Here is a 57671-nt window from a genome sequence, read left to right as displayed (position 1 = left end):
GCGGTCGTGTCGATGGACGGGCCGGTGCTGACCGCGGTGGCCAGCGAGGCCGGGGCCTGGGCGCCGACGGTCACGGCATCGATCGCCCCGGCGTAGGACGCACCGAGCATCAGCCGGACCGTCGTCCCGAGCCCCGGGGTGACGACCAGGGTCGACCCCGGAACGGCGGCGGCGACGGTCAGCGCGGCCGCGCGGTTGGTCGGGGCGTAGAGCACGGTCGTGCCGGACTGCGTTCCCTTGTCCGGCTTGAACAGCTGATCGCCGGTCACGTTGAACCCGACCGCGTTCAGCTTCTGCTGGGCGGTGGTGGCCACATTGGCCTGCCCGGTGACGTTGTAGACCTCCAGGTCGACCTTGGCCGGGCTGACGGTGATCTTCAGACTGGGGGCGGCCGTGGTCGGCGCCGGCGTGACCGGGGTGGGCTTCGGCTTGGCCGAGGTGGTGGTGATCTCGCCCGGGAGGGGCAGGTCGTTGACCAGATCGTCGAAGATGGCCGGGGCCTTGCTGGAATCCACGTCGAGGGCGCCCGACACCTTCGTGCTCGGCACGGTCGGGAGGGTGTAGAACGTGACGTGGGCCGGATCCAGGCTGCCGAGCGAACCGGCCAGCGTGACCAGGTTCTCCACCGTGACGTTGTCGGTGAAGGTGTTCTTGGTGAAGGCCTGCAGGAAGTTGTCCAGCTTGGACGGGTTGAGCAAGGTCCCGGCCGCGGTCACCTGACGCAGGATGGCCGACAACACGATCTGCTGACGGCGGATGCGGGCCAGGTCGGATTCGGTGTCGCCGACGACGTGGCGTGCGCGGACCAGGTTCAGTGCCTGCTCCCCGTGAATGGTCTGAGTGCCGGTGTTCGGCACGACCGTGCCCAGTTCGGTGTCGATCACCGGTCGGCAGACGTTGACGGTGACGCCGCCCAGGGCGTCCACCATCGACTGGAACCCCTTGAAGTCGATGCCGATGACGCGGGTGATGCCGAGCCCGGTCAAGGTCTGCACGGCGGTCACCGTGCATTTCGGGCCGCCCACCGAGAATGCGCTGTTGATGTGGTACGTCTGGCCGGGGCTGATGTCGTTGCTCTGGTCGGAGTATTTGTTGGTGCCGGCGTTCCAGAGTTTGCAGGACGGGGCCGGGATGATCAGATCGCGGGGGATCGACAGGATCGTCACGTGCTGCCGGTCGCCGGAGATGTGCGCCACCATCAGCGTGTCGGAATTGGCGACCCCGTTGCTCGTGGAGGAGTTGGAGTCGCCGGCGTTCCCGTTGCCACCGGCCCGGGTGTCCGAGCCGAGAAGCAGGATGTTCTCGGCGGCGTAGGTCGTCTTCGGCGGGGCCGCCTCGGTCGTCTTGACGCCGTTGGAGTTCGTGTAGGTGGTGGCCGCGGTCCGGGCGGCCGAGATGTGGGTGTCGGTCAGGTTCACCGCGGCGACCTTGTTGGCTGCGAGCCCGGCATCGGCCCGATCCTTGATCTTCCACTCGACTCCGACGCCCAGCAGCGTGATGAAGGCAACCAGTGCGGCCACCGTGCGGCTGGCGTACAACAGTCCGCGTCGCCGACGGGGCGGCGGATCGGAATGTTCGAGCCTCTTGTTGCCGTCGACGGGGGGCGGCGGGTCGCCGGCCGTTCCGGCCGCAGCCGCCAGCGGAACGAACGAGACGACCTCGGTCGGATCGGCAGCACTGCTCCGCTGGAGCGCCGCGCGGATCGAGTCGGCTTCGGCTTGCTCGGCCGTGGTGCCGACCATCTTGGGGATGAAGTCGGTGCGGGGGTCGTCACCCAGATCGCGAATGGGAGCCGGGTCGTTCGGCCCGATCCGGGGCGGTAGGACCATCGTCGCTTCGGCTGCCGCGACGTTCACCGGCTGCGGGGTGATGACTTCCGCAGCCGTGGGCGGTGGCCCGACGGGACGGGTCACCCAGGCCGGCCCGACCGGCACCGTGACGCCGGCCTCCGGCGAGGTGCCACCGGCGGGTTCGGCCGCCGGAGACGTGGCGGCCGCAGGTTCGGCGGGTAGGGATGTGGCGGCCGGCGCGGCAGTCGGGGGAACGGTGGACGCCGACGGAACGGCTGCGGCCGGCGCCTGATCGCCATCGGGTTCGTCGCTGGTCAGAGCGGCGATCAGGTCGCTCGCCGAGACACTCTCGCCGGTGTCGGACTCAGCCTGGCGGCGGCGGCGACGGCCGGAGGGTGCGTCTTCCGCGCCGCCCAGTCGGGCCAACAGATCATCGACCCTGGTTGCGTCGAGCGAATTCTGATTCCAGCGTCGCGGCCGCTCCCAGGGGGCTGACGGGGTCGAGGCGGCGTCGGGCGGCGGCGATGCGGCGTGGCTCGGCGGCGAACCGGCCGGTCCGGATGGGCTGGTTCCGTCGCCCGCGGTACTGCCGTCGCGCGGCTCGTCGCTCACGCGACCTCCTTGTATTCGGTGTTGCTGGTCCTGGGTGGAACTGGATCGACGCACCTGCGCCTCAGCGTGAGATCGCCGAACGGCCGATACTGATCGTGATGCTGCCCGTCCTTGCCCTTGTCGAGCAAACCGTCCATCCGGTTACGGTGGGCAGTCCGACCGCGGGGGTGGCTGGGTGCTGGCCATCTTAGGGTCACGCCCTGTGATGGCCCCTTGCACCAGGTATACCCGGTCGCCGAGGAGCGCACACCGTAAAGAGACGTCCGGTCGCGGCGGGGGTTGCGCTCCTGGCGGTGGTCGATATGTCCGGGTTCCCGGTTCTGTCTATCGCAGGCAGATCGCCGGGAACCGCACCTGACCGGCGTCGATCGTCAGGTGCAGATCGGTGAGATCCGTCCCGGTGATCCGGTCTCCGGTGTAGATCCGGATCAACGTGGGCAGCGCGTACGCCGTCCCGGCCATGGTCCCGCTGCTCGGGTGCCACTGCGGCGCCGCGGTCAGCCGGGCGTACACCGGTTCCAGTTCGATCGTCGTGGTGGCGACCGGACAAGCCCTCTGCTGGGCGGTCTGCCCGGAGCTGACCAGTGCTTCGAGCACCTGCTGCTGGGCCGCGACCTGCTTCCCGGCCGTGGCGTTGAATCGATCGATGGCCGCCCGCACCCGGGCCAGTGGGGTGGAGTCGTCGGCGGGGGCCGACGACCGGGCCGATGGCGGCGGAAAGGCCGATGGCGGCGGAAAGGACGACGAGGCTCCGGACGCGGTCGTCGCCGAACCGGCGCAGCCCGCGAGCAGGCCGAGCATGATCAGGGCAACCGCGGGTCGCCCGCCGCGCCGGGGCATCAACCGCCGCCGGCGTCCAACTCGGCGTCGGACGGCACGATCATCTCGTCCGGATCGTCGAGCCACCCGTAGGGCAGCACCACGCGACCCTGCGGGGAGCCCTGCCGCCCGCGCGGTCCCTCAGCGGCGTCCGGGAACGGCTGGTCGAGGTCGAGGCGGGACAGCAACTCGCTGAGCTGGTCGAGGCTGGACACCATGCCAAGTTCCCGCCGGATCTCCGAACCGGCGGCGAAACCCTTGAGATACCAAGCAATGTGCTTGCGCAGATCGCGGATTCCGCGTTCGGGGCCCATCTCCAGGCCCAGCAGTTCGGCGTGCCGGGTCAGCACCGCAGCGACGGCGCGCAGGTCGGGTGGGGTGGGTGCGGGACGGCCCTCGAAGGCCGCCGCCAGTTCGGCGAACAACCACGGGCGGCCCTGGCAACCGCGGCCTACGACCACACCGTCACAGCCGGTCCTGGCCATCATGTCCAATGCGTCCGAGGCTCGGAAGATGTCACCGTTGCCGAGCACGGGAATGTCGGTGACGACCTCCTTGAGCCGGGCGATGGCGGACCAGTCGGCCTGGCCGGAGTAGTGCTGGATGGCAGTCCGGCCGTGCAGCGCGACCGCGGCGATGCCGGACGCCTGCGCGATCCGGCCGGCGTCGGCGAAGGTGACATGGTCGTCATCGATCCCGATCCGCATCTTGATGGTCACCGGCAGGTGGCCGGCCTCACGGACCGCAGACTGCAGGATCGCCTCGAACAGCTTCCGCTTGTAGGGCAGCGCGGATCCGCCGCCCTTCCGCGTCACCTTCGGGACGGGGCAGCCGAAGTTCAGGTCGATGTGATCGGCGAGGTCTTCCTCCACCACCATTCGGACCGCCTGCCCGACGACCACCGGGTCGACCCCGTAGAGCTGCAGCGAGCGTGGCTGCTCCTGCGGTCCGAACCGGATCATCTCCATGGTCTTCCAGTCGCGCGCGACCAGCGCCCGGGTGGTGACCATCTCGCACACGTAGAGGCCGGCGATGGTCTCGGTCGCCGTCGGGCGCAGTTCCGCGCCGGCGTCACCCGGGATCCGTTCCGAGGATCGCGCGGCTCCGAACTCGCGGCACAGACCCCGGAAGGAGGTGTTGGTGATGCCGGCCATCGGGGCCAGCACGATGGGCGGCCATACCTGGAACGGGCCGATCTTCAGCACGTCGGCGGTCGGGACAACCTCGGGGCCGGCGGGGGCGGTGGCGGTACTCACGGTGCCCATTGTCCCGTGTCTTTGCCGCCGTCCCTGCATCGTCGGTCTGGATCACCCTCGACGCCTGCTCGGTGGCGACCCGGCAGAGTGATCGGGCAGAGTGTCCGGGTGACCACTCCCACGCTCGGAAAGCTCGATCTCGTCCCGGCCAGCGCCGATCACATGGCCGCGCCGGTGGCCGCCACCCTGGAGGGTTGGGCCGGTCCGGCCGTCTACACGGCGGCGATCGACCCGGAGCTGAGCGACACCGCAGCGTTCTGCGCGCACTACGACGTCGGGCTGGACGTGTCGGCGAACTGCGTGATCGTCAGCGGCAAGCGCGACGGCGAGCTGCGCTGGGCGGCGGTGGTCGTCCTGGCCAGCACCCGGGCCGACGTCAACGGTGTGGTCCGCCGGCTGGTCGACGTCCGGAAGGTCTCCTTCGCCTCGATGGATGACGCGGTGTCACTGACCGGCATGGAGTACGGCGGCATCACTCCGATCGGCTTGCCGGCCGGGTGGCCGATCTTCATCGATGCGGCGGTGACCACCGCCGGCCTGGTGATCATCGGGTCCGGCGTGCGCTCGTCGAAGATCGCCATCGACGGCGCCGCGCTGGCCGACCTGCCCGGGGCCCGGGTGATCGACGGCCTCGCCCGCTGATGCCGGCGGGTGAGTGTCCGCGCTCCGCGCAGGGCACACGGCTCCGCGCCCGTCACACGGACACGAGCCGGATCGGGGTGACGAGCGGCCGGCTACCGGTCGGCGATGGCGGGCCGCACGTGCTCGCCCAGGAGCGCGATGTGATCGAGGTCGTGCAGGTCCAGGACCTGTAGGTACATCCGTTGGGTACCGGCCGCGGCGAACGCGCCGAGCTGGTCCAGCACCTCGGCCGGTGAGCCGGCCAGTCCGGTGCTGCGCAGTTCGTCCAGGTCGCGCCCGATCGCGGCCGCGCGTCGGGCCAGTTCCTGCGGGTTCGAGCCGCAGCAGACCGGCAACGCGGCCGAGTAGACCACGTCACCGGGGTCGCGCCCGATGGCTTCGCAGGCGGCGCGGACGCGGTCGTGGCCGGCCGTGGTCGCGGCGAGATCACTGAACCCGACGTTGAAATCGTCGGCGAAGCGGGCCGCCAGAGCGGGTGTGCGCTTCGGGCCGTGGCCGCCCAGAACCAGCGGAATGCGCGGACGACCGTCGCGGCCCGTCTGGATCGGCTTCGGTAGACCGGGAGCGCCGGCCAACTGGTAGTACCGGCCCTCATGGTCGAAACGCTCACCGATCGGGGTTCCCCACAGGCCGGTGAGGATTTCCAATTGCTCGGTCATCCGGTCGAACCGCTCGCCGAACGACGAGCCGAATTCCACGCCGTAGGCCCGGTGTTCCGCTTCGTACCAGCCGGCTCCGAGGCCGAGGTCGAGGCGTCCGCCAGAAATGTCGTCGATGGTCGCGGCGGCGATGGCCAGCATGGACGGGTGACGGAAAGTGGCTGCGGTGACCAGCGTGCCGAATCGGATGTCCGGTACCGACGAGGCCAGGGCACCGAGGCTGACCATCGAATCGGACGGGCCGGGCAGCCCGTCACCCGCTCCCATGGCCAGGATGTGGTCGGAGCGGAAGAAGGCACTGAAACCGCCGGCACGGGTGGCCTGCGCTACGGCCAGCAGGTCGGCGTGCGACGCACCCTGCTGAGGTTCGGTGAAGATGCGGAGATCCATGGGGCGCAGCCTACGGCCGGTCGAACGGACCCCGGTCGGGCGCTCCGGTGCGTGCCGGGGGCACCGCGTGAAGCGTGGGTCCGAACCGAATCAGTCGCGATTCCACGCTGAAACCTCCGAAATGGGGGAAAAATGGGGCAAAGTGGTTGCGCATGGTGCAACGAGTTGCGTAATCGAAACATGCACGGCATTCCCACAGGGGGTTCCCCTTGCTACGTTCTGGATCAGTTCACCGAGCGGACCCCTGTGCAACGCGAACTCGTCACTTTCGAGCGTGACGCTCCGCAGGTTCCCAATGTCATCAGGAGGATGAAGTGCGAGTAGTGACTTCCCGTAGTGCACTGAGCAAGTCCGGCGCCATCGCCGGACTCGCCGTGCTGGCCCTTGTGGTCAGCGCCTGTGGATCCAAGAGCTCGTCCAGCCCCGCCACCAGCGCTTCTCCTGCCGCTTCCAGTGCCTCCGCTCCGGCCGCTTCCGGTTCCAGCGCGGCCGCGTCCAGCGCGCCCGCCGGTTCGTCCAGCGCCCCGGCTGCCTCCGGCAGCTCGTCGGCCCCGGCCGGCGGCAGCACCTCCGACGCCTCCAAGGCAACCTCTGCCGCCGCTCTCGGTGGCATGGACGCGCTGGTCGCCGCGGCCAACAAGGAAGGCGCCCTCAACGTCATCGCCCTGCCGCCGGACTGGGCCGACTACGCCGACATCATCGCCGGTTTCCAGAAGAAGTACCCGGGGATCAAGCTGACCTCGCTGCTGCCGGATGCCTCGAGTGCCCAGGAGATCTCGGCCGCCCAGACGGCCAAGGGCACCGACCAGGCACCGGATGTCTTCGACGTCGGTTCGGCCGTCGCGTTGGCCAGCACCCAGTACTTCGCCCCGTACCAGGTTGCTGCCTGGAAGGACATCCCGGCCGCGAACAAGGAGTCCACCGGACTCTGGGTGAACGACTACACCGGCGTCATGTCGGTCGGCTACAACGCCGACCTGACGGGCGAACTGACCTCGCTGGCCGATCTGACCAACCCGAAGCTCAAGGGCCTCGTTGCCCTCAACGGCGACCCGACACAGGCCAACTCCCCGCTGCAGGCCGTCATGATGGCCTCGCTGGCCAACGGTGGCTCGCTGTCCGACATCTCCAAGGGCGTCGACTACTTCAAGTCGCTCAAGGCGGCCGGCACCCTCTCCTCGACCAAGTCCTCGTCGCAGGCGGTCGCCGCCGGTTCCATCGGCGTCGTCTTCGACTGGTCCTACAACCAGCTGGCCATCACCCAGGCCGGAGCCAAGGCCGGCCTGACCTGGAAGACGTTCACCCCCAAGGGCGTCACGCTGACCTCGTACTACAACCAGGCCATCAACAAGGACGCCCCCCACCCGGCCGCGGCTCGGTTGTGGGAGGAGTACCTGTACTCGGCCGAGGCGCAGAACTTCTGGATGAAGGGCGGCGCACTGCCGATTCTCTACAACGCCATGAAGACGGCCGGAACCCTCGACGCCGCGGCGGCGAAGAACCTCCCGGCCATCACCGGCGACATCCAGTCGATGACGCCCGAGCAGAACACCGCCGCGAACAAGTACTTGGCCGCCAACTGGGCCAAGGCCGTCGGCTGATCCCGGCCGTCACCGTGATCACCCAGCGCTCCTGCGGTCGATCGTGACCGTCACCACGGCGCAGACGGAGCAGGCTCCCACCTCTGGTGGGGGCCTGCTCCAGCGGGTGGGCCCGAGACTGGGCGTCGCCCCGTTCTTCGTCTATACGATCTTGTTCCTGATGGTCCCGACGGTCATCGTCATCGTCGGGGCGTTCCAAACCGATACCGGCGGCTTCACGCTGCAGAACATCAGGGCGATCAACACGTCCCCGATCCTGTCGGCATTGGGTGAGTCGCTCCAACTTTCGCTCTACTCGGCCCTGATCGGGGCGGTCGTCGGCGGCGCGGCCGCCTATGTGATCTCCACCGGCAACCCCAAGGGCATGCTGCGTCGCGTCATGACCTCCGCGTCGTCCGTGCTGGCCCAGTTCGGTGGGGTCATGCTGGCCTTCGCGTTCATCTTCACGGTCGGCCGCACCGGGATCGTCGGACGTTTCCTGCAGGCGGAACTCAACTACACGATCGACCCGAACTGGTTGCCCAGCCTGCCCGGTCTGACGCTCGTGTACTCGTATTTCCAGATTCCGTTGATGATCATCATCTTCCTGCCCGCGGTGGACGGCATCCGTCCGCAGTGGCGGGAGGCCACCGAATCGCTCGGCGGTTCGACCTGGGTCTTCTGGCGTCGGGTGGCCGGCCCATTGCTGGCTCCCGCCTTTCTGGGGTCCTTGTTGCTGTTGTTCACCAATGCCTTTTCCTCGTTCGCCACCGCGGCCGCGCTGATCGGTACCACTGATCCAATCCTTCCTCTGCAGATCCGACACGCGCTGATTTCCGAGACCGGCTCGGGCAACGCGAATCTCGCGAAGTCGTTGGCCTTGCTGATGGTGGTCGTGGTCGCAATTCTCATGTGGATCTACTATCGGGTGCAGAGGAGGGCTTCACGATGGCTGAGATGACTCTGGCCAAGGAAGACACCGCCGTTGGCGTCCCGGCCGGAAAGGCCCCGCGCAAAATCCGGGCGGCATTCCGCCGGAAGCAGGCCATCAGCCGTTGGATTATCGTTCTGATCGTTCTCGGGTTCTTCCTCCTCCCGCTGGTCGGTCTGCTCGATTTCTCTACCCGCAAGTTCAACGGCACCCGCACCTGGTCGACGTGGGGAACGCTCTTCCACGCGTCCGAATTGCGGGCGGCGGCGCCGGATCTGGTCGACGGTTTCTGGATCACCCTGCTGCTCTGCCTGGTGACGGTCGTTCTCACCGTCCTGCTGCTGGTGCCGACCATGACCTGGATCCGTCTCCGGGTGCCGGAGGCCCAGAAACTGGTGGAATTCGTCTGCCTGCTGCCGTTGACCATTCCGGCCATCGTGCTCGTGGTGGGTCTGGCCCCGGTCTACCGAGTGATCGGCAAGGTCCTGTCCACCGGCTCGATCTGGCTCTGCTTCGCCTACGTGATCCTGGCCCTGCCCTATGCCTACCGCGCCATCGATTCCGGTCTGTCGGCGATCGATGTGCGAACGCTGTCGGAGGCGGCCCGCAGCCTGGGCTGCTCGTGGGGCAAGGTGATGTGGAAGATCGTGCTGCCCAACATCAAGGCCGGCGTGATCGGGGCGTCGTTCCTGACGGTGGCGCTGGTCCTCGGCGAGTTCACCGTCGCCTCGCTGCTGCTGAAGAACAACTTCGCCGTCGCCCTCGGTGCGCTCGGCAACAGCGCGGGCGCCGATCCCAAGTTGACCGCTGTGCTGTCGCTCGTGTCCCTCGTCCTCGGCTTTGTCCTGATGTTCGGATTCAGCTTCATCGGCAACCGTGGGAATCGTCGCTCCCGCGGGAAGAACGGGAGCGGCGGCGTGCTGGCCACGGGCGTGCGGGGTGACCTGCGTCCGGTTCCGACGCCCAGCAGCGCTCAGGCCCTATGACCACGATCGATCGAGTTCCCGGGATTGGGGATCAAGCATGACAACGACGGTAGCGCCGGCTCGGGCCGGAGTCCGGGTCGAACTGCGGAACCTGCGCCGTTCGTTCGGCGATGTTCATGCCCTCAACGGCATGAGCCTTGACATGACGCCGGGCGAGTTGGTGGTCCTGCTGGGGCCGTCCGGCTGCGGCAAGACCACTGCGCTGCGGGTGCTCGCCGGCCTCGAGGATGCCGACGCCGGGCAGGTCGTGGTGGGCGGCAAGGACATCTCCAGCGTCTCGACCGCCAAGCGTGACATGGGCATGGTGTTCCAGGCCTACTCGCTGTTCCCGCACATGACGGCCCGCGACAACGTCGCGTTCGGTCTGCAGCTGCGTGGACAGGACTCGGCAACCCGCAACAAGCGGGCCGTCGAGTACCTGGAGCTGGTCGGCCTGGACAACCACGCCGATCGCTACGCCCACCAGATGTCGGGCGGACAGCAGCAGCGCGTCGCGCTGGCCCGGGCGTTGGCCATCCAGCCCAAGGTGCTCCTGCTCGACGAGCCGCTGTCGGCGCTGGACGCCAAGGTCCGCGTCCAGCTCCGGGACGAGATCCGGCGCATCCAGCTCGAGGTCGGCACGACGACGCTGTTCGTCACCCACGACCAGGAGGAGGCGCTGGCCGTGGCCGACCGGGTCGGGGTGATGCGGGCCGGGAAGATCGAGCAGATCGACAAGCCGGACGTCATCTACTCGGCCCCGACCACCGCGTTCGTCGCCGGATTCATCGGTTTGACCAACAAGGTGCACGGAATCGCATCCGGCGCCGTGGCTTCGGTGCTGGGAAGCAATGTCCCGCTGCTGCCCGGTTCCCCCACGTCCGGTCCGGTCGAGGCGTTGGTGCGGCCCGAGGCCGTGCGGTTCGTCCCGAACCCGGCCGGGAACGGGCTGGCCACCGCCACCGTGCTGAGCACCAGCTTCCTCGGGGCCCACGGCCGGGTCCAGGCGCGGCTGGTTGACGGCACCATCCTGCTGGCCCAGATGTCGGTCGGGGAAACGGTTGCCCTGCAGCCGGGGGTGACGGTGGATGTGACCATCGCTCCGAGCCCGGTGCTGGCCACGGCCTGACCGTCTCGTCGTCGGCGACGCCCGCAACCAGTCCGGTTGCGGGCGTCGTCGTGTTCTCGGGGAGGATGACGGGCATGACCGCTGCTGATCCGTCCGTCCTGCTCGATCTCGCCGTACGCGCCGCCCGGGCGGCCGGCGCCGAACTGCTGTCGCGGTACGGCAACGTCGAGGGGCTGGACACCAAATCCTCGGCCACCGACCCGGTCTCGGACGCCGACCGGGCGTCCGAGGCGCTGATCGTGCAGATGCTCTCGGCCGAACGCCCGGACGACGGGTTGATCGGCGAGGAGGGTGCGTCCCGCGCGTCATCGTCCGGGGTCACCTGGGTGATCGACCCGCTGGACGGCACCGTCAACTACCTGTACGAGCTGGACAACTTCTCGGTGAGCATCGCCGCGGAGGACGCTGAGGGCGGGTTGGTCGGCGCGGTGTACGACCCGGTGCAGAAGCGGATGTACACGGCGGTCAGGGGTGGCGGCGCCTTCGTGGACGGGCGGCGGCTCCGGGTCAACGAACCGGTGTCGCTGGATCGTTCGCTGCTGGCAACGGGTTTCGGCTACTCACCGTCGAGGCGGGCGCTGCAGGGGGCGATCGTGGCCCGGCTGCTGCCGCAGATCCGCGACATCCGTCGGATGGGCTCGGCGGCGCTCAACCTCTGCGAACTGGCGGCCGGACGACTGGACGCGTACTGGGAGGAGGGCGTGCAGCACTGGGATGTCGCCGCAGGCGGGCTGATCGCAACCGAGGCCGGTGCGCTGATGACGGCGACCCGGCTCACCGACGCCACCACCGGCTGGCTGGTCGCCGGCCCGTCCCTGCACGCCGCCCTGACGTCAGCGTTGGCCGGCTGACGGTCCCACCGGGCGTCCCCGCAGGCGGCTCTCGATCGGCCGGTCGTTTCCACCTCCTCCACGTTCGCCGGCGTCGGCACCGCTCAGGAGAACGTCGCCAGCTGGCAGCCCTGCGGGGTGCCGCTCGACAGGCCGCGCAGGATGGCCGCGGCCCGCTGGTCGGGGGTGCCGTGGGTGGCGACCTCGGGGTTGCTGCTGATGTCGGTGATCAGTTGCTTGGACACCGTCTGGAACGCCTTGGTGTCGAAGCCCTTGTTCTTGGTCGCCTGCGAGTGGGCCCACACGCCGGACAGGCAGTCGGCCTGCTGCTCGATCCGCTGCGAGATGGCGTCTGACGTGCCGGCCTCGTCATAGCCGGGCTGCTTCACGGCCGCCTGCACCACATGGCCGATCTCGTGGGAGACGACCGACGCCAGCGCGTATGGGATGTCGGCCGTGCCGAACTCGTGGATCACCAGGTCGAGGAAGCTCTGGTTGATGTACACGGTGTCGTTGACCTGGCAGGTGAAGGCCGGGGCGGCGGTCAGCGCCGATCGGCAGGCCGAGGGCACCTGCGACGTGCTGGGATCGACGATCACATCCTGGTCGACGACCTGATTCAGCTGCCCCGACCAGTAGTCCGAGACTGAGGCCTTCAGGCAGCTGACAATCGCGTTGACGTTCGAGGCCGATACCCCGGGACACATCGGAGACGAACTCGACCCCGCGGTGCTGGAGTGGCTGGTCGGTGTGGTCTTGGTCGGGCTGGCGGTCGGGGTCGCGCGGTGGGTGACGGTCGGGGTCGGGGTCGGGGTCGGGGTGGCGGTGGTCGAGGCCGTCACGGTCACCACGGTGGTGCCGGCCGGTGCGGCGGTCGAGCTGACCGGGCCGACGCTCATCGGGGCCACGCTGCTGGCCGGCCCGGTGTTCGGTGCCGCGCTGCTGATCGGGACGCTGGCCGGCGGCATCGGGCGAGCCCCGGCCGAGCTCGACGCGACGACGGGGGCCGTCCCGGTGACGGCGGTCCCGCCGGCCGTCGTCGAGCAGGCCGTGACCAGCGTGGCGAGCAGGGCCGACGCGACCCACCGGGACATTCTGGTCATGGACGTACGGTACGTCTCGATCGCGCGCCCGGGGTGGTGATTCCGCCGGATCCGAGGGGAGTCGTCCGCCCCGGTCCCGGCTCACCCCGGCGGCGGGCCCCGGTGGCCGGCGATCGACGCACGGAATGCCTCGTACGAGGCGCGGGGGGTGCGCTCCCCGGTGATCGGGTCGATCGCCACCAGACCGAACTGCCGGGTGTACCCCTCGGTGCCCTCCCAGGCGTCGGTCAGGCCGCGATGGAAATAGCCCCGGACGTCGGCCCCGGCGGCGACCGCGTCGTCGACGGCCGCGAGGTGTGCCCGGAGATACTCGATGCGGGCCGTGTCCGGCTCGCCCGGACGATCGTCGTAGGCCGCCCCGTTCTCGGTCACGAACAAGGGCGGGAGCCGCGGGTACCGGCGGGTCAGTTCGACCAGTACGGCGGTCAGCGCAGCCGGCTCCACCGGGGCATCGAAATCGGTGACCGGCCGGTCGGGGGTGGGGATGATGGCGAACGGGATCGAGTTGTTCTCGGGTGCGGCGGCGACCGTGGTCGGGTGGAAGTAGTCGACGCCGTAGAAGTCGAGCGGCGCCGATATGGCCGCCAGGTCGCCGTCCTGCACCAGGCCGTCCTGTCGGTCCAGCAGGTTCTGCAGCAGCCGCGGATACCGGCCGATCAGGATCGGGTCGGTGAACTGACGGTTGTGATAGCTGTCGTACAGGGCGGCGGCGGTGCGGTCGGCCGGCGTGTCCGAAGCGGACCCGACCAGCGTGTGGTGATTGGCGATGCCGACCTGGTGCCCGCCGCCGGCCAGTACGGCCCGGACCCGCGCGTGGCCCAGGAGCAGGTGATGGGTGACCACGATCGCTTCGCCCAGCAAGGTCAGGCCCGGGGGGTCCACGCCGACCGCATGGCCGTAACCCATGTGCAGCACGGGATCGGCCATCGTGGTCCACCGCCGGACGCGATCGCCCAGGCGATCGGCCACGACAACCGCCAGGTCGCCCAGACGGTCTGCGGTGTCACGGTCGAGCCACCCGCCCTGCATCATCAGCTCGACCGGCAGATCCCAGTGGTACAGCGTCACCCACGGGTCGACCCCGGCTTCCAGCAGGCGGTCGAGAAGCCGGTCGTAGAAGGCGAGCCCGGCCGGGTTCGGCGGGCCGACGCCGCCGGGTTGGACCCGGGACCACGACACCGAGAACCGATAGGACTGAGCGCCCAGCCGGGCCAGCAGATCGATGTCCGGCCCGTACCGGGTGTGGTGGTCGACGGCATCGGCGCCGGTCGTGCCGTCGACGATCCGCCCGGGGGCGGCCGCAACGGCATCCCACACGGACGGGGTGCGTCCCTCCCGATCGGCGCCGCCCTCGATCCCCAGCGCCGAGGTGGTGACCCCGAACTCGAAGTCGGACCGCAGGTGCGGGAACGGCGACGTCATCCGCGCGGGATGTGGAACTGGGCCAGCCGCCCGTCCTGCCAGCCCAGCTCGGCCCACGCGGTGTCGACCTCGAAGACCGCCACCGCCGCGGTGGGGAACCGGGTCGACATCCGGTCGAGGGCATCCGCGTCACTGCGCGGTCCGGCCAGGTCCGCGGCCAGCGCGGGCAGCCCGGGCGCGTGGCCCACCACGACCAGGGTGCTGACGGACGGGTCGGTGGCGGCGATCTCGCCGAGCACCTGGTCGGGCGAGGCCTCGTAGATCTGGTCCGACAAGCGGATCGGTGCCGTCAGCCCGGCCACCTCGACGGTCTGTCGGGTGCGGGTCGCCGTCGAGCACAGAATCTCGTCGATCGGCGGGAGGTGCGCCCGCATCCATTCCCCGGCCAGGGCGCCCTCCCGGCGTCCCCGGTCGGCCAGCGGCCGCTCGTGGTCGCGGACCCCGCCCGGATAACCGGACTTGGCGTGGCGGAGCAGCACGAGCGTGCGGGTCCCGGTCACTGGCGCTCCTGTGTGCGACGAGCCGACGGCGGCAACCTCAGGACACCGGCTCGGTCTCGGCCCCGTCGCCGGGGAGCGAGCCGGTCCGGAGCAGGATGACGGCCACCTCGTGCAGCTTGATGTTGTGCTGCTGCGAGTACCTCTTGAGGACCGAGAAGGCCTGTTCGGGCTGGAGGGAGAACCGCTCGATCAGCACCCCCTGGGCCTGCCCGATCACGTGCCGCGAGTCCACCGCGCGCCACAGGTTCTGCTCGCTGCGGGAGCGGGCGAGGCCGACCGACGCGTGGGCGGCGACCACCTGCGCCGCCTCGATGTCGTCCTCGCTGTACTGGTACGACGGGCGAGCATAGAGGTTGAGGGCCCCGAGCACCTGCCGGTCGGTGAACAGGTGGATGCTCAAGATGCTGTGCAGACCGAGTTCGGCCGCGCGGGGGCCCCAGTTGGGCCAGCGGGGGTCGGTGGCCGTCTCGGGGATGAGGTACACGCCGTTCGTCTCCGCTGCCGTGAGACACGGCCCCTCGGACAGCTCGTACTGCAGGGCGTCGGCCTGATCGACCACCGGGTGTGAGCTGGCCACCGTCTCCAGTGCACCGTCGTTGTGGACCAGAGTGATGCTGGCGTACTCGCAGTCCACGCTCTCGAGGGCCAAGGCGACGATCTGCTCGAGGGCGGCTTCGGGGGATTGGTGCCCGGCGATCCGGCGGGCACGCTCGGCGAACGCGAGTGCGCCGAGGCGCGGACGACTCTCGGTGGTCCGCGGACGGCTGTCGGTGGTCATGGTCGCCTCTCCAGGTTTCTGCGGTGCTTCGCAGACCAATGATGCCTCACCGGAGGCCGGTCGGCTGCAGGTCAGGGGTCATGTCTTCGGTGGGGGCCTGCCTCCTCCGACCCGGTGGAGCAACGCCGAAGCGGACCGGTCGGGCGGCCGGCCGTCATGACTGGTCCATCCGGGACAGCCGTTCCTCCACCTCTAGCCTCGGCATCCCGCTTTCCGGGTGACGGGCGGCCCGAATGAGCTGAATCCGGTGAATAGGTGCGAGCGGATATCACTCTGGGTCAGAATTTGCGATTCCGCGTGAACGAGTTGACTCGTTCGTGTGCGAAATGGACATTCGTCGTCAGTTGTCGTAGCCAGCCCTGTGACGCTGAATTAGGTGGCGCGGTTTACTCTGACGGGGCCACCCGTGGTGGCGAAATGTCGCGCCGTGAGAAGACGCGTGAAAGGGACCGGACGATGACCGCACCGACGACCCGACGGGCGCACCCGACGGCGTTGTCGCGATCGATTCCCCCCTGGCGACGACCCGGCGCCGCGCCGGCGTCCCGCATCCTCGCCCTGTGTCTGGTCCTGTTCCTGGTGTCCGGATGTGGTTGGGTCTCGAGCCTGTTCGGTGGCAAGAAGACCGATGCCGCCAGCTCCGTCTCGGTGTTCAAGGTGGTCGTCGGCCAGTGCTTCAACCCGCCGGCCAAACCGGTCACCGACCTGTCGGACCTGTCGGCGGTCCCGTGTACGACTCCGCACACCCAGGAGGCGTACGCCGAGCCGGCCTACGTCGCCCCGGCCGGCGCCGACAGCTCGGTGTATCCAGGGGCCGACCCGCTCGTCTCCTTCGCGAAAGGCGCTTGCGCGCAGGCGTTCACCAGCTATGTGGGCGTCTCCTACCTGGATTCCTCGCTGTTCTTCACCTACCTGTTGCCGTCGGCCCGCAGCTGGGAGTCGGGCAAGGATCGGACGATCCTGTGCTTTGTCACCACCACCGGAAAGCCCCTCACCACCACCGTGAAAGGTTCGAAACTGTGACTGAACGGCAGATGTCGACTCGCCATGGGTAATCCGGTTGTGGTCTCCGGGGCCATGATCAGCTGCACCTTCGGCATGGCGCCCAGCACGTTGAACGTCGTGGTGCCGCGGGCCCTGGTCGAAGGGCGGCCGGTCGCAACGATCATGGACATCGCGCCGATGGTGAACATCGCCCCGTTCGGGATGTGCATGTCCCTGTCGAATCCGACGGTCGCCGCGGCCACTGCGGCGGCTCTCGGTGTGCTGACGCCGATGCCTTGTGTCCCAGCGGTTCCCGCTCCATGGACGCCGATGGCGCCGTTGACGTTGTTCGCCGGGCAGCCGGCGCTCGTGGCCGGCGCCATGTGCAACTGCGTGTTCGGAGGCGTCATCAACATCGGTATGCCGGGCGCCATGAAGACCATGGCCGGCTGATCCGGACGGTGTCCGGTATGTCGCATCCGTCCGTAACGCTGTGTACCTATGTGGTCGATCCGTCCACTCTGACAGGTGATCGCCTGCCACGACCGATGGCGCGAACAGGTGGCCCGAACCCTGGTCTGGAGCTCGATTTGGCATTGGGGGGACTTTCGTTCTGCAAAGCCATATTCGATGTCATAGTTTGACTCGAACGCGATCGCCGACCGGCGGGACCGAAGGCCTCCAGTGGCGAGCAGATCGTCTAGGCGGCAAGCGGATTCGCCTCGTTCCCACAGTCGTGTTTCGGCCATCCACCTCGGCGTGAAGCAGATTCGCTGCCTACGCCGCAAACCCATTGACAGGAGTGGGAATGCCCACGTATGCCGCACCAGGTGTCTACGTCGAAGAAGTCGTCTCATCGCAGAAGGTGCTCTCAGCCGCGCCGACCGCGATCGCCGCGTTCGTCGGCTTCACCGAGAAGGCGCCGACCGACGACCCGGCCGATCCCGAGGGCCTAGCGCCTCGCCTGGTGACCAGCTGGTCGCAGTTCGAGGGTCTGTACGGCAGCTTCGTCGCCGGCGCGGTCCTCCCGCTCTCGGTCTACGGCTACTTCGCCAACGGCGGCGCCCTGGCCTACATCGTCCGCGTGCCCAACACCGCCCCGTCGGGTCAGCCGTCGCGCAAGGAACTTCCGGCGGCCGATCGTGCGCTCGGCCTCCCGCTGGCCTTCGAGAGCCTGGAGCCGGACGCGGACATCACGGTCCAGGTCACCAGCGCCGACACCGACGAAGAAGGTCCGAGCCCGTTCAACATCGACCTGCTCAGCAACGGGGTCGTCGTCGAGTCCTACGAGAACCTGGGTCTGGGCAAGGGCGACCGCAACGTCGCCACCGTCATCAACGCCACCTCGACCAAGGTGAAGGTGGAGGTGCTGCTGGACGCCAAGACCGATCTGTCCAGCCAGATCGAGGTCCTCAAGCCGGGCCTGTACGAGCTGGAGAAGGCCGCGACCACGCCGGTCGCCGTCACCGGCCGCAAGTTCGCCGGTTCCGAGTCCTCCCGGACCGGCATCAACGGTCTCGCCGTGGCCGAGGACGTCACCATCGTGGTCGTTCCCGACCTGATCACGGCGGCCACGAAGGCCGACGGCAGCGTGGATCTCGGTCTCTGGAAGGCCGTCCAGACCTCGCTGATCACCCACTGCGAACTCAACGGCAACCGGATGGCCCTGCTCGACGCGCCTCCCGGAATGAGCCCGCAGCAGATCAAGGAATGGCGCAGCGGCGTCGCCATGTACGACTCGGCCTACGCGGCGCTGTACTACCCGTGGATCAAGGTCGAGAACCCGATCGGCACCAACGGCGACGCGGAGGTCCTGATCCCGCCGAGCGGCCACATCGCCGGTGTCTGGGCCCGCACCGACGAGACCCGCGGCGTCTGGAAGGCTCCGGCCAACGACACCATCCGCGGTTGCCTGGACGTCGAGTACGGCGTCACGCAGAACGAGCAGGCGGTGCTGAACCCGATTGGTATCAACTGCATCCGGCCGTTCGGAACCCGCGGCATCCGCATCTGGGGCGCCCGCACTCTGGCCAGCGACACCGACTGGCGCTACATCAACGTGCGTCGCCTGTTCAACATGGTCGAGGCGACCATCGCCGAGGGCACCCAGTGGGCGGTCTTCGAGCCGAACGACATGGCGCTGTGGGAAGGCATCAAGCGCACGCTGACCGGATTCCTGCGCGGGCTCTGGAGTGCCGGCGCATTGTTCGGTGCCTCGGCCGACCAGGCCTTCTACGTCAAGTGCGATGCCGAGACGAACCCGCCGGAGTCGATCGACCAGGGTCTGCTGATCGTCGAGGTCGGCATCGCCCCGGTGAAGCCGGCCGAATTCGTCGTCTTCCGCATCGCGCAGCACAAGCAGACCAGCTGAGAATCGCCCTTGATTTTGCCCAGTGCCGGCCGGCGGGACCGATCAGGTAACGCCGGCCGGCGCCGGCACGACACACGAGTTGCCGGCATCGCAGTAGATTTGTCCTGCACCCGGATTTCCGCCCCGCCCGCAGTAATTCACTGATCCGCATCAGCCGAGGAGCGCACATCAATGCCCAATGACCTGATCAGCAAAGACCCCCTGATCGCGCAGAACTTCTTCCTGGAAATCGACGGCGAGGTGATGACCAGCCTGTCCGGTGTCTCCGGTCTCGACATCGAGATGGAGGTGGCCACCACGCAGCAGGTCGGCAAGGACGGAAAGAGCCAGGTCGTCAAGACGCTCGCCGGCCGGAACAAGGCCCCCGATCTCAGTCTGACCCGCATGGCCGTCGCGGACTCGACCGCCGACAAGCTGTGGGAGTGGTTCAACGGCATCATGGGCAAGGGCATCTCCCTGACCGACCGGACCAACCAGCGCAAGAACGGCTCCGTCGTGCTGTACGACTCGACCCACACCGAGATCGCCCGGTTCAACTTCATGAACGGCTGGCCGAGCAAGATCAGCACCGATGGTCTCTCCGTCGACTCCAATGACCCGGTGAAGGAGACCATCACTCTGACGATCGAGAAGCTCGAGCGCATCAAGTGAGCTTGAAGACCCAGTACGAGTTCACCCTGCCGCGGGGCTATGTCGACAACCACGGCGGGGTGCACCGTACTGGCGTGATGCGGCTGGCGACGGCGCGCGACGAGTTGGAGCCGCTGCGCGATCCGACCGTCACCGGTCCGGACGACCCGCGACTCACGGTGCTGATCCTGGCCCGGGTGGTGCGGAGCCTCGGTGATCTGGACATGGTCACCCCGCACGAGATCGAAGGCCTGTTCGCGGCGGACCTGGCGTTCCTCCAGGACTTCTACGGTGTGATCAACTTCGGCAACCAGGAGGAGTACGAGGCGCTGCTGGCGGCGCAGGCCTCGTCGGCCCCGCTGACCGGTGCCCCGGCCCCGGCCGCTCCGGCGGCCGTGGCCGAATCGGGATCCAACGGCGCCGAGTCGTCCCCCGAACCGGCCGCCGCTCCCCGGCGGGCACGCGTCGAGGAAATCCCGCGCAGTCAGGTCTGATGTAACCGTGAGGACCATGGGCGACGTCCGGACGGCGGGTGGCGGGGCAATGACGGTGGTTGTCACACCGTCGGTGGGGGAAATGCTGTGCTGAGGTACCCGGTCGACGCGCTGTGGCAGGAGATCGCCTATCTGGCCTATCACCTGCACTGGCCGCTGGACGATCTGCTCGACCTGGAACACATGGACCGAGTCCGCATGGTCCGTGCGGTTGCGGGACTGAATGAACGCGCTTGGGAGGCTGTCCGTGAGTTCGCCTGAATCGGCCCGGTTGCTCGGCACCGAGGCCGCTTTGGCGTCCCGTTTTCTGTTCGAGGTGGACGGGATCGAGATCGGCCTGTTCGCCTCGGTGCGCGGTCTCGCCGTGTCGTCCCAGACCGAGGACATCACCGAAGGGGGCCAGAACGGGTACACGCACCACCTTCCGGGCCGCCTGCAGTGGCCGAACATCGTCTTCAGCCGCGGACTGACCCAGTCCGATGCGCTGTTCGACTGGATGAACAAGACGTCGGGCGAAGGCTTCGCGGCCAACGACAACAAGGTGACCCGCAAGACCGGGGCAATCACCGCGCTCTCGTCCGATGGCAAACGACTCCGCTCCTGGTCTTTGGCCGCCGTGTTCCCGGTCCGGTGGAAGGGACCCGACTTCGACGGGTCGTCCGACACTCTGCTCAGCGAGGAGCTCGAGGTCGCGCATCACGGCTTCAAGGCCAGCAACGTGACGGGGTGATCACCGCGTGAGCGACCCCGAGAACCAGGGCCCGGCCGATGACATCGGCGCCGGGTCCGTCGGCGTATCCGCAGCCGGATCGCCGCGCATCGGTCTGGGTCGGCTGGCGGCTCGTCGCTGGGGCCGCCCGTTCGCGCCCGGCCGGGCCCGGCCGGCCCCGCTCGGCAGCGTTGCGGTAGCCGCCGCCCGTTTCACCGCCGGCCTGGCCCACGCACCGCAGGTGCGCCGTCAGCTGGCCGGCCCGGGGGAGATCCGCCCGTCGAAGGTGCCGGAGATGACCCGGCCGCCTCGATGGTGGACACCCGTGGCCGACGACCCGGCCGCGCCGGAACCGGTCACGGTTCGCCGGTCGTCCCAGGCCCGGACCACGTCGCTGCCGTCGGCTCGTGGGGTCCCGGTGGGCTGGAGCGGAGCTGGGGAGCAGATGCCCGCCTCGGTGCCCGCTCGTGGCCTGCGCCGGGCGGCCGGACCGGTTCCGACCGAGAAGAATCATGTGCCGGGCGGAATGGCGGCCGGAATGACGGGTAGCACCGTCCCGGTCCGCCGCTTGCCCGACGTCAAGGCGGCCGGTCCGATGACGGGTGCGGCCACGAAGCTGGTGGCGCCGCGCGCGGCCCCACCCACGATCGGCGCGACCGGACGTTCGGGGTCCGGGTCAACGGGTCGGGGAGCCGTCGGCCCGCCGGGGACGCCGGTGGGGGATGGCGAAATCCGGCGCACCGCCGCCGTCCCCCGTGCTTCGAGCAGCGCCCTCGGTGCAACCAGTTCGACCACGACCGGGCGCGCGTCCGGCGGTGCGCCGGCAACGGGCGGCGGTTCCGGTGCGTTCGGCTCGGCCGCCCCCGAGCGCGGCCGGTCCCGGGGCGGGGCTCCGGCACGTGGGCCGTTCGCCTGGGTGGCCCGTCGCCGGGCGGTCGAGGGCGCCGCGGCCCGGCTGGCCGCGAACTCGAACTCGGTGCGTCGTACGGCGACAGGCACCAGCGTCACCCGGCCCGGTGCGGCCTCGACGATGGTCAACGGGGCGGCGGCACCTACCCGGGCGGCGCAGGCGGACGCAACGCCGTCGGCGTCCAGCTTGCGCCGGTCCTGGGCGCGCCCCGCCGCATCGACCCCGATTCCGTCGGTGCGCGTCCCGGCGGCACCAGATGCGTCACCGGACCCCACCACGGCCATGGTTTCAGCGGCGCCGACGGGATCGGTCTCCGCGGCGGAGTCGGTGGCGGTTGCCCGTTCTGCCGATCCTGCTGTGGCCTCGGCTCCGGCGTCTGCGGCCGGGTCCGCCTCGTCTTCGTCCGCCCTGTCTTCGACATCCGACTCGTCGGGTGCGTCGGTATCGGTGACGCCAGCCGGCAGCGGGACGACGGTGCGTCGCTCCACTGATCCCGCCGCCGAACCCGGGGTGACGCCACGTTCGGCCGATTCCCCCTCCGCCGCAACGGCTTCCACGGTGCCGGCCCCGGCGATTCCGGGTGGCTCGGCGGAATCGGGATCAGCGGGCGGAGTCCCCTCGCTGTTTGCGGCCGACCCCCGGGCCATGGCCAAGGCGATGGCCCGGCGCTTCGGCCCGACGCGGTCTCCGGTCTCCTCGGACGGGATCGACGACTCCGTGTCGCCCGGATCGCCGGCGGCGGCTGCCGACACCGGGATGCCCGCGGTTCGACCGAGGTCCGCGGCCGCGATGACGGCCACCGGCACCCCGCTGGCCCGGTCGATCCGCCGCTCGGCGCTGGGTCACCTCCCCCGAGCGCTCAACCTGCTGCCGGGCCCCGAGGCGACACCGGAGCTGCGCCGCTCGGCCGGCGCCCCGGTCGACATCCGGACGGCCGGAGCGGCGGCGGGCGCGGCGCGTCCGCCGGCCATGCTGACCGGCCGCACGGTCGACGCGGCGCCGGGTCCGGCGGACAGCGTGCCGGGCCGGCGGGCGACGTCGAGCACAGGATCGAATCCGCCTGCTACCGGCGACTTCTCGGCGGCCACCGGGTCCGCCACAGCCGCCCAGCCCAACCGTTCCTGGCCGGCCGCGGTCCCGTCCGGCGGTCCGGCACCGGTGGCGGGTGCCCCAACGAACGCTACCGGGGCACCGGGTTCGGGCCATGACGCCGCCGGTTCGGCGTCGACGACACCCGGCTCCGTCCCGACGGCACCCGGCGCGGCGTCCGCCGCGCCCGGCGTGTCCTCCGCGGCAACCGGCTCGGGCCCGGCCGCCGCTGATCGGACCGGCGCCCCCAACGCGGCCCCCCCGGGTGCGGACGCTCCGGCTCCGACGGGCCTGGGGTCCGACTCGCGCGAGACGTCGACCGGAGCCGGCCCGGTCATCCGTCCGGTGCGACGGATGACCCGCGGACCGGTCGTACTGCGTTCGATGGCCGGACCGACTCGGGGAGCGGCGGCCGAGCCCGGGGACGACCCCTACTCGATGGCCCGAGTCCCGACGCTGCCCGGCGCGTCACAGGTGTTCACCCTGCGCCGGTCTCCGGCGGCGCCCTGGTCGGGCGGTGCGGCGCCCGTCGGCGGCATCGTGGCCGGTGCCGTCGGCCAGGACGTGCGCGTCGGGGCCACTCCGGCATTGACCCGTCCCGGGGTGGCCGGCGCGCCGCTTCTGCGACGGACGGACGGTGTGCTCCCGACCGCCGTTTCTTCCTCGGCCGCGCCGCGGAGTTCGGCGATCTCGCAGGCTGGCGGCGGCCGCCATGCGGCCGCTGAGCCGGCGGCTCCCGTCGGACCCGCGGCCGCGGTCGGGTCGCGGGCGGCCGCCTCGACCTCGACTGCTTCGACCTCGACTGCTTCGACTTCGACTGCTTCGACCTCGGCCGCTTCGACCTCGGCTGCCTCGCCCGCGACGACCGCGGGCACGACCGCTGGCGTGAACCAGGCGGCGACGTCGAACGGGCCGGCATCATCGGCCTCGACGCTTCCCGCCGGGGGGTCGTCGATCGACCATCGGGGAACACCGGTCGCGCCCGATGGATCCCGGTCGTCGGCCGGCGACCGGGATGTAGCCGCCCGATCCGGCGGCCGGGCGCGGCCGCTCGGGGCAGCGCCGGTGCGCCGCTTCGCGACCACGCGATCGCTGGCCCGTTCGGACGCGGCCTCGAACTGGTCCGGTGACACGATCAGCACCGTCGGGTCCATCAACCCTTCGGGGCACCGCCTGCCCCGGCCGGGCGCCCTCGGCGAACTGGTGGGCGGACCGCGACTTCGACGATTCACCGAGCGTCCCCGCGCGGCCGACCGGGTTGGTCACACAGATCTCCGGCGGAGCGTGGCCGCGCCGCAACCGGCGCAGGTCGCCGGCGTGCGGCCGGGACTGCCGGTGCGCGGCAACACCTTCGCCGTAGTCGGTGCCCCGTCGCAGGTCGGGGTCCTGGCCTCGGAGCAGCGATCGAGCGGCCGGCTCCGCCGATCGACGGGGCCGGGTGCGGGCGCCGACATGTCGTCGGGTGCTGGGTCGTCCTTCACGACCGGGGCCGGGATCGGACCGGCATCGAGCGCCGGAGCTGGGGTCGGATCGAGCCTCTCGGGTGCCCCCGGTGCACCGGCGGCAACCTCGACCGGTTTGCTGCGAGCAGCCGGGGCGATGACGTCACCGCGTCACACCGCCGCTCGGGTGGGAGCCGGGGTCAGCGCCACCGGACGCTCCGAGTTGCTCCTGCCGTCCGGACCGACGTCGATGCGCACCAGCTACGGGCCGGTCGGCACCGGCCGCTTCCCGACGACCGACCCGACGCCCGGGGCCGCCAGCGGCCAGGCCGGGCCGAAGTGGTTCACCGGCGGCATCTCCAGTCCGATCCAGGTGGCCCGGGTGACGGGAGCCGTGGCCCCGTCGGCCGTGCCGGTCCGGCGCAGCAACGACCCCGCACCGTCGTCCGCCACCGCCACCGCCACCGCCACCGCGGCCATCGTCCGGCGGTCGACCGCTGCTCCGGCTGGATCGGCGACGACCGGTTTCGCCGGGCCGGGCGCCCGAGGTCCCGCTGACCCGGGCTCCGCGTCCGGCTCCGGGCGTTCCGGTGGTCCGGGTGGAATGCCCGGTCCGGCCGGTGCCGTCGGGCCCGATTCGATCGGTGGCGCACACAGTTCTCTGACCGTCAAACGGTTCCCGGCCCGACCCGACCGCATCGTCACGCCGTCGACCCGGAACCTGCTGTCGCGGCCGAGTGTCGCTCCGCCGCGCAGCGCACCACGCGGGCTGACCCCGATGACGACCGGCAGCCCGGTCGACGCTCGCAGCGCGACCCCGGCCCCGCCGTTCACCCTCAACCCGGCGTCGGCCGGGCCGCCGGTGCCGGGAGTGGCCCAGGGTGTGGGACCGGAACCGTCGCCGAACGGCGCCGTTGTCCGCCGCTCGGCCAGTCTGGTCGACCAGGTTCCGGCGTCGTTGTTCGAGCGGGCGCGTTCCGGGCTGGCCGCGAGCAATCCGTCGAATGCTCCGATCCGCCGAGTGGCAGAGGGGAATTGGCCCATGGCCGAGAATGAGTCGTCGGAGTCCTCGGAACAGAAACCCGGTTCGATCGCCGCCTCGCTGACCCCGCGCGAATGGGATCAGCTGGTGGACATCATCGTCGAGCGGATCGAGGACCGCGTCTCCGACGAGCTGTCCCGACGCGGGCGCCGATTCACTCCGGGTGTGATGTAGCGATGTGTTCCACGGGCGCGGCAAACAGCAGCAGGAGGCTGACATGGCACTGACCGAAAAGGCATTCCTGGAGATCGAGGGTACCGCCGAGACGATTCCCTGCATGTTCAATCCGGCCGAGTTCTCGGTGTCGCGGAGCAACACCTGGTCGGGCAATTCGCTGGCCGGGCAAGGGGTTCCGCAGTTGCACTACCAGGGCGCGTCTTCGGGATCGATGACGCTGCAGCTCACCTTCGACACCACCGACACCGGCCAGGCCGTCACCACCTACACCGGTAAGGTGCTGGCGCTGATGGACGTGGACGCCTCCCTGCCCGGGACCGACCCGCAGTCCAACAACGCCCGGCCCCCGTACGTGATCTTCCACTGGGGCAGTCTGCATTCCTTCAAGGCAGTGGTGTCCAGCGTCAACCTGCAGTTCACGTACTTCTCCTCCACCGGGGTGCCGTTGCGGGCCAAGATCTCGCTGACCCTGACCCAGTACCAGGAGTCGGCGGCCTTCGGCCCGCAGAACCCGACTTCCGGCACGCCCAAACCGCACCGGGTGCATCGGGTGCAGCCCGGGGAGACGCTGGACCGGATCTCGGCCAAGTACTACGGCGACTCGACCCGTTGGCGCCAGATCGCCAGCGCCAACGGCATTTCCGACCCGCTGGCGCTGCGCAGCGGCTCGCTGTTGTCGATTCCGAGGGTGCAGAAGTGAAGCAGAGCAACGGCTTGAACGGCGTACGGCCCGATCCGGTGTCGGCATGACCGCCCCCAAGATGGGCGCGATCGCCCCGGACATCCTGGTCAACGGGACCGCCCTGGCGGCAACGGTGCTGGATCAGCTCACCGGCGTGAAGGTCCGCACGAGCCTGGGCCTGACCGGACGAGCCACATTGCGTTTCGACGACATCGGCTATGCCATCGCGGCCGGAGCCACGTTCAAGATCGGCACCGCCGTCGAGATCCAGATGGACGGTGGCACGTCCCTGTTCACCGGCGAGGTGACCGGCATCGATCTGCAACTCGACCAGGGAGTTCCCGATCTGGTCGTGATCGCCGACGACCTGTCGTACCGGATGACCCTGGGCAACAAGGTCCGCAGCTACACCCAGATGACCTACGCGGACATGATCAGCAAGATCGCCGGTGAGTACGGTCTGTCCGCCTCGGCCGACTCCACGTCGGGACAGTTCGACTACACCCTGCAGGCCGATTCGGACTTCGGCTTCGTCAGCGAGTTGGCCGAACGCGTCGGCTTCGACTGGTGGGTCGAGGGCAAGACCCTGAAATTCAAGAAACCGATCGCCAGCAGCGGCCCGACCCTGACCGTGGCCGAGCAACTGCGCCAGTTTTCCGTCCGCGGGAGCGCCCTGCACCCGGCGGCGACCACCGTGACCGGGTGGGCCCCGAAGACGAAGCAGCCCGTGGTCGGTACCGCCAGTTCGGCCAACGGCGCGGTGCTGCCGACGGCGACCTTGGTATCCGGTTTCGCGTCGGTCGGGTCACTCGCCTCGTCCGCGAAACTCACCACGTCGGCGCAGAGCCCGTTCGACCAGGCCGAGGCGGACGCGATGGCCCAGCGGTCGGTGACCGCCTGGGCGTCATCGGCCGTGACGGCCCGCGGGACCACCCTGGCCAACGCGGCGATCAAGATCGGCGGCAGCGTGACGGTGGCCGGGGCCGGGCCGGCCAACGGCCAGTACTTCGTCACCGAGGTCGAGCACAGCTATTCCGAGCGCGGATTCGAGACCCGTTTCACGGCCGGCGATCGGCGCCCGTCAGGTCTGGTCGACACGCTCACCGCGCCCAAGCGATCCAGTTTCCGACGGGACGGTCTGGTGGTCGGAGTGGTCACCGCGGTCGGCAACTCCGAGGGCTCGCCCGGTGATGTGAAGATCAAGTTCCCCGGCATCGACGACCAGCTCTCCAGCGGCTGGGCCCGGCTGGTCAGCGTGGGTGGCGGCAACAAGAAGGGCGTCACCTTCATGCCGGAGGTGAACGACGAGGTGATCGTCGGGTTCGAGAACGGCGACCCGCGCCGGCCGGTCATCATCGGCGCCCTGTTCAACGGCAAGGACGCGCAGCCGGCGTTCGTCATGGACGGAAGTCAGGTCGGCAGCCGCCAGATCACCTCGCGTCTCGGCCACGCCGTCGAATTCGGGGACGGCGCCGCGCCCGACAAGCAGTACATATCGCTGACGCTGGCCGGCGGAGCCACCTCGGTGATGATGTCCAAGAAGGAGTTCGCCGCGACCGTGCCGGCCGGAATTCCCCTGTCCATCACGGCCGGTTCGGCCTCGTTCAAGATCGGGAACGACGGTTCGATCACCATCCAGGGCAGCAAGATCACCCTCAAAGCCGATACCGACGTGGAGATCTCCGGCTTGAACGTGACCACCAAGGCCTCGGTCAAGGCCTCGACCAGCGGCACCATGGTCGAGATGAAGGCCAACGCGACCCTTGACCTGTCGGCCTCCGGCCCGGCCACCGTCAAGGGCAACCCGGTCATGGTGAACTGATGGGGAGAATGCCCGGCAAACCCCGTCGCTCCGCTCGCCCGAGTCCCACCCCCCGTCGCTCCGCTCGCCCGAGTCCCACTCCCCGTCGTTCCGCTCGCCGAAGGCAGGTGCACTGAGATGGAAGAGATCGTGCTTCCTTCGTTCGGCTCGCACGAGCCGGCCCATCACGACGCATCGTTCATCGGTCGCGGCTTCTACTGGCCGATGCAGGTCGACCACACTGGCTCCATCCGGCTCACCGACGGCCCGGCCGACCTCGACCGGTCGATGGCCGTTGTGCTGGCGACGGCGCCGGGGGAGCGGCTCATGCGTCCGCAGTTCGGTTGCCGCATCTGGGATCTGCTGTTCGAGCCGGTGACACCGAACCTGCTCGGGTTGATGGCCCAGGCCGTGCGGGACGCGCTCGCCCAATGGGAACCGCGGGTGATCGTCGAGCAGGTCGACCCGAGACCGGACGGAGACGACGACGCGCTGATCGTGATCAACGTGACCTACCGCGTCAAGGCCACCAACGATCGCCGCAACCTGGTGTATCCGTTCTATGTCATTCCGCATGAGGAGAGCTGATGGTGCTTCCCGCCCCGAACCTGGACGACCGCACGTTCCAGGACATCGTCGACGAGGCCAAACGGCTCATTCCCCGCTACACCCCGGAGTGGACGAACCACAACGTCTCCGACCCGGGGGTCGCGCTCATCGAACTGTTCGCCTGGATGAGCGAGATGGTGCTGTACCGCGTCAACCAGGTGCCGGACCGGCTCTTCGTGCACTTCCTGAACCTGGTCGGCATCGAGCCCTTTCCGCCGTCCGTGGCCAAGGCCCAGGTGACATTCTGGCTCTCGGCGGTGCAGGACATCCCGGTCACCGTGCCGGCCGGTCTGCAGGTCACCACCACGGGCGATCGATCTGACAACTCGGTCGTGTTCTCCACGGTCGAGGAATTGACCATCCGGCCACCGGTGCTGGTCAATGCGCTGACCTCCGACGCCAAAGCCGAACGCATGACGGCGGCGTTCGACGACCTGCGGTTCGAGGGTGCGTCGGTCACCTGCTTCACCACCACCGACGCGTCGGGAAATCTCGCTCCGGGCAACGTCCTGCTGCTGGGATTCGCGGAGTCCTTGGCGGGCATGGCGATTCGTCTCTCGGTCGAGGCCCACGCGCAGGGCATCGGTGTCGACCCGCGGAACCCGCCGTTGGCCTGGGAGGTCTGGAACGGTGAGGCCTGGATCTCGGTCGACGTGTTCTCCGACAGCACGGGCGGACTGAACCGGGCCGGCGAGATCGTGTTGATGATCCCGCCGGAGCACGAATTCCTGACCCTCGGGGACACCCCGGCCTTCTGGCTGCGGGTGCGTCTGTTGACGCCGGTGCCGGGTCAGCCGACCTACCAGGCGTCCCCGCAGCTGGACTCGCTGCAGGTGGCCGCGCTCGGGGCGACGGTGGAGGCCGAGCATTCATCGAAGGCCGGGTTGGAGATCCTGGGACGGTCCGACGGCAGCGCGGGCCAGGAATTCCGGGTCAGCTTTCCGCCGGTGCTTCCGCGTCGGGACGGGGAGACGGTCCGGGTCAGTGACGCGGGCGGCACCGCGGAATGGACGGAGGTCGACGACTTCTCCGGTTCGACGTCGACCGACCCGCATTTCGTCTGGGATTCGGCCTCCGGAGTGGTCCGCTTCGGTCCACGCGTTCGGTATCCCGACGGTTCCGTCCGGCAGCACGGCCGAATCCCCCGTGACGGAGCCGAGATCGCCGTCACCGCCTATCGTCACGGTGGCGGCGCCCAGGGCAACGTCGGCGCCCGCACGTTGACCGTTCTGCGATCCGCGGTGCCCTACATCTCGGGATCGGTGAACCTTCGCCCAGCGGTCGGCGGGGTCGATGCGGAGACGGTCGGCGAGGCCAAGACCCGCGGTCCGCTCACCCTCCGGACCGGTCAGCGGGCCGTCACCGCAGGTGATTTCGAGCGGCTCACGATGGAGTCCTCCATCGAGGTGGCGCGGGCGCGCTGTCTGCCGTCGGGCGACGGTCACGGCCCGGTCCGGATGCTGGTCGTGCCCCAGGTACGAACCGATATCCGCACCCATCAGCTCGACGACTTCGCGATCACCGCCCCGTTGATGCGACGGATCACCGACCACCTGGACGCGCACCGGATCGTCGGGACCGCCATCGAGGTGGGAACGCCCTACTACCAGGGGGTTTCGGTAGCCGCTCTGGTGCACGCGCCGGCCGGTCGCCCGCTGGCCCTGGTCCGCCAGCGGGCGGTCAACGAACTCACCCGCTACATCCATCCGCTGGCCGGAGGGGCCGATGGCAGCGGTTGGCTGTTCGACGCCGATCTCAATGCCGCCGCCATCGCCCAGTTGCTCGAAAGTGTCGAAGGCGTCGACCGGGTGGACGAGGTGCAGCTGTTCGAATTCGACCTGCGTTCCGGGCAGCGGATCGGGGCCGGCCGCGACGTCATCCGGCTCGACACCCATTCGCTCTTCCTGTCCGGCGCGCATCGGGTGGTCGTGCGATGAGCCCGGCGGCTCCCGGCTCGCGCCGGATCACTTCGGCCAGGGAAGAGTCACCGTGAGCGGGCCGACGGACGGCGGTTGGCTGGAACCCGGGAACAACGCGCCGGACGAGACGCCGACGGCGAGCCCGGATCCTGCAGCCGCCGCGCCGGGTTCGCCGACGGCGCTGGTTCCGCGGGTCAGCTCGGTGCCGACATTCGGGAAGTCGACCGATGTGGTCGAGGCGGCCGGTTCGGACGTCACCCGAGCACTGCCGTCGGTGCGCCGCGAATCCCGCGTCGGGCCGCCCCCACGTGATCCGCAGTGGATGATCAACCAGCTTCCGGTCGGCATGCTGCAGAGCGACTTCTTCGTGCGGTTCGTGTCGATTTTCCAGGAGCTCGGCAGCAAGTTGCTGGACGACGCGGACCTGGTGCAGCACGTCCCGGACGCCTCTGTCACGCCGGTTCCGATGATCAGTCATCTGGCCAGCTGGATCGGCGTGGACAACATCGACGTGTCCCTGCCCGAACCGCTGCAGCGGGTGATCCTGGCCAGCTCGGCCAAGGCGCTGGCCCGTCGCGGCACGGTGGACGGGCTCCGCGGCTACCTGGAGATGCTCTCCGGCGGGCCCGCCGAGGTCGTCGACGGCGGCGGGGTCTGGGCCGAGGGTGGCGCGCCGCGGGATGTGGCATGGGTCAGGATGACCGTGCACGGGACGGGACATCTGTCCGAGGACGAGTTCGTGGCGATGGTTCGTGACGAGGTGCCGGCCCATGTGCGGGCCGAGCTGTGGGTCGACGTCCGTCGGGTGTTGTCGACGGCTCAAGACGCCGCGAAGAGCTGAAGGGTAGATCGAGATGGCGAGAAGCAGACGTTCGGACGCGGCCGCACGGGCCGAGGCCGATCGGGCCTACCTGGAATCGGTGCGCAGCGGCACACCGGCGCCGCCCGCCCCGCACGGCGTGCATCCGGTCGCCCCGGTGCCGACTTCCATCGAGCACCCCGACGTGATGCCGTATGTCCCGACCGCGGCGCCGACCCCGGCGCTCGGCGTCTCGCCGATCCTCGGCGAGGCGGGCAGCACGCCGCCCCCCGGCGGTTCGTTCACCGCCCCGACCGTCGGGCCGCCAGGGCCGGCCTTTCCGAGTTCGGCTTTCGTTCCGACCCCGGAACCGCTCGGGCCGTCCGGGACCACGGCTGGAGCCGGGGGATCGGCGACCAGAGCCAGCGCGCCGTCGGCCGGCCAGGGGCTGGGACCGGGTCCGTTGCGCAAGGCCGGGTCCTACGTGGACCAGAACCCATCCGGTGCACCGACCATGACGATGGCGCCCACGACGTCCGGTTACCCGTCGCCGGCCGCGCAACCCCCGATGTCTCCCGGCTTCGATCTGCCGTTGCTGCTGGGCCCCAACGGGGTTGCCCCGGCCGGGGACCTCGTCACCTGCCCGGAATGCGGGGAGATGGCGACCGTCGACGCCGCGCGCCGAAAGTCGGAGGATTTCTGCCGGAACTGCGATTTCCCGCTGTTCTGGGCGCGTACCACGGTGGTCCTGGCCTCCGGGGAGGAGACCGGCGCGTCGTTGCGCCGCCTGCCGGGAACGGTCGGCCGTGCGGCCACCGCGGCCGTGATGTGTCCGCACTGCGGCGAACCCAACTCACCGACCGCCCAGACGTGCGTGCGCTGCCTGCTGTCCATGTACCCGGTGGAAGCGCCTCCGCCGCCACCGGTCTACATCGCACCCGAACCCGAACCCATGCCGGTGCCGGTGGGGCGCGACTTCCCGCTGTGGTGGATCCTGCTGGTCTCGGCCTGCTTGTTGATCATCACCCTGATCGTGGTGTGGGTCGCTCTGAACTGACGGGCTACAGCTCGCCGACGACGACGCCGGCTCGCGCCTCCTCCAGATGCACCACGCTGGCGGTCGGCGCGTGGGAACCGTCCTGCGCCGACCACTTCTCCTGCAGGGTGAGAGCGAAAGCCTGCGCCAGGTCGAAGCTTTCGAATGGGCCAACGGCCCGCGGGGCGGAGAAGGCGTGTTCCTGGCTTTCACCGATGATGACGACGAACATGGGCATCCTCCGAGTCGTGGTACCGACATTTGATCACGCCGGGCGGCCGTCGCCGGTCGCGGACCGGTGGTGTCGGCCGGAACATCGCGCGATGGTGCCGGTGGCTGGTGATCGTTCGTGAGTGGTGGCTACCCTGGCCGGCATGACGTCCGACCCTCTCCTGGAACTGCTCAGCAACTACCACCCTGCGGATTCGGCCGAGCGGGCGGATCTGGACCGGGCCTCGGCGCTGATCCGTACCGTCGAAGACCCATGGACACAGGCACTTTCCCTGCACGTCACCGGCTCCGCGCTGGTCGTCCACCCGCCGACGAAACGGGTCCTCCTGCGCTGGCATGCCCGTCAACAAGCCTGGTTGCAGGTCGGCGGTCACGGGGATCCGGGTGAGATCGACCCGCTGGCGGTCGCCCTCCGGGAGGCCGGGGAGGAGACCGGTCTACCGGATCTGCATCCGTGGCCGGACTCGGCCCTGGTGCATCTCGTGGTCGTCCCGGTGGCGGCCAAGGGTGACAGCGGGCCGCACGAACATGCCGATCTCCGGTTCGTCCTGGCGACGTCGACACCCGACGACGTGCGTCCGGAGAAACCCGGCGCCGAGCTGCGGTGGCTCACGGTCGACGACGCACTGGCCCTGACCAGTGAGGACAACCTCCGCGAGACGATCCGGCGGGTCGGGGTTCTGCTGAACCGGTAGGCGCGGCCGGGCCGGCGATCCGCCAGGACATGACCCTGGCGAACCACCGTTCCCGCTCTGACCCCGGCCCGGCAACCGGGCCTAGGGCGATGTCTGGATCACCGTCACCGCATTGGTCCCGACCACCAGCTTCTTGGTGGCGGTGCCGGTGTAGGTCTTCGACGACGCCTGGTCGGTCCAGGTCGCGGTGAACTTGTGCGAGCCGACCGGCACATCCTGGAAGAGCGTCACACCGGTCGAATCCGTGTTCGGCGCGGTGATCCCGCTGACGTCCACCGTCACCGTCGCCCCGTCGGTCACCACATCGGACGTCACCACCGGCGGTCCGGCCGAGGTCACGATGGTGTGCTTCACCGTCACGGTCACCATGGCGGCGTTGTACGGGAGAGTCGCCTTCCACGTGGAAGCCGTTGCCGGAACCAGGCTCTGGCCGGTGACCGCGTCGAATACGTCGCCCGCCGCCGGCGTTGCCGTCATCTGGTAGGTGCATCCGGTGCAGGTGCCGAGAATCACCGGCGGCGCGGTCGCGCTACCGTCGACCGCCTGGATCTGGCCGCTCGCGGCCACATCCGGCACCACCCCGGACGCCGTACCCGAGTACACCTGGGTGCCGTTGGCGTCCGTGATGACGACGCCGACATCTCGGGTGGTGCTGTCCACCCGACCGGTCACGGCCTGCAACGCCACCCGCGGTGTCACGGTGTAGCCGGCGAAGGCGACCGTGTTGTCCGGCGGGGTGTTGGTGGTCACCGGATTGGTGACCGGAGTGATCGATTGGCCGGGGACCGAGATCTTCTGCGTCGCGGTCGATGACGACACGGCGAACGCCCAACTGGTTCCCGGGGCCAGGCAGATCGACCCGGTGCCGGAACCGTCGAGGGTGGCCGTGCCCGACTTGGCGCCGTTCGAGGCCGTCACGACGAGACCGTTGGCCCCGGCTCCGCCTCCGTCGACCTTCATCGACACGGCCACCGGCACGGTCACCGGAACCAGATCGACCTCGGGGGCGACCGGGCTGGATTTCGCGTTCCCGGCGGAGGGATCGCCGACCGTGAAGTTGGTCGCGGCGGCCGTGTACATCGCCGGATCCACCGTCGGAACGAACGAATAGCTGCCCTGCGGCAGGTACACCTGGGCCACCGACGATGTACCCGACACCGTTGCCGTCACGGTCTGGCTACCGGTCACCCCGGTCTTGGTGATCTTGAGGTCGAAGGAGGTCGGCGCGGTGAAACAGGTGTTGGCGGCGAATTTCACCGTCAGGGCGGTCAGCGCCTGCTGGACGGCCAGCGTGAACGGTTGGGCGACCGGTTGGGCCGCAGAGGGATCCACCTTCACCACGGTGATCGAACTCGGCGACACGACGCCGTCGAACGGAGCGCCGGTCTGGCCGCTGACCGCCACCGTCCATGTTCCGACCCCGAGCTGCGCGATGGGCACCGAATACGTCGGGCCGGTGCCCGATGACACGACGAAGGTCTGCACCGCGTCGGCGGCCAGGCCGGGCACGGCGGCACTGGTCGGGGTCAGGGTCACGGTCGAGCCGACCAGGGACGGAGTTCCGGACGCGGTGGACTTCAGATTCAGGGTCACCGGCGCGGTTCCCCGGGCGGTCAGCTGCAGATTGGCCAGATCCGGTGGAGTGGTGGTCAGCGAGGAGTTCTCGGTGACCGTGTTGGCGTAGACGGCGTAGGCGTACCCGGGATATTGCGCAACCAGGGTGTAGGTACCGTCCGGAACGCCGGTGAACTTGAACTTGCCGGCGTCGGCCGAGACGGTCGTGTAGGTGAGCGGCTGGCCGTTCTGGTCGCTGGCGATGTTCGCGATGTTCTGCTGCGTCCGCAAGGTCACCACCATGCCGGCCGGGGTACTGCCGTCGGCCAGACTCACCGAACCGCCCTGCGCGGAAGACCTCTGGTCCAGGCTGATGATCAGCTGCTGGGGGCTCGTCCCGGCGAAGATCTGCGCCTGCAGCGTCACGGTCCGGTACGACGACGTCGACGAGGTCACCGACACCGTGTAGATGCCCGGGCTCACAGTCGCGAAATTGACGTACTTGCTGGGGGTGCCGTCCACCACGGTGCCGGTCGCGGTGGTCTCCGTGCAGGCATAGTTGCTGCCGGTCTTCTTGATCGTGCAGGTGGCCGGACTCGGTCCGCCGGCCAGGGAGACCGTCACGGCCGGTAGGAAATCGACCCCGGAGTTGGTCAGATGGATCTGCAGTGCAATCGGGTTGACGTCCAACTGGACCTGCAGCACGCCGCCGCTGATCGGCAGGGCGGTGCTTCCGGTATCGGCCGTCATGGCGTAGGTCGAAGCCGCGATCACCACCGTGCCGATCTTGGTCGTGTATCCGTTCAGGGTCCCGGTGACCCGCCAGGTGCCGCTGACCAGACCCTGTGCGCTGTTGGTGCCGGTGATGGTGAGATCGCCGGTGCCTGAGGCGGTTCCGCTGAACACCGGTCCGGTCGGGGTACCGCCGACCAGCTGCTGGACACTGATCGCGACCGACCCGAGCGCGATGCTGGAGGTCACTGCTCCGCCGGAATCGCGCGTGACGCCGGTGGTGTGCAACACGATGCTGCCCAACGGATTCACGGCAACCGTGCAGGTGGTCAGCGCTCCCGGCCACACGGCGAATCCGGTATGGGAGACGCCCCCGTTGTCCACACACGTCACCGTGCTCGTGGACTTGGTGAAGGTGGCCGTGCCGAAACCGGCCGCGTGCACCGTCACCGTGTAGTCCCCGAGGGGCGACTGGCTGGGGAACGACACCGAGTTGGAACTGGCCGGCGCCGTGACCGTGCTACCCGTGATCAGCGTGCCGGACAGGTCGTAGGTCGCCCCGTTCACGGCGGCCGCGCCGGTGGCGCTGCTGACCACGTTGATCTGCAAGGTACTGGGCTGGACCAGGGACAGCGTGAACGCCGGACACGAAGTGGCGCTGCAGGTCCAGGTGGCCGACGCGGACAGGTACCCGGTCAGGCTGACGCTGATCGTGTACTGGCCGTAGCTGACCAACCCGGCCGGAGAGCCGGCCTCGTGCCAGGTCATGGTGCCATTGGTCGGGTCGCCCGCCGTGGCCTTGACGGTCGAGGTGACGGCGTTGACACCGGCCGGGGAGGACACCGCGATGACCGCTCCGACGAGCGATCCGCCGGCGGGGTCGGTCGTGATCGTCCCGCTGAACTCCGGTTGGGTGGTCAGGGTCAGCGTTGGCCCGCAAGCCTGGTCACCGGCGGCGCAGGAGAAGGAGGAACTGGTGACGGAGCCGTAGCCGGGCAGCGTCACCTTGATCGTGTAGGCCCCCGGCTGGGTCAGCCCCGGATACGGCTGGGTCGAGTCGTTCCAGACGAAGTCGGCCGTGCCGGTCTGGGCCGGGTCCTGGACCAGGGTGATCGCCAGGTTCGAGCTGCTCGTCGGCTGGTTGACGATGGTGAGCTTGGCCTGCGTCCAGTCGATCGCGGAGACGCCGCTCGGCACCGCGCTGACCGACACCGAACCGGCGCCGTACGGGTTCATCGTGAGCTGGACGGTCCCGAGCGAACAGGTGCTGGATGCCGCGTCGCAGGTGAACTGTCTGACCACCGGCGCATAGCCGGCCTTGGTGAAGGTGAGGCTGTAGGAACCGGCGGAGACGACTCCGGCCGGCTGCGTCGGGTCACTCCAGTTGATCTTGCCCGTGACCGGGTCGACCGTCACGCTGACCGGGTTGTTCGGATTCGGCTGGGCGGTCACGGAAACGCTCACCGCGGACGGGGTCTGTGCCTGGCCGCCGGCCGGCAGAGTCGAAGTGACGGATACCGTTCCGTCGAAACCGGGCAGGTGAGTGAGCTGCATGGCCGTCGCCGGCGCGCAGGTGGCACCACCGGCCGTGCAGGTGAACGAGCCGCTGCTCAGTGACGCGTAGCCCGGCAGCGACACCAGCAACACGTACGTTCCGGGCTGGGTCAGATGCGGATACGGGAGGGCCGAATCGGCCCAGACCAGATCCGCGGTCGTGTCGCCCGAGCTGACCAGGCCGACCGACAACGTGCTGCTGGCCGAGGGCTTGGTGGTCAGTGTGACGGTCGCCTTGCTCCAGTCGACGGTGGTGGTGCCGGGCAGAGGCGCATCCACCGATACTGTCCCGCCACCATGTGGGAACTCCTGGAGCGTCACGGTTCCGGTGGTACAGGCGGCGGCCGACGTGCTGCAGTCGACCGTTTTGTTGATCGACAGGTAGCCGGACTTGGCGAACAGCACCGTGTAGGTGCCGGGTGTCACCACGCCGACCGGCTGGGTGCTGTCGCTCCAGGTGAGTGTTCCGCTGGTCTGGTCGACGGCGATCGTGATCGTCGCGTTGGCCACCGGCTGGGAGGTGACCGTCGCTGTCACACCGGCCAGCCCGCCGCTGTCGTCCGGGGTGACGGTCGGGTTGACGGCAACCGTTCCCGAGAACGCCGCCAGACGGCCGAGTTGGCCAACGGTCGGTGCACAGACGCCGCCGGCGGCACAGGTGACGGCCGAGCTGGTCTTCGCGCCGTAGCCGGGCATGGTGACCGTCAGGACGTAGGTGCCGGGCAGGGTGATGCCGGGGTAGGGAAGACCGCTGTCGGCCCAGACCAGATCACCGGTCATGGGGTTGTTGGGATCCTGCTCGACGGTGATCTTCAGCCCGCTGGTGCCGGCCGGAGCCGACGCGAGGGTGACCGTCGCGGCGCTCCAGTCGATCGATGTCGGGGAGGACGGGAGGTATTTGTCCACCGTCACCGTTCCCGCACCGGCCGGATCCATGGTCAGGACGACCGGTCGGCCGCCGTTGAACGAGCAGGTCGGCGATCCGGTCGGGCAGGAGAAATTCACCGTCGTCGGCTGATATCCGGCCTTGGCGAAGGTCAACGAGTAGTCGCCGTAGCTCAGGACGCCGGGCGGTTGGCTCGGGTCCGACCAGTTCAGATCGGATGACGTTCCGCTGGTGTCGGCCAGGCTGAGGGTCACCGGCTTGGCCGGGTTCGGCTGGCCGGTGAACGAAACGGTCACCCCGCTCAACGACTGGGTCGGCGTCGTGATCGTCGAGACCAACGTGATGGACCCGGAGAAGCGCGGCAACGGGGCCAGCGTGATGGACATCGGCTTCGCTCCGGTGGGCGCGCCCTGCTGGACGCAGCCCTGCACATACGTTGGGCCACAGTCGATGCTGACCGTCTTCGGTTGATAGCCGGGCAGGCTGACGGTGAACACGTACGGCGCGCCGCTGGCCGTCGGCTGGGCCAGCCCGGCGGGCAGCGAACTGTCGGTGTAGCTGACCGCACCGGAGTTCTGGTTGACCGACATCTGGATCGACCCGGCGGCCGACGGCTGGGAGATCACCGAGATCACGGCCTGGCTCAGATTGACGCCGGCCGGCAACGCGCCGGTCCCGCCCGCCACGGAGATCGTGCCGGTGATGCTGGGCAACTCGAACAGCGAAACTGAGAGCGGGGGCGCATCCGCCGGGCTGGCGCCCTCGCGGGTGCAGCCCTGCGCATAGGTCGGGCCACAGTCCACGCTGAAGGTGGCCAACTGGTAGCCGCGCAGGCTGATCGTGAACACGTAGGGAGCCGAGCTCGCGGTCGGCTGGGCCAGCCCGGCCGGCAGCGAGGTGTCGGTGTAGGCGATGAGGCCGGTGATCTGGTTGACCGACATCTGGATGGACCCGGCCGCCGACGGCTGGGAGATCACCGAGATGACCGCCTTGTCCAGCGTGACGCCGGCCGGCAGGGTGGCCGGGGAGACCGAGAGCGTCCCGCTCATGCTCGGCAGCCGGCTCATGGTCCAGGCCGATGCCGCGGTGGCCCGGGTGCCGAACCGGCAGGCGGCGCCGAGGTCGCACCAGATGGTCGCGTAGCCAGAGGCCATGCCGTCGCTGCCGCCACCGGAGGCGGTCGAGTAACCGAGCTGGGTGGCCCGCAGGATGTACAGGCCGGGCACCGCCTTGCCTGACCCGAGCAGCGAGTCGGACCAGCTGAGGGTTCCGTTGGCGGCGGCGGTCACCGTGATGTTGCCGGCGCCGGCAGGCTTTCGGGTCACCACGATGTTCGACTGCGAAGCGTCGGTGGCCACCCCGTCCGGTGCCTTGAGATCCAGGCTCAGTGCCGGGAACACCGAGGGCTGGGCCAGCAACGAGATCGGCGGGATGACGCTGACGTCGCCGTTGAAGCCGATGACAACGCCGGTGGCCGAATAGCTCTGGGTCTTCTGCCCCTGAGCGGCGATGCTGATACCGAGTGGCAGCGCGATCAGCGAGGCCGGGGACCCGTCGGTGTTCGTCACCTTGGCGGTGGAGCCGGCAGCAACCGCGGTCGGGCAGTCGTCCGACTTCAGAGCCGTGCCGGTCCACCCGGAGGCCGGGATGATCGCGTAACACCCGTTGCTGTCGGTGGTGACCGTGGTCGATCCGGACACCGACGTCCGCCCGCTGAACGACACGATGCCGGACACCTGGACCGGTGCGTCCTTCACCGGACGGACCTCGCCGTCGACCGTGACCGTCACGTGTCCGACCACCGCACCGATGGGGGCGGTCAGCACGGCGGTGACCGCGACGGTCTGGTTCAATCCGATGGAACCCGTTGGCGCGGTGGCATTTCCGGCCAGGGTCGTGACCCCGGTGGCCAGTCCGGTCGGGATGTCCCCGGTCGCCGTCGCGGTGTAGCTGCCCTGCAGGTTGGTGATGGTCAGGATGCCGTCGGTCGATGTCGAATCGCCGGCCAGCGGCGACCCGCGCCCGCGGCCCGAGGAATCGATCATGCCGACCACGGCGCCCTTGGCCGGAGTCAGGGCCAGGCTCTGCAGGTCGGGCTCGAGCACGGTGACCGTGGCCCGGCCGTACCGGTCAAGGGACGTGTCGTAGCGGTAGTCGCCGCCCAGCTCCAGCTGGACCGAGAACGGCTGGGTGGGAAGGTATTCCGAGTCGGTGGGGATCACCACGACCTGGTAGCCGCCGTGCACCAGCCCGCGGATCTCATACGCTCCACCGGTTCCGGTCAGCACGCACCGCGCCGAGGCCGGCGCGGGGACGGCACAGCTGGTGGTGCCGGTGCGGCTGCACGTCGTGGGCGGGCTGGTACCGGCCGGGACCGACACCACACACGAGGGGCTGACCGGGGTGCCCACCTTGGTCGTGATGGTGCCGGTGATCAGACCCAGCGGTGGCAGGCTGACCTGCGGGGCCGGGGTCGTCTGGCCCTGTGCGACCTGCACCTGGACCGTCGTCGGCTCGTACCCAGGAGCCGAGAGGGTGATCGCGTACAGGCCGGCGACCAGGCCGGCGTGCTTCTTGTCGTCGAGGCTGGGCAGCGTGTAGTCCTCGGCCGGGCCGGAGACTCCGGAGATGGTCTCCGTCTTCGTGGTGCCCGGTACCGGGATCGGCACCGAGGCGGTCACCACGCACACCGGTTTCGCGATGGCGGCCCGATCGCAGGTCAGTGGTCCCTGGGTCCGGGAGTCCACCGCTCGGCCGCGAATCCGGGCCGTGGTCGGCAGTTCCGTGTCCGGTGCGCCGATCAGGTGCAGGTTGGCCACTGCGGTCCCGGCCGCCGCCACCACGACGGTGGCCGAGGAGGCCACCCGTCCGTACTGTGACGCCTGCAGGACGTAGGTGCCCGGGGGCACACCGGTGAATCGATAGGCGCCGGCCGGTACGGACGTGGTCATGGTCTTGTAGGTGGCCGATGCCCCGGTCAACGTCAGGCCGGCCCCGATCAGTCCGCCCTCCTTGCCGTCGCCGACCACGGTGCCCGTGACGGTGCCGTCGGCTCTGGTCAGCGAGACGTTGACGGTGGCCGACGAGCTGCCCGCGGCCAGCGACACCTGCTGCGTCTGCGACGCGTACCCGGTGCCGGTGACGGTGACCGTGTAGTCGCCCGGCACCGGAAGGTCGGGCAACGCGTACGTGCCGACCGGCCCGGACGTGACGGTGGTGGCGGTGCGGCTGGCCGCGACACCCTTGCTCGACCCGGTGGCGGTCACGGTGACCCCACCGATGCCGCCGAGATGGCCCAGCGAATCCACCCCGCGCACGGTGCCGACGATGGCGGCCACGCCGGGCTTGAGGGTGAGATCGGCGGTGGCCGTGCCGCCGGCGCCCAGGGTCACCAGCTTGGACGCGGCGCCGAAACCGGTCGAGGTGACGGTGACCAGATACGTGCCCGGCGTCGAAAGTCCCTTCACGGTCCAGGCTCCGGTCTTCGACGCCGTGCTGGTCTGCAGGGCGACGGTGCCGTCGGTGATCGTCACCGACGCGGCGCCGACCACGCCGGACGGAGAGGTCACCGTGCCCGACATGGAGCCGTCACCGGGCACCATCGCGACCTTCAGCGGCGTCGCCGCATCGAGGGTGGCGGCGTTGATCATGTAACGCTGGGTCTGGAAACCCGCCTTGGCCAGGGTCAACAGGTAGTACCCGGGCGCACTGATGGATGCGAAGGAGAAACTTCCGTCGGTGGCCGACGACGTGGTGCGGATCCCGCCGTCGGTGGCCGCCGGTGCCACCCGCAGTGCGGTGTCGGCGACCTTGTAGAGGGCACCGGACATCGATCGGAGAGCGGTGGTGGTGGCCGCGTCGGTGACTCCGGCGGCCGGGGCCGCTCCCTCGGCCGCCGCCTCGACCAGGCTGGTCGGCTCCAGGGACACCAGGATGCCCTTGGTGACCACGCCGGTGACGGTGCCGGACAATCGTGCCCCGGCACCTGCTCCGGCACCCGCCGCCCCGGCGGCGGCACCGCCCGCACCGCCGCCGCCGCCGCCGGAGGAGGAACCGCCGGCTCCGGCCGCCCCGGAACCGGAACCGCCGGAACCGGCCGCCCCGGTCCCGGCGGCTCCCGAACCGGAAGCCCCCGAACCGGCGCTCTTCGATCCGCTCGCCCCGGGGCTGGAGGCCGCCGTGGTCGGGGCGGCTGTGCTGCCGGAATTGCCGGCGAAGTAGGTGGACAGCTTGGGAATCCCGACGACGGCCGCGCTCGCCCACAGGGCGATGACGACCACGGTGATCAGCAGACCGGTGACCCGGCCGCCCAGCAGCGGCTTCGACCGCAGGACACCCTCGGCGAATTCGGGAGCACCCTGGCCGCGGGCCGACACGGCGAAGGTGTGGGTGTTCTGCCCACCCATGAGCTTCGGGTGGGTGACTCTGACCCGACCCGGAACGGTCACCGTCCGCCCGGCCGGCACCGTGACCATGGTGGAGCTCAGCCGCAGGGAGGCGCCCCGCGCGGCGTCGGCGGCCAGGCTCAGTTCGCGGTCGAAGTAGCCCGGGTTGGTGATCTGCACCTTGACCCGCCGGCCGAAGACGGCCGTCGGGGTCTGAGGCGAGACCGTCATGGTGATCGGATCGCGGCCGTCGACGGCCAGGGTCGACTCGGCCACGCCCATGGTCGGCGGGAACTTGCCGGACACCGGGGTGGCCTCGGCCGCGACGACGAACGGGTACTTGGCCCCCAATGTGCCCCGCTCGGGAACCAGGGACAGCGTGATGCGGGTGGTCTCGCCCGGCTCGATCGGCCCGACCGGCAGCGCCGGCGGCACCCAGCGGCTGTCCAGGCCGAGCACCGATACCCGCAGCGTGGCCGCGACCGGCCCACGGTGGGTGATGAACACCTCGAAGGTCGCCGAAGTGCCGGCCCCGCAACGGATCAACGGCTCGAGCTGGATCCTCGGGCTGGCGTCACCGGCGGCCGGTCCCACGTAGCGACGGGGAGGTGGCTGCTCTGTCATCGGGTGCCTGTCGTGGTGTCAGTCGTGGAGGTGACGCGGGCGGGGGTGACCGAAGCCGGGGTGGTGACGGCAGGGGCGGCCCCGGCCGTGGTGGAGGTGGGGGTGGTGGGGGTGGTCGGGGCGGCTGGTGTGGTGACCGCCCCCTGCGTGGTGGTGCCCGAGGTGATGGCGCCGACCGTCAGGTCCAGGACGGCGGCCTGGCTGGCCGCCAGCACCAGCGTGGCCGACCCCAGGGACCCGGCCGTGCTGCTGCGCACCTCGACGACGTAGGCCTGCGGTGCATCGACGTCCACGAACGAATAGGCACCGGTGGAGTCGGTGGTGGTGGTCCGGTAGACCTTCGCCGGGTACTGCGACGCCTGGTACAGATCGACCTCGAGACCCAGCACGGTGCCGCCGGTCCGGCTCTTCACGTGCCCGGAGATCGCCGCCGGCGGGATCATCACCGGGTCGTAGAGGAGGATCTGCCCGGCGGTGACGGTGACGATCACCGTCGTCGGGCTGGTGCCGGGCCGGTTGGCCGACAGCGTGTAGGTGCCGGGCGTGATGCCGGTGATCTCGTAGCGACCCAGTGACGAGGAGGGCAGCGACGCGCTGTTCACGGTGTAGGTGTCGGTGCCCGACGAGAGCGTGATCACCGCTTGGCCCACCTTCTGCACGGTCCCGTTGGCCGACCGCTGGGTCACGGTCCCGCTGATCACGGCCGAGGCCGATTTCATCCCGACCGCGATGCCTCCGGCCGTGCTTCCGGAACCGCTGGTGAGCTTGCCCGTCGCGTCGAGTGAGACGGCTACCGTCTGGGACTGCAGGTCGGCGCGGGAGAAGGTGACCGTGTACGCACCGGGCACGGGCAGTCCGGCCACGGTCCAGGCCCCGATCGACCCGGTCGACTGGGTGACCGTGCTGACCGTGGTGTCGCCGGTGGTGATGGTGACCGAGACTCCGGGCGCGGCTTTACCGGTACCGAGCAGGGTCACCATGCCGGTGAGCGACCCCGACGATCTGGCCATCGACAGTTGCACGCCGGTGAGTTTCTGGCCGGCGGCCAACGTCAGGGTCGAACTGGCGGTGGTGAAGTTGTCCTTGGTCACGGTCACCGTGTACGTCCCCGGGGTCACCAGACCGCGAAGGGTGAAGGTGCCGACGGCGCCGGTGGTCAGGGACACGGTGGTCACCACCGTCTTCCCGGTCGTTGCGGTGACCACCGCCCCGGCCAAGGGGCCGTCCGGCCCGGTGACGGTGCCGGAGATCAGGCCGTCACCGGTGCGCAGGCGGAGTTCCACGCCCTTGCGGTCCTCACCACCGGACAGGTCGATGCGTTGGGTGGCCGTCGCGTACCCGGCCTTGGCGACCGTCAGGTCGTAGACCGCGGGTGAGGGCAGGTCGGGGACGGAGAAGGTGCCGTCGGCCCCGATCGGCACCGTCTGGACCACGGCGCCGCCGTTGGCGCCGTCGGCCGGGGCGGAGGTGGTCGCCGCCGCGGTGGTCTTGGGCGCCGTCGACCTGGTCACCGCCGGGGCCCCGGCGGTCGGTACGGGTTGGGCCGTGACCAGGGGCAGGGTTGCGGTGCCGGTCGGCGGGGCGCCTCCCCGCGGCAGATCCGTCGCCGGGATCGACACGGTCAGCACGGCCGCGGCCACGTCATCGCCGAGCACCGTTCCCGAGACGGTGGCCGGGAGGCCGCCCAGCGTGATGGCCAGGTTGGTGAGCTTCTGCCCGGCCTGCAGTTGCACGGCCTTGGCGTCGGCGCCGGTCAGCGCCGAGGGATACCAGATCTCGGCGAACCCGGCCCCCCGGAACCGGAGCTTGTACGAGCCCTCGGCCAGGGACGGCAGGGTCCACACGCCCTTGTCGTTCGTGGCCGTGCTGGTCAGTGGCGAGGCCGTCGAATTGGCGTCGAACAGTTCGACGGCCACGCCGGCCGCCGGCGACCCGTCGGTCAGGAGCTTGACCGTCCCGCCGAGGGTCGATGTGCCCGACGCCGAGTTGGACTGCCGGGCCGCCGCCACCTGGATGGCCAGGTCGCGGTCGGCCGCGGACACGCCGACCAGGCGGGACAGCGCGATGGTGATGACGATCGCAAAGACGCTGACCGCCAGCAGCAGGCTCAGCAGCGAGATTGCCCCGCGGGCCAGCCGGGCCTTCTGCAGCATCGAGCCGGTGGCCAGCGGTTCGATCTTGGGCGGCACGGGCGCGATCGCCCCGGCCACCTTGCGGTGCCGCGGACCGGCCCCCGGGCCCGGTTCCGGGATCAGCGGGGCGGCCAGGACGTCGTCCGGGGCGATGGCCAGGCCGAACGCTCGGACCACCGGGGTCCCGAACCAGCGCCGTTTGGCCTTGGCCCGCAGGTCGGTGATGACGTGCTCGCCCGGGGCCAGGGTGACCACCGGGGGCAGGAAGGTGAACTCGATCTTCTCTTCCGGGTCGAGGCCGATCGGACGGGCCTCGACCGTGGTGTTCCCGGTGTTCTCCAGGACCAGGCCGAACCGTCCGACGCTGCCGCAGATCACCGTCATCGGGCTCAGGGACAGCTTCAGTGCCTGGCGCGAAGGCACCAGGATGTCGATCTCGGCCACCGAGATGGCCTGTGGCGGAGTCAGTTCGCGAACCTGGATGGCGATCCGGCGGTCGCCCGCGCCCAGCCCGCGGGGAATCGTGATGGTCGCCGTCACCGTCTGCGACGTGTCCGGAAACAGCGACAGGTTCTCCGACTCCAAACGGACCCAGGCGGGGTCGGCACCCAGGATCCGGAGGTGGTAGCCGCCGATCAGGTCCCCGGTGTTGGTGACCGTGATGGCCACCTTGAACGGGGTCTCCTCCTCCAGTTCGATCCGCTGCGGGGTGACGCTGACTCTCATGCCCGGATCACCCGCTGTCCGACAGCGGGAAGTTCTGCGTGGCCGGGGTGCCCGGCGTCACGGTGACCATGGCCGTCCGGGCGACTCCGGTGGCCGACGTGGCGGTCACGGTGTAGACCCCGGCCGGCAGCTGGTCGATCACGTAGCCGCCGTTCGGCACCGGGCCGGACCCCGCCGTCGAGGTGACCGGCCAGCTGCGTTTGCCGTCGGTCGCGACCACGGCCGCACCGGTCATGGGGGCTCCTCCCGGCCCGGTCACCACGCCGGTGATCTTGCCCAGGGCGCCGACCATGACCACCCGCAGCGGGGCCACCGGCGCCGTGCCGGTGAGGTTGACCGGCACCGTGGCGTCGGCGTACCCGTTCAAGCTGAAACTGAGGGTGTAGGAGCCGGGGGAGGGCAGACCGGACAGGCTGAAACTGCCGACGACGCCGGCGGTCAACGTGGTGGTGGTCTGCGGGTCGGCCGCGCCGCCGACGGTGACCGTCGCGCCGCCGATCCCCTTGCCGGTGGAGTCGACCAGCACCCCGCTCACGTTGCCGGTCCCCTTGGCCAGCACCACCTTCAGGGCGTTGTTGACCTTGCCCGGGCCGAGGTCGACCACGACCGTGGTTTCGCCGAATCCGGCCCCGGAGAAGGTGATCACGTAGGTGGCCGGGGTGGGGAGCTGACCCAGCACGAAATGCCCGACCTGACCGGTGGTGGGGGTGCCGGTGGTCACCGCGGTTCCATCGACCGTCGTGGCGACGGTGATGCCGCCCAGCGGGCTGGTTCCGTCGGTGACGGTGCCGGAGATCTGGCCCAGCCCGGACGACAGCAGGACCGACGGCTCGAAGCGTTTCGCCCCGCCGCTGACGTCGGTCTGGACGGTCGTCGGCTGGTAGCCGCTGGCCGTGAACACCAGTTGGTAACTGCCGGGGGCGGGCAGCTTGGGGATCGTGTAGCCGCCGGATGCGTTGGTCCTGACCGACGCGATCGTCTTGCCCTGGTTCTTCCCGCCCAGCGGTCGGACGCTGACCGTGGCCACCACCTTGTCCAGGGTGTCGCCCGGGTCGATCGACCCGGTGATGGTGGCCGGTTTGCCGACGATGACGGCATCGGCCCCGGCCGTGACGGCTCCGCTGGACACCGTCACCGCCTGGGCGGACCCCTGGTTCGGCGCCGCCGGGTGGTACACGGTGACGAACCCGGCGGCCGAGAAGCGCAGCGCGTAGCTCCCCGGGAACAGCCCGGCGACCTGGTAGGTGCCGTCGGTCTGGGTGGCTGCCGAACTGACCACCACCGTGCTGCCGTCGGCCTTGGTGCGCAACGCTTCCACCAGGATCCGGCCCACCGGTTCGCCGTCGGTGGCGGCGGTCACGGTGCCCGAGATGGTGCCCCCGAGGCCGGCCGGCATGGCGCCGGTCTTGGGCAGGGCTCCGGCCGGCGGCTCGCCGCCGGCGCTGGTCGCACCGCCCGCTGTCCCGCTGCCCGGAGCCGCGCCGGCCGGCGCTCCGGGCGCGGCGCCGGCTGAAGTCGCACCGGCTGAAGTCGCACCGGCTGAAGTCGCACCGGCTCCCGCCGCGGCCCCCGGCGCGCTCCCGGCCACTGCGGCCTGCGAAACGCCGGCCGGCTGATCGGTGACGGCGGTGGCGAAGTACGACGCCGGGGCGGTCTTGGTGAGCGGGTCGCCCGCGAACACCTGGCCGAGGCCGAACAGGAACACCCCGGCCCACAACGCGATGATGGACAGCAGGATCAGCGCCGTCAGCACGCCGCGGGTGAACCACGGCCGCTGGCGAAGGGTGATGATCAGCGACTCGGTGAGTGGCTCGGCTCCGGCCGCGGAGGACAGCGCACCGTCGTCGCCGTCGGCGTCGGCGTCGCCGGGAGCGCGGAACGGGCTGGGCGACTTCGTGAGCAGTGCGGTACCGGACAACACGGAACCAGAGCCCATGGGCGCACCGGACGGGACCGGGACGAGGAATGGTTCGTTGTCGATCGGACGAGCGACCGCGGTCAGGGTGATGAGCCGGTCCAGATCGGTCCCCAGGATCATCCGCGGCCCGCGGACACTGACCACCACGTCGCCGGCCTGCCCGGCCGGCACCATCAGCCGGCTCGGCGTGAGCGCGACCGAGATCGCCTTCTCCGGGTCGTTGGCCTTGAGCGCCACGTCGAGGGCGACGTTGCCGCGGTTGGCCACGGTGAGGATGTACCTGGCGTTGCGGTGCGTCCGGATCAGCTGCGGACTGCTGCTCAACCCGATGGCCGGGGCCTGCGGCACCAGGAGGTCGACGTCGACGTAGGCCGGTGCGGTACCGGGCTGCCGGGAGTGCACCTCGACCGTCATCGGGTGCCGGCCGGCCGGGAAACTGCGTGGCAGGCCGAGCGTCAGGGTCATCTGTCCGGAGGAGTCCGGGAAGAGCGGTAGGACCGACGGGTGGCTGCTCACGTGCTGGTCGGGCAGCCCGACGATGCGCGCGGTGACGCCGTCGATCACCTGGCCGGTGTTGATCACGTCGAGGGTGATGTCGGCCCGCTGGCCGGGAACCAGATCCAGAAGTTCCGTGTCCGCTCTTACCCGCACCTGGAGTCAGCTTCTCCCGAAGGCGGGCATGCTGACCGGCTCCGGCGGGGCGGTGTAGCCCTCGAGCATTCGCTCGATACGGGCGACGCTGGTCGGCAGATCGACGTAGGGGAGGGCGTCGCTGGCGGTGGTGACCACGAGTTCGAAGGACGGCTTGATGGTGCCGCCGACGGTCGACCAGACGTCCTTCGCGCGGTTGTTGTCGTGCGGGGCCACAGCCAGCTGGACACCGGAGGTGATGTCGGCCGGGAGGTGCTCCGGCGGCAGTGCCTGGGTGATCAGGAACGCCGTCAGGACGTCACCGATCAGCTGGTGTTCGTCGCGGACGGAGCCGGCCCAGGCCGTGACCAGGTAGTGCAACTGCAGCAGGGGCAGCGGGGGGCGCCGCTGGGTGCGTCCGTCGACGATCCGGTCGACCGCGGGACGGGGCGGTTGCGGTGACCGGCCGACACCGAACAGGAACAGGTTGACGGTGATCCGGTTGAGCTGGGCCGACCAGGTTCCCGACGGTGAGTCGAAGGAGACGTCACCCAACGCCGTCGGCAACGGAAGCGCTTGGCGGACAAGCGCTTCCAAGGCCGTGTCGATCGTTGGAATGATCACCGACGTGCTCCCCGGTGGGCCGCACCCGGCCCCGGACCTCAAGGTGGACGCGTGCGCCTGCCCGCGTGAAAATTCACCGGGGCAACGCGGCTTGTGACCGTTTGCTCCGTTTCCTGCTCCACAGTGCAGGGTGGAGCGCCGTCCGTCCAGCAGTGGGTCAGCAGGTCCGGGGCAGTTTCTGGGCCCGGATTGATGCGGAGAGTGAGCACCGGAAGGGCTGGCCAGGTCGCCAGGACCGAATGGGTGGCGCTTGGTAATTCGCTACATGCCGATCAGATGAATTCCGGAATAGAAACGCCTCGACGGTGACTCCCGCGCGGCTTCCCTGCCCTAAGGAGTGGAAATTCCGCTCGCGTGTTTCGGTTCGGACACGCGCGGTGTTCGCCGCCCGGTTGTGAAATTGCCCGATGCTCCAGCTGTGAACATGGACCGGGGTGATGGACGCCGGTCGGGCCGTCCCTGAGACGATCAGACCCTGAGAAGATGGCGGCGACAACCCGGATTCGGCCGGGCCTGATCGCCCGGCGTGCGGATGAGGTGACGGTGGTGATCGCGGCAGCCCTGTCCGATGTCCTGGCGGCGGTCCAACGGGCCGCCGATCGCCGGGATCTGACCGGCACCCCGCCATGGGAAGCCGTGGCCAGGGCCCTGCAGCGGGACCACCCGGAAACGGGGGAGAGTGACGGAAGTCCGTTGCCGGTATCCGATCCGCTGTTGCGGATGGCCTCCGTGTTCGGCCTCGGCCGGGCCGAGGGTGACCTGCTGTTGGCCGCCGCTGCACCTGATCTCGATCCGAACTTCGCCCACGCCTACGGCCTGTTGCTGGGTGCGGTCGGCCCGCAACCGGCGTCCGCCGCGTTGTTGCTGGAGCTCGCGGGGATCCCGCTGCTGTCGGGGGCCGGTCGGGCCCTGCTCGGCCAGACGGCCCCGCTGCGGCGATGGGGGCTGCTGCACCTGCAGACCGGACCGTTGAACCTGGGCCGATCGGTGACGGTCGGCGAGGACGTCGTCGGTGCGTTGGTCGGGCACCCGGTGCAGGAGCCGGTGTCCTTGGCCATGACGGTCGACCCGGTCGACCCGGACGAGCTGCCCGCATCAGAGGCGGCGGCCCAACTGGCCGCCGCGCTGTCCGCCGGGACCCGGCTGAGCTGGATCGAGGACCCGGTCGGTGCGGCCGGGGTGGCCACCGCCGTGGCGGCCTTCGCGCAGGCCGAGATCGCCTGCAGCGTGTTCGATCTGGCGCGACGTCCAGCCGGTGTCGGATTGATCGCGGCGGCCCTGGCCGCGGTTCGGCGGGCCGGTCTGCTGGCCACGGCGGTGGTGCTGACCGGAGCCGAAGCCCTGGTCGGCGATGACACCGCGGCCGAGGCGGTTGCCCTGTTGTCCGGATCGCCGGTACCGGTGGTGCTGATCGGCCGATGCCGTTGGAACCCGGCCTGGCGGGCCTCGTTGCCGGTGGTGGTGCGGGCGGTTGCCCTCGATCCCGATCAGCGGGTCCGGTTGTGGCGCAAGCACGTCGCCGCCGAACAGGTGCCGGCCGAGCTGCTCGTGCCGTACCGGCTCACCCCCGAGCAGATCACCGCGGCCGGCCGTCACGTGGTGGCCCAGGCCGGCCTGGCCGGACGACCGGTCGACTCCGGTCAGGTCGCCGAGACCGTCCGCCTGCTGGGCGGATCGGGTCGGTTCCGGCCCGGATCGGGAGCGGCGCGCACCAGCTACGACGACCTGCAACTGCCGCCGGAGACGCTCAACTCGCTGCACCGGCTCGGCGACTGGGTCCGGCTGCGGGACAGCGTCATCTCACGGGGGCCGGTGCACGGTGCCGGCGGCAAGGGCACCGGCATCGCGGCCCTGTTCACCGGTGGACCGGGGACCGGTAAGACCCTGGCCGCCCATGTCATCGCCGACACCGCCGGGCTGGACCTGATGCAGGTCGACCTATCCGGCGTCATCGACAAGTACATCGGCGAGACCGAGAAGAACCTGGAGCGGGTGTTCGCCGAGGCGGAGAACCTCAACGTCGTGTTGTTCTTCGACGAGGCCGACGCCCTGTTCGGCAGCCGCAGCGAGGTGAAGGACGCCAAGGACCGCTACGCGAACCAGGAGGTGTCCTACCTGCTGCAGCGAATGGAGCACTTCAACGGGATCACCGTTCTGGCCACCAATCTGCGCGGCAATCTGGATGCCGCCTTCGCCCGTCGTATGCACTTCATCATTCATTTCCCCGACCCGGACGCCGCGACCCGGCGGCAGCTGCTCGGCCGCCTCCTGGACCGGGTCGGCGAACTCGACGAGAGTGACCCGCTCGACCTGGACTACCTGGCCACCACCATCGAACTGGCGGGCGGCGACCTGCGCAACATCGTGCTCGCGGCGGCGTACGACGCGGCCATCGACGGCACCGGGGTGGGATCTCGTCATGTGCTGGCCGCCACCCTGCGCGAGTACGCCAAGCTCGGGCGTCGGGCGCCGGCCGGATTGCTGCCGTGACGGTTGTGGCCGCCGCGCACGGATCGTCACGCCCACCTTTGTCATTTGTTCACTCGGCCGGGGATTTCGTTCCCTCCACCGGACGACGCGGCGTTCGGCCGGCGGCGTCTAGAGTCGAATTCAACTGCGAACGGCCGCCGCGCCGAGAAATGGGTGCGGTGCGTCTTGACGATGCCGACCGAACGCGCCAGGAGGGCCCACGTCCGACCGGGCGCCGTCGACGAATCCGTTGACCTCGAGAGCGAAGGCGACGCTCGGGTCGGTGCCGGTCCGATCGGAGGGCGGCTGGAGGCCGGTCCACCGCTACGACGGTCGGCCGACCCGCTGGGGGGCAGTCAGGTCGACGCGGGCATCTCCGCGGCCCTGCGTCGGCGGGCCGGATCCGGCGCGCAACTGCCGGCCGAGCTGTCCGGGTCGCTCGGTGAGCACTACGGCCAGGACTTCTCCTCGGTGCGGGTGCATGCCGACCCGGAGGCCGGGAAGATCGCTGGTGCCCTCCAGTCCCACGCCTTCACCCACGGCAACGACCTGTATTTCGCGCCGGGGAAATTCAAGCCGGGAGCGCCCGACGGTCAGCGGCTGATCGCGCACGAACTCGGGCACGTGGTCGCCCAGCGGACCGGGGCCGACTCCGGTGGTGGCGCCGGCCTGACCGTCGGGAACGCGCACGATCCGGCCGAGGCGGCGGCCGATCGAGCCGCCGACGGAGCCATGTCGGCGTTGCGGCGCAAGGCATCCGACCCGGCCGGGCACCAGCACGGGAACTGTGATTGCGCACCGGTCGAGGGTTCGTTGCGGCGCTCGTTCGCTCCGCTTGATCGCTCCCCGCTGCGGCGATCGGTGACTTCCCCGGGCGCCCGGCTCGATCAGGCGATCCGCCGGGAGGTCGGCACGGACGTCGAGCAGGTGGGCAACACCTTCGAAGGGGGCACCGGGAAATACGCCGGGACCAAGAAGGAGAACGAGAAGGGTGTGTCCACGACCACCCACAAGGCGGTCGCCGGGGCCTGGGGCGAAGCTTCCGCCGAGAAGGACGAATTCAACGGCAAGACCCATCGCAAGGGCAAGGCCGAGGCATCCGGGGTGGCCGGAGCGGAGGCGTACATCGCACTGATCAAGACGGCCACCGAGGAGGAACTGTCGGTCGCCTACGAGGCGTGCGCTCGGGCCGGCGTCTTCGGGAAGGCCGAGGCGTCCGGGGTGATCACCCGAGGGCCGCTGCAGGCCGGGGGTGAGGTGTCGATCGAGGGCGGGGTGGGCGTGTCGGCCGGTTCCACCGGCAAGGCCAAGATCGACCGCAGCGGGAAGATCCCGAAGCTCGAAGCGGCCCTGACCGCGTTCGCCAAGGCCGGCGCCGAATTCGACTTCGCCGCCATGGGTTTCGTCGGTGTCGGGCCGGCCCAGCTCATCGCCAAGATCGAGGCCTCCGGTTTTGCCGGCGCGAAGGCCGAGGCCTCGGGCTCGGTGAAGGCCGGCCCGACCGGGGTGAAACTCGAGGGCGAAGCTTCGGCCATGGCCGGCGCCCAGGTGGAGGGCACCGCGGCCATCACCGTCAAACTGTCCAACCAGGAAGTGACGGCCGCCCTGGCCGGGGAGGCATTCGCCGGAGTCAAGGCGTCGGTCGGCGGGAAGATCGCGATCGGGCTCAGCGGTATCGAGGTCAGCGGCAAGGCCGAGGCCTTCGCCGGGGTGAGCGCGGAGGCGACCGGCTCGGTCGAGTGGACCCACAAGGGCCGGACCATCTTCGCCGCCTCCGGTACGGTCACCGTCGACGCCGGCGCCGGCGGCAAGGTCGAGGGCACGTTCACCTTCAAGAACGGCAAACTCAAGATCAGCTTCGGCGCCAAGGCGGTCCTGGGTGTCGGTTTCGGTGCCGACGTCGCGGCCGAGTTGGACTTCATCGCCCTCGGGCAGGCCATCTACTCCGAGGTCAACGACGCCATCAACCGGAGCACCGTCACCATCGGCGACTCGGCCGGCAAGATCGACCGGCAACCAGTGGTCGACCGGCTCGTCGCCGCCGGGTTGATCAAGCGGGGGTACGAGGCCTATATCAGCGACTTCCGCGGGTACGCCAGCAAGAAGCTGTCGGAGGGTCAGAACGGCATCAAGAAGGAACGGGTGCAGGAGATCCTGGACTTCCGCCGCGGGCAGATCGGTATGGACCTGGTCTACGGCGAGACCGACCAGGGCATCACCAAGGCCGCCGTCGAGGCGTTCGGACCGCTGCTCAAATCGATCACCATCAGCGGCGGGACCATCACCTCGTTCCTCCCGGCGCCGTTCACCGCCATCGAGGGCATCCGGAAGACGAACACCAAGGACACCACCCTGGCCGCCTTCCGCACCGCGCTGAGCACCCAGGTCGGCAAGGTGCAGGCGGGCGGTAAACATCTGCCGGACACCGACATGATCACCAAGGTGATCGGCAAGCACTACTCCAAGGTCAGTGCGGCGCGGACGCCGGAAGAGGCCGACACCGAGATGGCGACCGTCGTCGAGGAGGTGTACGCCGGCATCATCTCCGGTTTCACCATCACCGGCGGGGTGCCCGGCTCGTTCAAGTTCGACGCGAAGACGGTGCAGGAGAAGGATTCCGCCGTCGTCACGACCAAGGCCGACAACGCCCAGAAGGCACTGCTGGCCCAGATCACCCAGGGCTGCGCGGTTTATGCGGCCAAGAAGGCCGGGCAGGGCGACAACGGCATCAAGAGTGAACGGGTCGCCAAGATCATCGCCGACCCGGTGTCCAAGTTGCGGACCGCGGCCCCCGACGATCCGGCCCGACTCGCCCTCGATGGCAAGATCGCCCAGGCTGTCAAGGACGGCCTCGGATCGGCCATCCGGGAGCTGGAGGTCAGCGGCGGCACCATCACGGTGTTCAGTGCCGCCGACGCGCAGGCGATCAAGGCCGGTGACAAGAACGACAAGGCCGCGGCGGCCCGCCAGCTGGTGTACGCCGAGGCGTCGAAGAAGTTCGCCGAATACGCCGCGAAGAAGGCGGTCAAGGGGACCAACGGGGTCAAGCCCGAAGAGATCCAGGCCATCGTCACCGCCGCGTTCAAGAAGGTCGGGGACGATCCGACGGCCCGGGCCGAGGCCGACGCCACCCTGACCGAGAAGGCCCGGCTCGCCTTCGGAGACACGGTCAATCACCTGAAGGTCACCGACGGCCAGGCCGTGGTCGTCGTCTCGCAGACCAAGACCGCGGCGGTGAAGGAGAAGACCAAGTCCGAGGCGGCCCGGGTGGGGTCGGCGTTCGGCGAGGAGGACGGCAACAAGCGCCGCTACAACGTCCGGCACGCGCTGTACGACAACTTGTCGACGTACTTCACCCGGATCAGGGCGAACCCCCGCGGGGTGCCGACGCTGGGCGAGGTACAGACCATCGTCAGCAAGGGTACGGCCGGTTTCCGCTCCGAGTTGGCCTTCGACGATGCGAAAGCCGAGCTGATGAAGGCGATCTCGGACGCCTCCGAGGGGTACTTCACGGTGCGGCGGGTCGATGACGCCGGCACCCTGAGCGGGGCCAGCGCGGACATGACGGCGTTGATGGCGTTGCGCGGCAAGGACGGCGACGACGCCAAGGACGAGGTGGTGCTGGCCGCTCTGCGGTCGCCGCTCGCCTCGTACGCCAAGGCCAGCTACAAGAAGCGGCCGACCCTTTCGACCCTGCAGGCCGTGGTGGACAAGGCCAAGCGGGCCTGGGCCGCCGGCGCGGACACCGCCACTCCGGTCGACGAGCTCATCGCCAAGGCCATCGCCGAGGCGTTCGCCGAGCGGATCAAGGAGTGCAGGGTCGAGGGCGGGATGGTCACCGTCCTGCGTATGGCATCCTGACCCTGCTCGTTCTCTCACGAAAGGCCTGTGCCGCGTGGATGTCCCGTCCCGGATTCATTTCTACAGCGCCGTCACCGGTGTCTCCTTCGAGCTGCCGCCCGGATTCGAGGCCGGGGCGCAGGACGAACGCAGCGCGCAGTACGAATGGCGCGACGAGGACGACGATCAGGTGCTGGCCCGGGTGGTCGTGCAGCAGATGGATGTCGGCGCAGCGGCCGTGCGCACCGTCGCCGAAGCCTTCGCGGCGGCCGACGGCGACCTGGTCGAGGAACGTCTGGCCGTGATCGACGACTGTCCGACGGCCACCGTCGTGGTGCATCTGCCGCACGGCGTCCGCGGTTCGACCCCGGTCACCGGTCCTGGAGGCGACGATCTGGTCGCGCATTTCACCGCGGTCGAGTTCTCCGGCGCGGTACGCACCGTCGCCGCGTTCGCCCCCTGGGCCGACCGGGACCGGTGGATCCCCGTGTTCGACGAGGCGGTGGCGTCATGCCGATTCCTGTGAACCCGGTGCCGATGGCCAGCCTGGCCCGGATGGATCTGGGCATCTCCATGCTGGTGCCGCTCGGTTGGGGGATCGACGGCGACGAGAGCCGGATCCGGCTGCTCGGCCCGCTGGAAGACGGTCGGCGCCCCACGTTCACCCTGTTGCAGGGCGAGCCGGAAGCGGACGGCGAACCGTGGTTCACCGAATTCCGTGAGCTGGCCGTGGCCCGGATCGCCGCGACGGCAAAGGGTTTCGTGAAGCTGTCGGTGGAAGACTTCGTGTTGTCGAGTTTCGTCGACGTGACCGCCCTGCACTACCGGCGGGACGAGCCGGATCCGGTGAGCCAGCTGCAGGCCTACCTCTGGGCCTCCAGTTCCCGCATGCTGGTGGCCGATGCGGCCACCGCCCGGGCCCACGAGGCGCGCGATCTGCCCATCTTCGATGCCATCCTGCGCTCGATCCGGCTGCTGCCCATCTGAACACCCGGCGGTCGGCTACTCGACGGCCGGTTCCTCGGCGTGCGCGACGGGTGCGTCGGGCTGCATCAACTCGTTGGCCTTGATCACGACGATGATGTCGCCGGGCTGCAGGACGTGGATCTTGCCCGAGTCGAACCGATGCGAGACCCCGTGGCGGATCACGGTCAGCACGATCTCGCCGTTCTTGATCAGTCGCGACGGGGACAACCCGATGTCCTCCCGGCGTACGGCGCGCTCGGAGATGTTCAGCCCGGCCACCGGTTCCAGCAGATCCTCGATCACCTCGCCCGCGTTGGGCGCGATGATGGACAGGCCCAGCAGCCGCCCGGCGGATTCCGCCGTCGGGATGACGACGTCCGCTCCGCCCTGGCGGAGCACGCCGATGTTCTGCTCCTCGCGGGCGGCGGCGGCGATCGTGGCCTTCGGGTTCAGCCGGCGGGCGGTCAGGGTGACCAACACGCTGGTGTCATCGCGATCGGTGGCCACGATGACGCGCTCGGCCCCGGGCACCGAAGCCTGCTGCAGTACCTCCTCCCGGCGGGCGTCACCCAGCACACCGACACAGCCGGCCGCGGTCGCCGCCTTGATGCTGGCGCCGTTGCTGTCCACCACCACGATGTGGTCGGCCGGGTATCCCTGGTCGACGAGGGCCTGGACGGCCGAGCGGCCCTTCATGCCGTAGCCGATCACCACGGTGTGCCTCTTCACGCGTTGCCTCCAGCGGTGATAGCGGAACTGCTGGCGGCTCCGCTCGGTGAGCACCTCGATGGTGGTGCCGACCAGGACGATCAGGAACAGGAACCGCAGCGGGGTGATGATCAGGATGTTGGTCAGCCGAGCTGATTCCGACACCGGGGTGATGTCGCCGTAGCCGGTGGTGGAGAGGGTCACGGTGGCGTAGTAGAAGGCGTCCAGCCAGGTCCTCAGCTTGCCGTCCAGATCGCGGTAGCCGTCACGCTCCAACCAGACAACGGCGGCCGTGGCCACCACGCACAGCAGAGCGATGAGGATCCGGACCAGGATCGCCCGCAACGGCCCGTGCACACGGTCCGGCAGCAGCACGCGAACCTGGGAATCCTTCGCCACAGCCGGGACACTACTGGTGATCCACCCCGTGGATGCCACCGAGAGGGGTCACGGCTCGACGACCGGTGACTACGGGGTCTCGCGCTCCGCGAGGAAGGCCTCGAACTGGGCGCCCAGCTCGTCGGCGGTCGGCAGCGGAGCCGACTCGGCCAGCAACCCGCGACCGGTGGCCGAGACGAAGGCGTCGTACTGGCCCTCCAAGGCGTGGACCATCTCGGCGATCTCGCTGTTCTCCTCCAGCTGGGTGGCCAGCTGGGTCTGCACCGCCGCGGCGGCGGCGTCCAGGCCGGCCGTGGGCAGGACGAGCCCGGTGGCGTCCGAGGTGGCCTGGATCAACGTTCGGGCCGTCTCCGGGTAGTCGGAACGGGCCACGTAGTGCGGAACGTGAGCGGCGAAACCGATGGCGTCGCGCCCGGCCTGCCCGAACCGGTACTCCAGCAGCCCGGTGGCGTGGCCGGGCACCTGCACGGTGCCGATCCAATCCTGTGGGGCGTCGAT

At 69.7% G+C, this 57671-nt stretch carries 44 protein-coding genes (2 of these 44 running past the window's edge); 26 read left to right on the top strand and 18 right to left on the bottom strand.

Annotated features, from left to right (window positions below; translation table 11 throughout):
* The 3 genes from BLS97_RS04715 to dusB all read right to left on the bottom strand — a co-directional run.
* Nucleotides 1–2402: the 5' portion of an LCP family protein gene (locus BLS97_RS04715; protein ID WP_090474816.1), read on the bottom strand. It extends 79 nt beyond the left edge of the window; 2402 of the gene's 2481 nt are visible here — the first part of the coding sequence; its start codon is at nucleotides 2400–2402; the stop codon falls past the left edge of the window.
* A 324-nt stretch (nucleotides 2403–2726) separates the two neighbouring features.
* A complete protein-coding gene (locus BLS97_RS04710) occupies nucleotides 2727–3203 on the bottom strand; it encodes a hypothetical protein (RefSeq protein WP_157695184.1) in 477 nt (158 codons plus the stop codon).
* Between the two features lie 38 nt (nucleotides 3204–3241).
* A complete protein-coding gene (gene dusB, locus BLS97_RS04705; protein ID WP_090474814.1) occupies nucleotides 3242–4486 on the bottom strand; it encodes a tRNA dihydrouridine synthase DusB in 1245 nt (414 codons plus the stop codon).
* Between the two features lie 99 nt (nucleotides 4487–4585).
* Here dusB and BLS97_RS04700 point away from each other — a divergent pair, with 99 nt between their 5' ends.
* Nucleotides 4586–5119: a YbaK/EbsC family protein gene (locus tag BLS97_RS04700; RefSeq protein WP_231988353.1), complete on the top strand. Its 534-nt coding sequence runs from the start codon at nucleotides 4586–4588 to the stop codon at nucleotides 5117–5119.
* Nucleotides 5120–5211: 92 nt separating this feature from the next.
* Here BLS97_RS04700 and BLS97_RS04695 read toward each other — a convergent pair whose 3' ends face one another.
* Nucleotides 5212–6168 (bottom strand): LLM class F420-dependent oxidoreductase, encoded by a 957-nt coding sequence (locus BLS97_RS04695; protein WP_090474813.1) that lies wholly within the window; start codon nucleotides 6166–6168, stop codon nucleotides 5212–5214.
* A gap of 314 nt (nucleotides 6169–6482) precedes the next feature.
* On the opposite strand from BLS97_RS04695, the gene BLS97_RS04690 reads away from it, so the two are divergent.
* The 5 genes from BLS97_RS04690 (at nucleotide 6483) to BLS97_RS04670 (ending at nucleotide 11624) form a co-directional block, all read left to right on the top strand.
* Nucleotides 6483–7769 carry an ABC transporter substrate-binding protein gene (locus BLS97_RS04690; protein WP_197676407.1) on the top strand — a complete coding sequence of 429 codons (1287 nt, stop codon included), beginning with the start codon at nucleotides 6483–6485 and terminating at the stop codon, nucleotides 7767–7769.
* Between the two features lie 43 nt (nucleotides 7770–7812).
* Nucleotides 7813–8709 carry an ABC transporter permease gene (locus tag BLS97_RS04685; RefSeq protein WP_231988352.1) on the top strand — a complete coding sequence of 299 codons (897 nt, stop codon included), beginning with the start codon at nucleotides 7813–7815 and terminating at the stop codon, nucleotides 8707–8709.
* A complete protein-coding gene (locus BLS97_RS04680; protein ID WP_197676406.1) occupies nucleotides 8697–9665 on the top strand; it encodes an ABC transporter permease in 969 nt (322 codons plus the stop codon). The genes BLS97_RS04685 and BLS97_RS04680 overlap by 13 nt, the downstream gene beginning before the upstream one ends.
* Nucleotides 9666–9702: 37 nt before the next feature.
* Nucleotides 9703–10773 (top strand): ABC transporter ATP-binding protein, encoded by a 1071-nt coding sequence (locus BLS97_RS04675; RefSeq protein WP_090474811.1) that lies wholly within the window; start codon nucleotides 9703–9705, stop codon nucleotides 10771–10773.
* Between the two features lie 74 nt (nucleotides 10774–10847).
* Nucleotides 10848–11624 carry an inositol monophosphatase family protein gene (locus BLS97_RS04670; RefSeq protein WP_231988351.1) on the top strand — a complete coding sequence of 259 codons (777 nt, stop codon included), beginning with the start codon at nucleotides 10848–10850 and terminating at the stop codon, nucleotides 11622–11624.
* 83 nt (nucleotides 11625–11707) lie between these two features.
* On the opposite strand, the gene BLS97_RS22645 is transcribed toward BLS97_RS04670, so the two are convergent.
* Nucleotides 11708–12310, bottom strand: coding sequence for a neutral zinc metallopeptidase (locus BLS97_RS22645; RefSeq protein WP_157695183.1), 603 nt, complete (start codon nucleotides 12308–12310; stop codon nucleotides 11708–11710).
* Between BLS97_RS22645 and BLS97_RS22640 the strand changes: the two genes are divergently transcribed.
* Nucleotides 12279–12746, top strand: coding sequence for a hypothetical protein (locus BLS97_RS22640; RefSeq protein ID WP_157695182.1), 468 nt, complete (start codon nucleotides 12279–12281; stop codon nucleotides 12744–12746). The genes BLS97_RS22645 and BLS97_RS22640 overlap by 32 nt on opposite strands.
* Before the next feature lie 41 nt (nucleotides 12747–12787).
* On the opposite strand, the gene BLS97_RS04660 is transcribed toward BLS97_RS22640, so the two are convergent.
* From BLS97_RS04660 to BLS97_RS04650, 3 genes are read right to left on the bottom strand one after another with little or no spacing between them, the layout of a single operon-like run.
* Complete coding sequence (locus BLS97_RS04660; RefSeq protein WP_090474808.1) at nucleotides 12788–14128, bottom strand: glycoside hydrolase family 1 protein; 1341 nt, start codon at nucleotides 14126–14128, stop codon at nucleotides 12788–12790.
* A complete protein-coding gene (locus BLS97_RS04655) occupies nucleotides 14125–14628 on the bottom strand; it encodes a SixA phosphatase family protein (RefSeq protein ID WP_090474807.1) in 504 nt (167 codons plus the stop codon). The genes BLS97_RS04660 and BLS97_RS04655 overlap by 4 nt, the downstream gene beginning before the upstream one ends.
* Before the next feature lie 37 nt (nucleotides 14629–14665).
* The gene (locus BLS97_RS04650) at nucleotides 14666–15406 is read right to left on the bottom strand and encodes a GAF and ANTAR domain-containing protein (RefSeq protein WP_090474806.1); all 741 of its coding nucleotides are present in this window, start codon (nucleotides 15404–15406) and stop codon (nucleotides 14666–14668) included.
* A 456-nt stretch (nucleotides 15407–15862) separates the two neighbouring features.
* Between BLS97_RS04650 and BLS97_RS04645 the strand changes: the two genes are divergently transcribed.
* The 7 genes from BLS97_RS04645 to BLS97_RS04620 all read left to right on the top strand — a co-directional run bounded on the left by BLS97_RS04645 (nucleotide 15863) and on the right by BLS97_RS04620 (nucleotide 20615).
* Nucleotides 15863–16429, top strand: a complete 567-nt coding sequence (locus BLS97_RS04645; protein WP_090474805.1) for a septum formation family protein — start codon at nucleotides 15863–15865, stop codon at nucleotides 16427–16429.
* A gap of 24 nt (nucleotides 16430–16453) precedes the next feature.
* Nucleotides 16454–16843 carry a DUF4280 domain-containing protein gene (locus BLS97_RS04640; protein WP_090474804.1) on the top strand — a complete coding sequence of 130 codons (390 nt, stop codon included), beginning with the start codon at nucleotides 16454–16456 and terminating at the stop codon, nucleotides 16841–16843.
* A 355-nt stretch (nucleotides 16844–17198) separates the two neighbouring features.
* Entirely contained in the window at nucleotides 17199–18761 is a 1563-nt protein-coding gene (locus BLS97_RS04635) for a phage tail sheath family protein (protein WP_090474803.1), read from the top strand.
* Between the two features lie 171 nt (nucleotides 18762–18932).
* The gene (locus BLS97_RS04630) at nucleotides 18933–19412 is read left to right on the top strand and encodes a phage tail protein (RefSeq protein ID WP_090474802.1); all 480 of its coding nucleotides are present in this window, start codon (nucleotides 18933–18935) and stop codon (nucleotides 19410–19412) included.
* Entirely contained in the window at nucleotides 19409–19885 is a 477-nt protein-coding gene (locus BLS97_RS04625; protein ID WP_090474801.1) for a hypothetical protein, read from the top strand. The genes BLS97_RS04630 and BLS97_RS04625 overlap by 4 nt, the downstream gene beginning before the upstream one ends.
* 87 nt (nucleotides 19886–19972) lie before the next feature.
* On the top strand, nucleotides 19973–20146 hold the full coding sequence (locus BLS97_RS23195; RefSeq protein ID WP_172832211.1) for a DUF6760 family protein: 174 nt from the start codon (nucleotides 19973–19975) through the stop codon (nucleotides 20144–20146).
* Nucleotides 20133–20615 carry a phage tail protein gene (locus BLS97_RS04620; RefSeq protein ID WP_197676405.1) on the top strand — a complete coding sequence of 161 codons (483 nt, stop codon included), beginning with the start codon at nucleotides 20133–20135 and terminating at the stop codon, nucleotides 20613–20615. Before BLS97_RS23195 ends, BLS97_RS04620 begins: the two co-directional genes overlap by 14 nt.
* Nucleotides 20616–21104: 489 nt before the next feature.
* On the opposite strand, the gene BLS97_RS04610 is transcribed toward BLS97_RS04620, so the two are convergent.
* From BLS97_RS04610 to BLS97_RS04600, 3 genes are all read right to left on the bottom strand, one after another.
* Nucleotides 21105–22304, bottom strand: coding sequence for a hypothetical protein (locus BLS97_RS04610; RefSeq protein WP_157695181.1), 1200 nt, complete (start codon nucleotides 22302–22304; stop codon nucleotides 21105–21107).
* A 42-nt stretch (nucleotides 22305–22346) separates the two neighbouring features.
* A complete protein-coding gene (locus tag BLS97_RS04605; protein ID WP_090474797.1) occupies nucleotides 22347–22931 on the bottom strand; it encodes a hypothetical protein in 585 nt (194 codons plus the stop codon).
* A gap of 93 nt (nucleotides 22932–23024) precedes the next feature.
* Nucleotides 23025–23747 (bottom strand): hypothetical protein, encoded by a 723-nt coding sequence (locus tag BLS97_RS04600; RefSeq protein ID WP_090474796.1) that lies wholly within the window; start codon nucleotides 23745–23747, stop codon nucleotides 23025–23027.
* Nucleotides 23748–23877: 130 nt separating this feature from the next.
* Here BLS97_RS04600 and BLS97_RS04595 point away from each other — a divergent pair, with 130 nt between their 5' ends.
* From BLS97_RS04595 to BLS97_RS04560, 7 genes are all read left to right on the top strand, one after another.
* A complete protein-coding gene (locus BLS97_RS04595) occupies nucleotides 23878–25251 on the top strand; it encodes a hypothetical protein (protein ID WP_090474795.1) in 1374 nt (457 codons plus the stop codon).
* Between the two features lie 43 nt (nucleotides 25252–25294).
* Nucleotides 25295–25954 carry a CIS tube protein gene (locus tag BLS97_RS04590; RefSeq protein ID WP_090481310.1) on the top strand — a complete coding sequence of 220 codons (660 nt, stop codon included), beginning with the start codon at nucleotides 25295–25297 and terminating at the stop codon, nucleotides 25952–25954.
* A gap of 46 nt (nucleotides 25955–26000) precedes the next feature.
* The gene (locus tag BLS97_RS04585) at nucleotides 26001–27758 is read left to right on the top strand and encodes a phage baseplate assembly protein V (protein WP_090474794.1); all 1758 of its coding nucleotides are present in this window, start codon (nucleotides 26001–26003) and stop codon (nucleotides 27756–27758) included.
* A 117-nt stretch (nucleotides 27759–27875) separates the two neighbouring features.
* The gene (locus tag BLS97_RS04580; RefSeq protein ID WP_090474793.1) at nucleotides 27876–28325 is read left to right on the top strand and encodes a GPW/gp25 family protein; all 450 of its coding nucleotides are present in this window, start codon (nucleotides 27876–27878) and stop codon (nucleotides 28323–28325) included.
* Nucleotides 28325–30283, top strand: a complete 1959-nt coding sequence (locus tag BLS97_RS04575) for a putative baseplate assembly protein (protein WP_090474792.1) — start codon at nucleotides 28325–28327, stop codon at nucleotides 30281–30283. The genes BLS97_RS04580 and BLS97_RS04575 overlap by 1 nt, the downstream gene beginning before the upstream one ends.
* 52 nt (nucleotides 30284–30335) lie before the next feature.
* Nucleotides 30336–31106, top strand: a complete 771-nt coding sequence (locus BLS97_RS04565) for a phage tail protein (protein ID WP_157695180.1) — start codon at nucleotides 30336–30338, stop codon at nucleotides 31104–31106.
* Between the two features lie 13 nt (nucleotides 31107–31119).
* On the top strand, nucleotides 31120–32121 hold the full coding sequence (locus BLS97_RS04560) for a zinc ribbon domain-containing protein (protein ID WP_090474789.1): 1002 nt from the start codon (nucleotides 31120–31122) through the stop codon (nucleotides 32119–32121).
* 4 nt (nucleotides 32122–32125) lie between these two features.
* Here BLS97_RS04560 and BLS97_RS04555 read toward each other — a convergent pair whose 3' ends face one another.
* Nucleotides 32126–32332 carry a hypothetical protein gene (locus BLS97_RS04555; RefSeq protein ID WP_090474788.1) on the bottom strand — a complete coding sequence of 69 codons (207 nt, stop codon included), beginning with the start codon at nucleotides 32330–32332 and terminating at the stop codon, nucleotides 32126–32128.
* A 133-nt stretch (nucleotides 32333–32465) separates the two neighbouring features.
* Here BLS97_RS04555 and BLS97_RS04550 point away from each other — a divergent pair, with 133 nt between their 5' ends.
* Nucleotides 32466–33026, top strand: a complete 561-nt coding sequence (locus tag BLS97_RS04550; protein ID WP_172832347.1) for an NUDIX hydrolase — start codon at nucleotides 32466–32468, stop codon at nucleotides 33024–33026.
* A gap of 81 nt (nucleotides 33027–33107) precedes the next feature.
* On the opposite strand, the gene BLS97_RS04545 is transcribed toward BLS97_RS04550, so the two are convergent.
* From BLS97_RS04545 to BLS97_RS04515, 4 genes are read right to left on the bottom strand one after another with little or no spacing between them, the layout of a single operon-like run.
* Nucleotides 33108–42761: a beta strand repeat-containing protein gene (locus BLS97_RS04545; protein WP_157695179.1), complete on the bottom strand. Its 9654-nt coding sequence runs from the start codon at nucleotides 42759–42761 to the stop codon at nucleotides 33108–33110.
* Complete coding sequence (locus tag BLS97_RS04525; RefSeq protein ID WP_090474783.1) at nucleotides 42758–45619, bottom strand: carboxypeptidase-like regulatory domain-containing protein; 2862 nt, start codon at nucleotides 45617–45619, stop codon at nucleotides 42758–42760. The genes BLS97_RS04545 and BLS97_RS04525 overlap by 4 nt, the downstream gene beginning before the upstream one ends.
* 7 nt (nucleotides 45620–45626) lie before the next feature.
* A complete protein-coding gene (locus BLS97_RS04520) occupies nucleotides 45627–48188 on the bottom strand; it encodes a carboxypeptidase-like regulatory domain-containing protein (protein WP_090474782.1) in 2562 nt (853 codons plus the stop codon).
* A 6-nt stretch (nucleotides 48189–48194) separates the two neighbouring features.
* Nucleotides 48195–48791 carry a DUF4255 domain-containing protein gene (locus BLS97_RS04515; protein ID WP_157695178.1) on the bottom strand — a complete coding sequence of 199 codons (597 nt, stop codon included), beginning with the start codon at nucleotides 48789–48791 and terminating at the stop codon, nucleotides 48195–48197.
* A 483-nt stretch (nucleotides 48792–49274) separates the two neighbouring features.
* Here BLS97_RS04515 and BLS97_RS04510 point away from each other — a divergent pair, with 483 nt between their 5' ends.
* From BLS97_RS04510 to BLS97_RS23185, 4 genes are all read left to right on the top strand, one after another.
* The gene (locus BLS97_RS04510) at nucleotides 49275–51281 is read left to right on the top strand and encodes an AAA family ATPase (RefSeq protein ID WP_090474780.1); all 2007 of its coding nucleotides are present in this window, start codon (nucleotides 49275–49277) and stop codon (nucleotides 51279–51281) included.
* A 171-nt stretch (nucleotides 51282–51452) separates the two neighbouring features.
* Nucleotides 51453–55121: an eCIS core domain-containing protein gene (locus BLS97_RS04505; protein ID WP_090474779.1), complete on the top strand. Its 3669-nt coding sequence runs from the start codon at nucleotides 51453–51455 to the stop codon at nucleotides 55119–55121.
* 34 nt (nucleotides 55122–55155) lie between these two features.
* Complete coding sequence (locus tag BLS97_RS23190) at nucleotides 55156–55626, top strand: hypothetical protein (protein WP_172832210.1); 471 nt, start codon at nucleotides 55156–55158, stop codon at nucleotides 55624–55626.
* A complete protein-coding gene (locus BLS97_RS23185) occupies nucleotides 55611–56087 on the top strand; it encodes a hypothetical protein (RefSeq protein ID WP_172832209.1) in 477 nt (158 codons plus the stop codon). The genes BLS97_RS23190 and BLS97_RS23185 overlap by 16 nt, the downstream gene beginning before the upstream one ends.
* 15 nt (nucleotides 56088–56102) lie before the next feature.
* Here BLS97_RS23185 and BLS97_RS22635 read toward each other — a convergent pair whose 3' ends face one another.
* Both BLS97_RS22635 and BLS97_RS04495 read right to left on the bottom strand, forming a co-directional pair.
* Entirely contained in the window at nucleotides 56103–57173 is a 1071-nt protein-coding gene (locus tag BLS97_RS22635) for a potassium channel family protein (RefSeq protein ID WP_197676404.1), read from the bottom strand.
* A 69-nt stretch (nucleotides 57174–57242) separates the two neighbouring features.
* Nucleotides 57243–57671 carry the final stretch of a proteasome assembly chaperone family protein gene (locus BLS97_RS04495; protein ID WP_090474778.1) on the bottom strand. The gene runs 480 nt beyond the window's last position, so the window shows 429 of its 909 coding nt (coding positions 481–909); the start codon falls outside the window, past its right edge; it ends in the stop codon at nucleotides 57243–57245.

The sequence above is a fragment of the Nakamurella panacisegetis genome (genome assembly GCF_900104535.1).
Lineage (GTDB): Bacteria > Actinomycetota > Actinomycetes > Mycobacteriales > Nakamurellaceae > Nakamurella > Nakamurella panacisegetis.
This window is presented reverse-complemented; position numbering and strand designations above follow the sequence as displayed.

Bases quoted from the DNA above. Each gene is read 5' to 3' on its own strand.
- BLS97_RS04545 (WP_157695179.1), bottom strand. From the start codon at position 42,761: ATGACAGAGCAGCCACCTCCCCGTCGCTACGTGGGACCGGCCGCCGGT.
- BLS97_RS04585 (WP_090474794.1), top strand. From the start codon at position 26,001: ATGACCGCCCCCAAGATGGGCGCGATCGCCCCGGACATCCTGGTCAAC.
- BLS97_RS04695 (WP_090474813.1), bottom strand. From the start codon at position 6,168: ATGGATCTCCGCATCTTCACCGAACCTCAGCAGGGTGCGTCGCACGCC.
- BLS97_RS04645 (WP_090474805.1), top strand. From the start codon at position 15,863: ATGACCGCACCGACGACCCGACGGGCGCACCCGACGGCGTTGTCGCGA.
- BLS97_RS04670 (WP_231988351.1), top strand. From the start codon at position 10,848: ATGACCGCTGCTGATCCGTCCGTCCTGCTCGATCTCGCCGTACGCGCC.
- BLS97_RS04635 (WP_090474803.1), top strand. From the start codon at position 17,199: ATGCCCACGTATGCCGCACCAGGTGTCTACGTCGAAGAAGTCGTCTCA.
- BLS97_RS04660 (WP_090474808.1), bottom strand. From the start codon at position 14,128: ATGACGTCGCCGTTCCCGCACCTGCGGTCCGACTTCGAGTTCGGGGTC.
- BLS97_RS04600 (WP_090474796.1), bottom strand. From the start codon at position 23,747: ATGGACCCGACGGTGCTGATCGTGTCACCGGACCAGTTCGAGGCCGCG.
- BLS97_RS04505 (WP_090474779.1), top strand. From the start codon at position 51,453: ATGCCGACCGAACGCGCCAGGAGGGCCCACGTCCGACCGGGCGCCGTC.
- BLS97_RS04640 (WP_090474804.1), top strand. From the start codon at position 16,454: ATGGGTAATCCGGTTGTGGTCTCCGGGGCCATGATCAGCTGCACCTTC.
- BLS97_RS04650 (WP_090474806.1), bottom strand. From the start codon at position 15,406: ATGACCACCGACAGCCGTCCGCGGACCACCGAGAGTCGTCCGCGCCTC.
- BLS97_RS04680 (WP_197676406.1), top strand. From the start codon at position 8,697: ATGGCTGAGATGACTCTGGCCAAGGAAGACACCGCCGTTGGCGTCCCG.
- BLS97_RS04525 (WP_090474783.1), bottom strand. From the start codon at position 45,619: ATGAGAGTCAGCGTCACCCCGCAGCGGATCGAACTGGAGGAGGAGACC.
- BLS97_RS04590 (WP_090481310.1), top strand. From the start codon at position 25,295: ATGGCACTGACCGAAAAGGCATTCCTGGAGATCGAGGGTACCGCCGAG.
- BLS97_RS04605 (WP_090474797.1), bottom strand. From the start codon at position 22,931: ATGACCGGGCCGGCTCCGGTCGACGTCTCGCGCGAGTCGGACCCCAGG.
- BLS97_RS04575 (WP_090474792.1), top strand. From the start codon at position 28,325: ATGGTGCTTCCCGCCCCGAACCTGGACGACCGCACGTTCCAGGACATC.
- BLS97_RS04675 (WP_090474811.1), top strand. From the start codon at position 9,703: ATGACAACGACGGTAGCGCCGGCTCGGGCCGGAGTCCGGGTCGAACTG.
- BLS97_RS04580 (WP_090474793.1), top strand. From the start codon at position 27,876: ATGGAAGAGATCGTGCTTCCTTCGTTCGGCTCGCACGAGCCGGCCCAT.
- BLS97_RS04510 (WP_090474780.1), top strand. From the start codon at position 49,275: ATGGCGGCGACAACCCGGATTCGGCCGGGCCTGATCGCCCGGCGTGCG.
- BLS97_RS04630 (WP_090474802.1), top strand. From the start codon at position 18,933: ATGCCCAATGACCTGATCAGCAAAGACCCCCTGATCGCGCAGAACTTC.
- BLS97_RS04710 (WP_157695184.1), bottom strand. From the start codon at position 3,203: ATGCTCGGCCTGCTCGCGGGCTGCGCCGGTTCGGCGACGACCGCGTCC.
- BLS97_RS23185 (WP_172832209.1), top strand. From the start codon at position 55,611: ATGCCGATTCCTGTGAACCCGGTGCCGATGGCCAGCCTGGCCCGGATG.
- dusB (WP_090474814.1), bottom strand. From the start codon at position 4,486: ATGGGCACCGTGAGTACCGCCACCGCCCCCGCCGGCCCCGAGGTTGTC.
- BLS97_RS22645 (WP_157695183.1), bottom strand. From the start codon at position 12,310: ATGTGTCCCGGGGTATCGGCCTCGAACGTCAACGCGATTGTCAGCTGC.
- BLS97_RS04560 (WP_090474789.1), top strand. From the start codon at position 31,120: ATGGCGAGAAGCAGACGTTCGGACGCGGCCGCACGGGCCGAGGCCGAT.
- BLS97_RS04555 (WP_090474788.1), bottom strand. From the start codon at position 32,332: ATGTTCGTCGTCATCATCGGTGAAAGCCAGGAACACGCCTTCTCCGCC.